25 protein-coding genes, 1 tRNA gene and 1 pseudogene (1 of these 27 only partly in view) are annotated in these 54,592 nt (G+C 67.9%); 18 read left to right on the top strand and 9 right to left on the bottom strand.

Going from position 1 to position 54,592, the window contains the following annotated elements; translation table 11 throughout:
* Positions 1–101: 101 nt before the first annotated feature.
* Together IU459_RS09430 and IU459_RS09425 are read right to left on the bottom strand one after the other, a co-directional pair.
* On the bottom strand, positions 102–2,693 hold the full coding sequence (locus IU459_RS09430; protein WP_195129083.1) for a hypothetical protein: 2,592 nt from the start codon (positions 2,691–2,693) through the stop codon (positions 102–104).
* The gene (locus tag IU459_RS09425) at positions 2,690–3,037 is read right to left on the bottom strand and encodes a hypothetical protein (protein WP_195129082.1); all 348 of its coding nucleotides are present in this window, start codon (positions 3,035–3,037) and stop codon (positions 2,690–2,692) included. Before IU459_RS09425 ends, IU459_RS09430 begins: the two co-directional genes overlap by 4 nt.
* 468 nt (positions 3,038–3,505) lie before the next feature.
* Between IU459_RS09425 and IU459_RS09420 the strand changes: the two genes are divergently transcribed.
* From IU459_RS09420 to IU459_RS09385, 9 genes and pseudogenes are all read left to right on the top strand, one after another.
* The gene (locus IU459_RS09420; protein ID WP_195129081.1) at positions 3,506–3,850 is read left to right on the top strand and encodes a WXG100 family type VII secretion target; all 345 of its coding nucleotides are present in this window, start codon (positions 3,506–3,508) and stop codon (positions 3,848–3,850) included.
* Positions 3,847–4,143 carry a WXG100 family type VII secretion target gene (locus IU459_RS09415; protein WP_195129080.1) on the top strand — a complete coding sequence of 99 codons (297 nt, stop codon included), beginning with the start codon at positions 3,847–3,849 and terminating at the stop codon, positions 4,141–4,143. The genes IU459_RS09420 and IU459_RS09415 overlap by 4 nt, the downstream gene beginning before the upstream one ends.
* A gap of 5 nt (positions 4,144–4,148) precedes the next feature.
* Positions 4,149–5,576: an EndoU domain-containing protein gene (locus IU459_RS09410; RefSeq protein ID WP_195129079.1), complete on the top strand. Its 1,428-nt coding sequence runs from the start codon at positions 4,149–4,151 to the stop codon at positions 5,574–5,576.
* Between the two features lie 99 nt (positions 5,577–5,675).
* Complete coding sequence (locus IU459_RS09405; RefSeq protein WP_195129078.1) at positions 5,676–5,951, top strand: hypothetical protein; 276 nt, start codon at positions 5,676–5,678, stop codon at positions 5,949–5,951.
* Positions 5,952–6,467: 516 nt separating this feature from the next.
* A complete protein-coding gene (locus IU459_RS09400; RefSeq protein WP_195129077.1) occupies positions 6,468–7,430 on the top strand; it encodes a hypothetical protein in 963 nt (320 codons plus the stop codon).
* A gap of 704 nt (positions 7,431–8,134) precedes the next feature.
* Positions 8,135–9,034 carry an N-acyl homoserine lactonase family protein gene (locus IU459_RS09395; RefSeq protein WP_324198805.1) on the top strand — a complete coding sequence of 300 codons (900 nt, stop codon included), beginning with the start codon at positions 8,135–8,137 and terminating at the stop codon, positions 9,032–9,034.
* Positions 9,035–9,054: 20 nt separating this feature from the next.
* Complete coding sequence (locus tag IU459_RS40040) at positions 9,055–9,453, top strand: SRPBCC family protein (protein ID WP_195129076.1); 399 nt, start codon at positions 9,055–9,057, stop codon at positions 9,451–9,453.
* A gap of 116 nt (positions 9,454–9,569) precedes the next feature.
* Positions 9,570–9,683: pseudogene (locus IU459_RS38380) on the top strand (catalase); the annotation flags it as partial.
* A 268-nt stretch (positions 9,684–9,951) separates the two neighbouring features.
* On the top strand, positions 9,952–10,251 hold the full coding sequence (locus IU459_RS09385; protein ID WP_195129075.1) for a hypothetical protein: 300 nt from the start codon (positions 9,952–9,954) through the stop codon (positions 10,249–10,251).
* Between the two features lie 185 nt (positions 10,252–10,436).
* On the opposite strand, the gene IU459_RS09380 is transcribed toward IU459_RS09385, so the two are convergent.
* The 4 genes from IU459_RS09380 to IU459_RS09365 all read right to left on the bottom strand — a co-directional run bounded on the left by IU459_RS09380 (position 10,437) and on the right by IU459_RS09365 (position 14,139).
* A tRNA-Arg gene (locus IU459_RS09380) sits at positions 10,437–10,512 on the bottom strand.
* A 99-nt stretch (positions 10,513–10,611) separates the two neighbouring features.
* Positions 10,612–11,388: a DUF1542 domain-containing protein gene (locus tag IU459_RS09375; protein ID WP_195129074.1), complete on the bottom strand. Its 777-nt coding sequence runs from the start codon at positions 11,386–11,388 to the stop codon at positions 10,612–10,614.
* Positions 11,389–11,443: 55 nt separating this feature from the next.
* Positions 11,444–12,916 (bottom strand): flavin-containing monooxygenase, encoded by a 1,473-nt coding sequence (locus tag IU459_RS09370; RefSeq protein ID WP_195129073.1) that lies wholly within the window; start codon positions 12,914–12,916, stop codon positions 11,444–11,446.
* An 80-nt stretch (positions 12,917–12,996) separates the two neighbouring features.
* A complete protein-coding gene (locus tag IU459_RS09365; RefSeq protein ID WP_195129072.1) occupies positions 12,997–14,139 on the bottom strand; it encodes an acyl-CoA dehydrogenase family protein in 1,143 nt (380 codons plus the stop codon).
* 708 nt (positions 14,140–14,847) lie between these two features.
* Here IU459_RS09365 and IU459_RS09360 point away from each other — a divergent pair.
* The 4 genes from IU459_RS09360 to IU459_RS09345 all read left to right on the top strand — a co-directional run bounded on the left by IU459_RS09360 (position 14,848) and on the right by IU459_RS09345 (position 19,664).
* Complete coding sequence (locus IU459_RS09360) at positions 14,848–15,222, top strand: ArsR/SmtB family transcription factor (protein WP_195129106.1); 375 nt, start codon at positions 14,848–14,850, stop codon at positions 15,220–15,222.
* Positions 15,219–16,334: a cation diffusion facilitator family transporter gene (locus IU459_RS09355; RefSeq protein WP_195129071.1), complete on the top strand. Its 1,116-nt coding sequence runs from the start codon at positions 15,219–15,221 to the stop codon at positions 16,332–16,334. Before IU459_RS09360 ends, IU459_RS09355 begins: the two co-directional genes overlap by 4 nt.
* A gap of 376 nt (positions 16,335–16,710) precedes the next feature.
* Complete coding sequence (locus tag IU459_RS09350) at positions 16,711–17,994, top strand: serine hydrolase domain-containing protein (RefSeq protein ID WP_324198804.1); 1,284 nt, start codon at positions 16,711–16,713, stop codon at positions 17,992–17,994.
* 32 nt (positions 17,995–18,026) lie between these two features.
* Positions 18,027–19,664, top strand: a complete 1,638-nt coding sequence (locus IU459_RS09345) for a long-chain fatty acid--CoA ligase (RefSeq protein WP_195129069.1) — start codon at positions 18,027–18,029, stop codon at positions 19,662–19,664.
* Between the two features lie 27 nt (positions 19,665–19,691).
* Here the strand turns inward: IU459_RS09345 and IU459_RS09340 are convergent, their stop codons facing one another.
* The 3 genes from IU459_RS09340 to IU459_RS09330 all read right to left on the bottom strand — a co-directional run bounded on the left by IU459_RS09340 (position 19,692) and on the right by IU459_RS09330 (position 21,868).
* Positions 19,692–20,240, bottom strand: coding sequence for an HD domain-containing protein (locus IU459_RS09340; protein ID WP_195129068.1), 549 nt, complete (start codon positions 20,238–20,240; stop codon positions 19,692–19,694).
* Between the two features lie 127 nt (positions 20,241–20,367).
* Entirely contained in the window at positions 20,368–20,760 is a 393-nt protein-coding gene (locus IU459_RS09335; protein ID WP_195129067.1) for an SCO5389 family protein, read from the bottom strand.
* Positions 20,761–20,821: 61 nt separating this feature from the next.
* Positions 20,822–21,868: a nitronate monooxygenase gene (locus IU459_RS09330; protein WP_195129066.1), complete on the bottom strand. Its 1,047-nt coding sequence runs from the start codon at positions 21,866–21,868 to the stop codon at positions 20,822–20,824.
* A 204-nt stretch (positions 21,869–22,072) separates the two neighbouring features.
* Here IU459_RS09330 and IU459_RS09325 point away from each other — a divergent pair, with 204 nt between their 5' ends.
* From IU459_RS09325 to IU459_RS09305, 5 genes are all read left to right on the top strand, one after another.
* On the top strand, positions 22,073–22,957 hold the full coding sequence (locus tag IU459_RS09325) for a M23 family metallopeptidase (protein WP_195129065.1): 885 nt from the start codon (positions 22,073–22,075) through the stop codon (positions 22,955–22,957).
* Between the two features lie 143 nt (positions 22,958–23,100).
* Positions 23,101–24,084 carry a LuxR C-terminal-related transcriptional regulator gene (locus tag IU459_RS09320; protein WP_195129064.1) on the top strand — a complete coding sequence of 328 codons (984 nt, stop codon included), beginning with the start codon at positions 23,101–23,103 and terminating at the stop codon, positions 24,082–24,084.
* A 96-nt stretch (positions 24,085–24,180) separates the two neighbouring features.
* The gene (locus IU459_RS09315; protein ID WP_324198803.1) at positions 24,181–31,818 is read left to right on the top strand and encodes a non-ribosomal peptide synthetase; all 7,638 of its coding nucleotides are present in this window, start codon (positions 24,181–24,183) and stop codon (positions 31,816–31,818) included.
* A gap of 241 nt (positions 31,819–32,059) precedes the next feature.
* Complete coding sequence (locus tag IU459_RS09310) at positions 32,060–42,202, top strand: non-ribosomal peptide synthetase (protein WP_195129063.1); 10,143 nt, start codon at positions 32,060–32,062, stop codon at positions 42,200–42,202.
* Positions 42,203–42,509: 307 nt separating this feature from the next.
* Positions 42,510–54,592, top strand: partial view of a non-ribosomal peptide synthase/polyketide synthase gene (locus IU459_RS09305; RefSeq protein WP_440446474.1) — the 5' portion only. Its footprint extends 4,639 nt past the window's final position; only the first 12,083 of its 16,722 coding nucleotides appear in the window; its start codon is at positions 42,510–42,512; its stop codon lies off the right edge, out of view.

The following is a 54,592-nucleotide window of genomic DNA, read 5'->3' as shown; positions in this document are numbered from 1 at the left end:
AACTACCGTGAACACGGACGTACCTTCCCGACCGGCGTTGGCGCGCCGGCATGATCAAGACTTCGGACTGATAGATCATCCGGGAAGGTGCGTCCTTCCCGTCATCCACAGGTCCTGATCATTGCTCCGGGATCGGTCCGGGCCACCGCGAGGGCGATTGTGGCGAGCGCGTTGGTCTGTTGGTGAGGACTGGTAATGGTGTCGGCGATCGTTTCGGTGTGTGCGGTGAGTCGGGCGGCGTGCTCGGGGTCGGTCGGGGCCACCATCTTGATGATTTTGACTAGTGCTCTGGCCCGCCGGTAAGGGTCGGCGATGGTGTGCGTGATGGTCTGGGCGCGTTCGAGATCGGTCCGGATCACCACTTGGGCGACTGTGACGAGGGCGTCGTCCTGCCGGTCCAGGTCGGTGATGGTGTGGGCGATGGATTCGGCGCGTTCAGGATCGGTCTGGGCCACTACGTGGGCGATATTTCCAAGGGAGTTGGCCTGCTCGCGCGGGTGGGTGATGGTGTGGGCGATGGTTTCGGCGCGTTCGGTGAGTCGGGCCGCGCGTTCTGGATCGGTCCGGGTCACCGCCCGGGCGATTGAGGTGAGCAAGTCGGCCTGGTGGTGCGGTTCGGTGATGGTGTGGGCGATGGTTTCGGCGTGTTCGGCGAGTCGGGCTGCGTGTTCGGGATCGGTCCGGGCTACCGCAAGAGCGATTGAGGTGAGCGTTTTGGCCTGCCGGTAAGGGTCGCTGATGGTGTGCGTGATGGCCTCGGCGCGTTCGGGATCGAGCCGGGTCACCGCCCGGGCGATTGAGGTGAGCAATTCGGCCTGGTGGTGCGTGTCGGTGATGGTGTGGGCGATGGTTTCGGCGTGTTCGGTGAGTCGGGCTGCGTGCTCGGGATCGGTCCAGTCCACCGCAAGGGCAATTGAGGTGAGCAAGTCGGTCTGGTGGTGCGTGTCGGTGATGGTGTGCGTGATGGTTTCGGCGTGTTCGGTGAGTCGGGCTGCGTGCTCGGGATCGGTAGTGGCCACCGTCTTGATGATTTTGATGAGTGCGCTGGCCCGGGAGTGCGGGTCGCTGATGGTGTGGGCAATGGCTTCGGCGCGTTCGGGATCAATCCCGGCCACCACCGCGACGATTTTGGCGAGCGCGGCGGCTTGGGAGCGTCGGTTGGTGATGGTGTGGGCGATGGTTTCGGCGTGTTCGGTGAGTCGGGCAGCGCGTTCGGGATCGGTCTGCGCCACTACCTGGATGATTGCGGTGAGCGCTTCGGCCTGCTGATGTGGGGTGGAGTAGGAGTGGGCTAGGGCTTCCGCGCGGTCGTGTTGACCCAGGAGCGCCATCACAATCAGTAACTGGGTGGGGATGTTGTCGTTGCGGCTGTGGAGGCGATCTCGATGGCGGGCCAGGCGTGCGGTGCTGAGGAGGTCAGGGTCGGGTTGGTTGCAGATATGTTGTTGCACCGTGCGGATCTCACTCAACGCGGTGGCATCGCCACCTGTACGCACACGCATCCGATCGTGTCGAGCGGTGTCGAGCGCCGCCGTGACCATCCGCGCCAGATCGTGGTGTCTGTCGAGGACTGAGAAGTAGCGGCGCAGTAGGAAGTCAGGGGTGTCGGTCGGCCATGCCCGGTCTCGGTAGTGGTCGGCCCAGCTGTGGAGCCGGTCCATACCCGCGGTGAGGTGTCGCATGCCGAGTCGTTCCTCGGCGGTGCGTTGCAGGGTTTCGTGAGCCAGCACATAGACCGGGTCGCCGTGTCCGCCAGGCAGCGGCGGTGCCGTCGTGGTGCGGGTGCGGAAACTGCGTCCGGCCACCGCGCGCAGGAGCCCGTCGATCTCGTAGGGCGCCATGTCGGTGAGTTCGGTGAGTTCGGATGCGGTGAGGCCATTGGCGGCAGTGATCAGCGTGAGCAGGTCACGGTGTTGGTCGGGTCCACGAAGCAGCGCATCGAGTTCGGCGACGGCTTTGGCTTGGACGTTGGCGGCGAATGGAGATGATGTGAGCGGATAAGGCTCGGTAGCTGTCAGAGGGTGGCCATGTGGGATGGGCAGGGCGGGGCCGTGACGACTGGCTACGACGACCCGCAGGTTGAGGTCCGGCCGTGTCGGCAGCAGGGTGACAATCGGTGGTGTGCCGGTGTCCTCGTCCAGTCCGTCGACCACGAGCACCAGGCGTCGGCCGGCGTCGGCTTCGCGGCGTGCGGCGAGGGTGAGGAGTTCGTTGCGTAGCCCGTCGCGGTTGACCGTGGCGGCGGCGATGAGGGCTCGTTGGTCCGGCATCAGAACGGCGAGTTGATCCAGGACAGCGGCGGTGAACGCGCTGTGGTCGTTCTGATCGGCGAGGCGGTCGGTGATGAAGAATCCGATCACCGTCATGTCGGCTGGAGGGAACAGGGTGAACCATGACAGCAAAGCCGATTTACCCGCCCACGGCTCGGCCCTGATCCACATATACGGTTGCTCACCGCGGCAGAACTCGGCCACGTCATCGAGTTCGTCTTTCCGATCTCGCAATCCGTCGACCGGGGCGAGGAACTCGCGCACCTGTGACACGTACAGCGACCTGCCGGTGAGCAGTGCCCCGTTTGACACAACACCGATCTCGTAGCGGTTGTCGGTGTGATGGATCAACAGATCGCGCCCGGCTTTCACCCGGTCGAAGTCGTAGATCGGCGCGACGGGCCAGCGTGCCTTCTCGTTCATGGATGTGTGGGATTGTTACGGCCGGTGTCGATGTCCTCGAAGGACATGTCACCGCCGGACCGTACTCGGCGTGCTCTGACCCCTGTACCGGTCGCGTGTATTCCTTTGACCCGCAGTATTCTTCCTGCTTTCACGTTGCACAGATCGACACCGACGGTGGGCTCGTGTCCGGGTGGGGGTGTGGATTGTCCGCGCTGGACCCACAGTGATGCAGCGAACACGCCCACCGTCAGCACGGCGACGGCTACCCAGGTCCAGGCCGAATGATCCCCGCCGGTGGCGTAGTTCACCGCTACCGCCAGTCCCGTGGTCATCGCCGCTGTGGCCGCTGTCGGCAGTATCACTCGCGACAGTGTCTGTCCTGGTGCCACGTCATCCTCCCGCCGAAATGGTGAAACCGATCCTCACAGCCTCACGCCTAGAAAACCAGCCCACACCACCGATGCCGTCCACCAGCCCCCAACCGTTACAAAAACCCAGCCGCACAACCCCTTCAACATCCCGGACGGTCTTCTCCGGAAAGGCTGCCCTGCTGTCAGCGCTCTGAAATTTCGAAGAGCATCGACAACCGGTGGAGTTGAGCTCGACTGGATGTCGTTTGCCTGGTCCGGCATGCTGCGAGCTTCTCTCAGCGGGTCCGCCGATGGCTATCGCGCCGGAATAGGTCATTCAGCGATTTCGGCAGACCCGTAGGAGAATCTCGCACTGATCAGTACGACACCGTGTGGTTGAGCGAGCGGTGTCGGACGTGGTGTTGCGTTGCATGACGCAGCGGGATTGACACCCCTGGAGGTGATCGCTACGGTCCAGCCATGACTGATGGGGGAGATTCAGCCTCCGGCGCAAGCATTTCGGTTGTGCCAGAGGAGGTTAGAGAGGTTGGGCAATACACCTACGAGCTAGCGGAATCCTTGCAGTCCGCCCTGCGGTCCGTAGCTCAGGACGTCGCGGCTTTGCTCGACGGGGGCTGGTCTGGCGGCGCAGCGACCGACTTCTCCGCAGGGTGGTCCGAGGTCCGCGATGGGGGAGGTCAGATCATCACGGCGCTGAGGGAGATGGCTGAAAAGCTTGGTGTTTCCGCCCAAACCTACGAAAGGCGCGACTGCACCAACGCATCAGCGTTGAACACCTCGGCATCCAGCCTGGAGCTTCCATGAGCGAGTTCACCGTCGATGTCGACCAACTGGACCAGATCGTGGCCAGGTTGTCCGGCCTGGCCGGATTCATCAGTGATCACCTCGACGACATCGACGACAAGGTAGCAGGACTCACCGGTACCGGGTGGGAAAGTGTCGCAGGCCGGGCCTATTTCGAAGCGCATACGAAATGGGTCGCAGCCGCGCGGGAGTTCGCGGAGGGCGTCCGCGACATGAGCGACGCCGCCCGCAAGGCACACACGAAGTACATCAACGCTGCCGAGGTCAACAAGCAGATGCTCAACGGCGCATAACGCCCATGGGATGGACCATCGATTCCGGCATCTACTTCGATGCGGCAAAGAAATGCCAGCTTCTCGCCAGCGACATCTCTCTCGCGTTGGGTCCGTTGCTGTCCACGTTGGTCCACGAGTGCGGCGGAATGGCAGGCAACCACGAGAAGTGCCAGGCATGGATCACTGCCTACGACCAGTACGCCACCGATATAGTCGAACTGACAGCGGCCCTGGCGAACGCACTGCAGCGATACGGCGATGTGCTTGCCGCCACCGGCTACAACTGGTGGCAGGCTAACCGCTCCACCGCCAGCGGCACCGAACCGACACGTCCAACCGAGTCCCAACTGCTGTACGACACTGGGATGGATCTTCCCGCTACCGCTCAGGGAGACAACGGATCCGGAATCGACAGCCCGATCACAGGTCTACTGGAGAAGGTCGGCAAGATCCCCAACGGGGACGTCACCAAGTTGCACACTGCCGCAGAGGCGTGGAAAACGTTCTCCGAGCACACGAACATCACCGGGGTCGCAGACCGGATCAAGGGCATCAATGCCAAGTTCGCAGACAGTACCGACCCGAACATCATTGCGATCGAAGAGAAGCTGTCAACGCTGCAGAAAGCCGCGGAACTGTTGGCTCAGGCCGCGAAAGCGTTATACGGCCCGGTCCAGGGACACTACGACGCTCTCGACAAAATGCGCTCCGACATCCAGAAGGCTGTCTCCGACGCCAACAAGGAGCTCGCCGCATCGATAGCTGTCACGATCGCGGTCGTCGGGATCCTAGCCGTCGTAACTGGCGGTGTAGCCGCTGGGCCTGCCGCCGCGGGTGGCGCTGCGGTGACCACAGAAGTCGTCACGGCGGCGGCAGCGGTTATCCGCACTGCTGTTCATGTCAGTGACCTCATCCACATCTACGAGGCGGTCACTTCCGTTGGTTCTGCCGGCTCGGGGGTGTTCTCGGCCATCCCCGACCTCTCACAGGGCGGCACCAAAGCCGCTCTCGACGGTATCGCGGCAATGACGATCAAGCTGACCGATGGTGGCAGTGGCGGGAACCAGTGGGACAAGGTGGAGGGGGCGAAGCCCAACCCGGCGAAGATTACTATTTCTCAGAAACGACGGATCCATATCCTCGACGGCGACGGGAGTGACGACATCAACGGTGGTGGGCACGCGCCCGGGACTGGAATGCCCAACAAGACCGAGTTCCCTGACACCGATGACTGGGAAGACGACAAAATCATCGACCGAATAGTCGAGGTCGCGAAGAATCCGGACCAGCCGCCAGTCCTCCAGGACAACGGCAACTGGAAAGTCAACGGCACCCGCAACGGCGTCCAAATCGAAGTCATCGTCGCTCCTGACGGCTCAGTCGTGACCGGCTACCCCGTCGGTGGCGAGGGTGTAGTCAGGAACGACGCGAATGGTGACCCGATCAAATAGGCTAGGAGAGCGATGAATCCGGACAGGGCGGCACGAGAAGCACGAAAGCGTCAGCGGGATCCGCAAGCTATCGAAGCCCGTAACCGTCGGCTCAACAAGATGAGCAAGGACTCGCGAGACCTTCTCGAGAGCGTCGCCGACCGTCTGCCTTCTGACCTGGTCGACAGCTATCGGACCTATAGCGACGTTGGTGAGTGGGCGATGCTCGTCGACGTGCTGTGCGCCAGTCTGATCAAGCGCCGGATCCCGGTCACTGAAGCGGAACGCGATGCCGTGGCGAACGTGCTCGGCCAGTTCAATCTCCCAGTGGAGGGATATCGCTATCTCAACGATCCCCAAGGCGTGCTCTCGGAGCTTAACGTGGTCACCGCGTAGATCCTTGTGTTCCGATCGGGGCGGACGGCGGAGTCGTGCGCGGTGGCGGTGCGGTTCCGACTTTTATCTCCGGTAGCGGTTTCTTGGTCAGGGTAGCTGCCGGTACTGTGCCGCAGCAGGCCGGGTGGTTCGACTCCTGAGGGGCTCTAGGGTCAAGGGCGGGTGGGTAATACATCACCCCGGCTGGACGCTGGGCCTGTCGTGTGCCTACAGATTTCGCTACTGCGTACGGATCGGGTGTCGCGGTCAGCGACGCGGAGACGGAGACTGGCCTGATCCCTGTGGTTCGGTCCCGGGGCGATGGACACGCAGCCCATGGGCAACCGGGCAACGACTGGTCATCATGGGTACGCACCGGATCTCATTGTCGCGGTGTCTTACGCCTATTGGGCTGTCGCGTGACCACGGACGGTGATTGTTCGGGGATGGGTGGGCGTCGCGCGGTGGAACTGTCGGTGGTAGCTGACGGGCGGATGTGGTGCACTCTTGTCCGGTTGTGCGTAGGAGGATGAGACCATGACGGCGGTCGAGAATGCGTTCAGATGGGCTCGCGTTCAGGCCGTTCGGCATATGGCTGCGTGCGAGCGGACGGGCCTGCGGTGGAGCGAGACGACAATTACTGAGATCGTGACAGCCCACACCTCCCGGGCAGTTACCGTCGTTCCGTTTACCCAGCGAGCCGAAGTTCTCAGTGGTGCCGACTGGGTCTGGTGGTGGGTGGACGGCGCGGACGCTTACGGGATGCTCGTCCAGGCGAAGCGCGTGACCGTGGCGAGGAGCAAGTGGAACTTCGACTTCGGCTACGGAGCGAGGGGCGCGGCGCGCTCACAACGCGAGGTGCTTCGTTCCGCTGCTGCGGCGCTGGGCCTCCTGCCTGTATATGCGCTTTACCTCGGGACAGGTGACTACCGGAGGTGGGAGCGCTGCCCAGACGTTCACCGGAGCGGGCGATGCGTCCATTGCGTCAAGCGCACCATCTCCCTGATGCCTGCCCTGCTTGCAGACGAACGGCTTGTGAGTGACGCGGAGTCGACCTATAGGCGGTCTGTGGCACTGGAGGACATGTGGACACGCCCCCCGGCGAGCCCACCGCTGATACCGGCGCTCAAGAAGCAGCTCGCACCGGAACTCTCGGACTTCCTACAGAATCGGCAGGACGGCACACGAGCAGTCGCCCGTTCGATGATCGACCGGGTGTTGAGAGCTCGCTCCGAGCAGTTCAGCGCAGTATCGACGAGTGTCAAAAGCGAGCACTATGGCGGTCATGACCAGCTTGGCCCGGTCTTCTGCGACGTCCCCGACGACACCGGGCACTGGGGTCTAAGGTACTTCGAGCACACGCTCAACCCTCTGCGGCACGCTCCGCCCGGCTACGTCCTTGAGATCACCACGGGCGACTTCAATGAGGACCGTGTGGTATCGAACATGCCCGACAACGTCGCAGGCATCGTCGTGGTGCGAGTGCCGCAATACGAGTGAGCAGCAGCGGGTAGCCAGCCGAAAGTCCGGGGCTTCGATCTTCCCGAAGGTCATGACTTCGAATTGATATCTCACGGTGCATGTTTCATCGTGATTGGACCCCGTGATTCGGTCCACCTGATCGAACCAGCGGGGTCAGGTCAATCGAGCGTCGCAGGTACCGGTACTCGGCAGGACACGCAGAACATGGGCAACTGAAAAACGCCTGGTCATCGTGGACGTGTACCCGATCTGACATGGCGCCGCAGCGCGTGAACCATCGGTCGGCAGGTGACGATGCAGATCAAGGCGCCTGGGGCCGAGCTGCAGCGGATATGTTCGGCTCGTTCGATGGTTGCGGCTCGAGACGCGTCACGCATGAACGAAATGCGTTGTCCACGTTGGTGAATAATTGTCAATGGCGGTGACCGGCACCGCTGGAACCGCTCACGCTCCGGTGTGAAGGTACGCGGTCCACAGCGACGGGGTGGCCGGAAGGGTGTCGCGCGCAGTGCGGATGGCGTGATGCAGTGCGTGGGGTTTGTGTAACGCACCACCGCGTCCATACGCGGTGACTGTGACAAACCGGCGGTCGCTTCGCGTTTCCGCCAGTCGCTGGCTCGTCAGTCGGGGTGACTTCGCGATGAACATCACAGCACAGCTATGGCGCAATAGTAGATGTCGTGTAATCTAATTACACGACATCTATTCTTGAAGGAGTCATCGTGAGCACTGCCCTGGATCCCATCTCCGGTGTGTCGGTCATCAGTACCGGCACCGTCGCCATTCGCCCCGAGCACGTCGGGCCGACCTGGAAGAACACCTACGTGTGGCTGTTCACCTCGCGGCGTTGGACCGACCCGCGGCCGATCAACGCCTACGTCATCGAGCATCGGGAAGGCATCGTCCTGTTCGACACCGGCCAGGACCGTGCCTCGGTCACCGACCCGAACTACTTTCCCGGCGGGCTGAACGGGCTCGTTTACTCGCGGCTCGCCGAGTTCGCCATCGAACCGGCACAGACGTTGTCGGCGGGGATCCGCCGCCTCGGGCATTCGCTCGGTGACATCCATACCGCGGTGGTGTCGCATCTGCATCAGGACCACATCGGGGGGCTGCCGGTCCTCGGCGGCTCCGACATCGTCGTCGACCGGATCGAATGGGAATCCCTGCACAAGCCCCTGCCCGAGGCCCGTGGGCTGATGCCGAACCACATCGACCTTCCCGGCTTGCGCTGGAAGCACGTGGAGCCGGAGGGGCTGGCCGAACCGGCGCTGCGTCCGTTCGATCGTGGTCACGACCTGTTCGGTGATGGCAGCCTGGTGCTGCTGCGCACTCCCGGCCACACCCCGGGATCGCTGTCGATGCTGGTGCGCCGCCCGGGGCAGCACCCACTGCTCATGGTCGGCGACCTCACCTACGATGATCGTCTGCTCGCCGAGGGCGAGCTGCCCGGAGTCGGCGACAAACGGCAGATGCGGTCGTCGGCGCAGCTGGTCAACGAGCTCCGTGCCGGGTTGCCCGGACTCGTTGTGCTGCCAGCTCATGATCCTGGCGCGGCTGCTCGACTGGCGGATGCGCTGGCGAACCCGCCGGCGCGGACCGGGGCGGGGGCGCAGCTGTGATCAGCCAACAATCCGCACGGATGCTCGTGGATGTGACTGCCGATGAAGTACGAGCCGTCCTGCTGGACCCCTTATCGCTGGTCGATTGGAACCCGGCGTTTCTCGAAATCAGCGGTCGACCCGTCCCGGTGGTCGATGAAGAGTACCGATTGACCGTCCGGCCCGGCCTGTCCGGAACGTTGACCTATACGGCAATCGAGTCGAGTCGCATCGTAATGCGTTGGCACGTACCGGGATTCACGGAGATCGGGCACTGGAGCATTCGATCACGCGATTCCGGAACGGAAGTCGAGCACGATTTCGGTCAGCGCGGGCCGCTAGCCGCGACGCTCGCACCCGCCTACCGCGGTGTCGCTCGCCTGCGCCTCACTCGGCTTGCCGAGCGGCTTGCCGGGCCATCGCGCCCCCCGGGGCGCTGAACGGAGTCGCTGCCGGTGATGCCCATGTCACGGCCACTGACACGGTGTTTCACCTGATCGCGCCGGGCCGAGGGCGTTTGACATGGCGACGCAACTTCGCTGGTGACAGGTACATAGACGGCGACATCATGCGTGCCGCCTATGTCCAGCACCGCGAGGACGATGATTGGGGCCAGCCGGGAACGCTCGTCCGCACTGTACTGGATGCTGGAGCACGCGATCGCCTCGTTCATATGAGCGACCCGAGTAGATTACCGGCCGCTGTGGCCAGCGGCGACCGGATCGACTGCATCGCGGTGGATGTCGATGGGCGGCGACTCTTGCAGATTTCAGTTCGAATTTCGCGGTAACAGAAGGTGTTTCGTACGCGCTGCTTGGTTGGTCGTGGACTGTACAGAGGGGTGCTGTGGAGGGCCCGCCCTTTCCGCTTCGGGGCGGATCGGCATCCATCCGCGCGCCTGCCAGAACTGGGGTGTGATCTGGTCGAGAATCTCTCGGGTGGCTGGCGACAATGGGGTCAATCCCGCCGACTCAGTGATGTCCGAGTTGGACGTGTCGGTGGGTCGGGGCACGGTGGCCGCCGCGGGTGGAGACAGCAGTCGTGCAGTTGCCGGATCGAGTGATGGCGAGGTCGGATTAGCTGGCGAGCAAGCTGTAGACGCAGTGGGTTCGGGGTGGTCTTTCGAGGTTCAATATGTCGGCGGTGCGGAAGGCGAACGCATTGCCGCCGCCCAGGCGAAGGCGCTTGCCGCACTGTTGAAATGGCAAGCGGATCACTGCGAAGTCGACCGGTGTTGAATCCAGCGCGCTGCCGACTCGGTTCCCGGTCTCGTGCTGCTAGAGGTTTGTACCAGACCAGTCGTTTGACCTGCGCGTCTTCAGTGTGCGCGCGAAATCGCGCATGAACGACGAATAGTGCCCCTGAGGAATCGAACCTGCAACGCGAAAAATCGCTCTGACCTGCGGAAATGACTGTCTCAGGTTGGTGCCCTCGGCAGGATTCGAACCTGCGACACCCGCTTTAGGAGAGCGGTGCTCTATCCCCTGAGCTACGAAGGCTGGTTGTGGTGGGCGGTGTGCCTACCCGGGACGTCCGCAGTCTACCGGGTCGAGGGCTGGGAGTCCGCATCGCTGTCGTGGGGAGTTGCTGGAGGCGGATCAGAAGCCGCCGTCGAAGCCTCCGCCGCCGTCGAAGCCTCCGCTATCGAAACCACCGCCGTCGGTGCCGCCGGAGTAGTCGCCACCCTGGTCGGGACCGCCGTGGTCAGCGGCCAGACCGTCCTGGTATCCCTCGCCGTATCCGCTCTCGAACCCGTGGGCGTCGTACCCGACGCCGGACATTCCGGAGAACAGGGACGTGAACAGCAGTGCTGAGCCGAGGCCCCAGGCGCCGCCGATCAGCGCGGGCTTCCACCAGGGTTCGGAGTACCAACCCGCGGGAATCGGTCGTCCGGCGACGCGGCCGCCGGGGTAGTAGTTCGGCGTTGCCGGCGAGGGCTCGGGTGAGGCCGCGATCTGTCTGCCCTCGTACCGGACTACGCGCTTCTCGCTGACCTGCCCGGCGATGTCCTGGCCGTCGAGTGCGGCGATCGCGGGACCGGGGTCCATGCTCATCGCGGTGCGCGCGGCCCTGATGTAGTAGAGCCCTTCCAGTGCGGTCTGTTTGGCCAGCCGTGCCTGTGCGGGAGTGCTGGCCCGATCGAGTTGCGCTCCTGCGGCGAGATGTCGCTCGGAGGCGTCGGCCAGTGCCTGGGTCGCCGCCTCGTTGCCGCCGGTAAGGCTGTAGACCTGGCCGCCGAGTCGCTCGTTCACCTGCCTGGCATCGGCGAGCGCGTCGGCCAGTTCGATAGCTGAGCGCTGCTTGCTCCGTTGCGCCAGCCATACCAGCAAGGCGACCAGCACAACGATCACCACGACGATCAGCAGCCACCGCACGGCACACCTCCGCTCGACCCCGGATAAATGCCAGTTTACTGGCGAATTGCCGAGGTTATGCCGAGTGCGCAGGCGCCTGCGTCTCGTCGTAGTCGGACGGGTCGAACGTCCTTGTTTTCCAGCGGTAGAGCACGGTGGCGCCGGGCCAGTTGTTGGTGATCCGTCCGGCGGCGTTGCGGTACCAGCTGGTGCAGAAATTCCACGGGGTGTCTTTCAGGCGGTGCTGGAGCCAGTCGTCCCAGCGCTGCTCGATGCTGGGGCGGGCGGCGAGGGAGCGGCCTGGGCGGTCGGTGAGGTACCGGACGACCTGGCGGATGTAGCGGGCCTGGGATTCCAGCATGTAGATGATCGAGCCGGAGCCTACGTTGGTGTTCGGGCCGTACATCATGAACAGGTTCGGGAACCGTGGCACGGAGACGCCGAGGTAGGCGCGGGCTCCGGCGGCGCCCCACACATCGGCCAGCTTGCGCCCGTCGAGGCCGTAGATGTTCATCGGCGCGAGGAACTCGGTGCCCTTGAACCCGGTGCCGTAGACGATGACGTCCACCTCGTGCTCGACGCCGTCGGCGGTGCGGATACCGGTCGGGGTGATCTCCTCGATGGCCGTGGTCTCCACGGTGACGTTCGGCTGCGCCAGCGCGGGAAAGTAGTCGTTGGAGAACAGGCCGCGCTTGCAGCCCGCCGCGTAGTCGGGCGTCAGTTTCGCGCGCAGCTCGGGATCGGGGACCTGCTTGGCCCGGTGCCGGTCGGCCAACCCGATCACCGGTGTCTTGATCGCCGGGATGTCGGTCAGCGCGAGCGCGAGCACTTCGAAAAACGACCAGATGGCGAAGCGCTCCGCGATCCGGCTGGGTGGGAAGTACTTGAACAGCGCATGGTGCCAGGAGCTGTACTCGACATCTGCCTTCGGCAGCACCCAGGCCGCCGAGCGTTGGAACAGCGTGAGGTGGGCGGCCCGCGGCTGGATACGCGGGATGAACTGGATCGCGCTTGCTCCGGTGCCGATGCAGGCGATGCGCTTGCCGGTGAGGTCGACCTCGTGGTTCCACTCGGCGGAGTGGAACGCGGGTCCGGTGAAGGTATCGATGCCGGGAATGTTCGGCATGGCAGGACGCGACAGCTGGCCGACGGCGGGGATGAGGATGTCGGCGGACAGCTGCGAACCGTCGGCAGTGCGCACGGTCCACTGGCCGCTGTGCTCGTCGAATTCCGCGTCGGTCACCTCGGCGCCGAAGCGGATGAATGGATGCAGGCCGTACTTGTCGGCGACGCCGCGCATGTACTCGTGGATGTCGCGCTGTTCGGAGAACCGCCGCGGCCAGTCGGATTTCGGTTCGTAGGACCAGGAGTACAGCGGCGAGGGCACGTCACAGGCCGCGCCGGGGTAGGTGTTCTCGCGCCATACGCCGCCCAGGTCGTCGGCGCGCTCGAGGATGGTGAACGTGTCCAGCCCGGCACGCCGCAGTTCCAGTGCCATGCCGAGTCCGGCGAATCCGGCTCCGATGATGATGATGGACGGCGAGGTCATGCACCGAGAGTACGGCGGAGTACTCGCAGGCCGAAGACATCCGCGGTCACGCGATTGGCATTTTCGGCCACCTCGGGCGGTTAGTTCCCGGCGAGCTGGCGCGCGATGACCATGCGCTGGATCTGGTTGGTGCCCTCGAAGATCTGCATCACCTTGGCCTCGCGCATGTAGCGCTCGACGGGGAAGTCCTGGGTGTAGCCGTAGCCGCCGAACACCTGCACGGCGTCGGTGGTGACCTTCATGGCGGCGTCGGTGGCGACGAGCTTGGCCACACTGGCCTGGCGGGAGTACGGCAGCCCTCGGTCCCGGCGGCGCGCCGCGTCGATATACGTGGCGCGTGCGGAATCGACGGCGGCGGCCATGTCGGCGAGGACGAACCCGAGGCCCTGGTGATCGATGATGTGACGGCCGAATGCTTCGCGCTCCTTCGCGTAGGCCACGGCCTCGTCGAGGGCGCGCTGCGCCAAGCCGGTGGCGACTGCCGCGATGCCGAGACGGCCGGAGTCCAGTGCGCTGAAGGCGATCGAAAGTCCCTGGCCCTCCGCGCCGATGCGGCGTTCGGCGGGCAGGAACGCGTCGTCGTAGGCGGCGGTGGTGGTCGGTACCGCGCGCAGGCCCATCTTCTCCTCGGGCTTGCCGAAGCCGAGTCCTTCGGTATCGCCGGGCACCAGGAAGCAGGAGATGCCCCGGGAGCCTTCGCCGGTGCGGGCGAACAGGGTGTAGAAGTCGGCACGGCCGCCGTTGGTGATCCAGGCTTTGGCGCCGTTGATCCGATAGCCGCCCTCGACCGGGGTGGCGCGGCAGCGCAGCGCGGCCGCGTCGGAGCCCGCGTGCGGTTCCGACAGACTGTAGGCCCCGATGGTTTCGCCGGACAGCATCCCGGCCAGCCAGCGCTGCTTCTGCTCGTCGGAGCCGAAGTTGAACAGCGGATGACACGACAGGCTGTGCACGCTGACCGCCACGGCGACCGCGGCCCAGCGCGCGGCAAGCTCCTCGAGCACCTGCAAGTACACCTCGTAGGGCTGATCGCCGCCGCCGAATTCCTCCGGATACGGCAGGCTGAGCAGTCCGGCGGCACCGAGTGCGGGGAAAACGCCCTCAGGGAAGATGCCGGTCTTCTCGCACTCGGCTACCCGCGGTTCGAGCACCTTGTCGGCGATGTCGCGGGTCAGCTCGAGCAGATCCCGGGCCTCCGGGGTGGGCAGCATACGGTCCACTGGCATTGATCTACTCCCGGTCGCTCGGTGCGCTTCTCGTGGTTCACAGTAACCGCGCGTTATCCCCGCGCGTGCTCGTCCTCCGAGGCGGTGCTCGCCAGGCGGTGTCGTCCGGCTTTGCGGCAATTCACCTGACCGGGGCCAGGGTCGCGGCGGGCGAGCGGCGTGGGCGCTGGAGGCTTATGCCCGGGATGTATACCGTGTGCAATGCCTTGCGCCGGGCGTCGAACGCATACGAAGCGCGGGTGGCAGCGAAACCGGCCGATCACCACGATTCGGACGAAGATGGCCGCGTGTGCGCACCATTCAGTGCACAATGGCCGGATCGCATCGGTGAAGTGCCCGCGATTGGCGTGCGGTCGAGATGCCGGGGGCACTCGCACGTTCCGCTTGCACGTGCAGCTGTGTGTGCAGCACGCACCCGGATTTCCGTCTGGCGCCGCAGTGTTCGTGCTGGTCAACCGGGTAGCTGGTGGGCGAGAACCGAAACCGCCCGTGCACCTGAGAAATTGGTTTGTCTCATTCGGGTGATATCCACGCGATCGGCTGGCGCAGTAGCGCCACACTCGGCTAGAACAAAGCTGTTCGGATCGGGGTCGACCGGTGTGTCGGCGGCGACGCAGGGGGTGTCGCCGGCACGCCGGCCTGGACGCGGCGCTGTACCGGGACCCCCGTCTGTTCTAATATCTGCGTATGAATGCAGATAACCAGGAAATGCGGCCCCTGCTCGCCGAGGACCAGGTCGGGCTGGTTGTCGAGGTGTTCCGGATGCTGGCCGACCCGACCCGCGTGCAGGTGCTGTGGGCGCTGGTCGACCGCGAACTGTCGGTGACCGACCTGGCCGGACAGGTCGGCAAGCCCGCCGCCTCGGTGTCGCAGCATTTGGCGAAACTGCGGATGGCGCGCCTGGTGAACACCCGCAGGTCGGGCACGACGATCTTCTACCGCTTGGAGAACGAGCACATCCGGCAATTGGTGGTGGACGCGGTGTACAACGCCGAGCATGCGGGCCCTGGCGTTCCGGCACACCATCGCGGGGCGGGCGCGGTGCGCGAACTGCCCCGCCACGGCGAGGCGGACGCGTCATGAGCTGGGCGAAACATGCTGCCGGAGCGCGCGTCACGGCGAGCGAGGGGACCGGTCGCCGCCGCGCACCGGATGCGCACCTGCGCGAACACCGGCACCAGCACGGCAGCCATCGGCACCAGCACCGCCACGCCGGTCACCATCACGAGCGCCGGACGGGCCTGCTCGGCGCACTGCGCGAAATCTTCGTCCCGCACAGCCACGACGCCGCCGACAGCATGGACGACGCGCTCGAGGCCAGTGCGATCGGCATCCGCGCGGTCAAACTCAGTCTGGTGGTGCTGGGGTGCACGGCGGTGCTCCAACTGCTGATCGTCGCCGTGTCCGGTTCAGTGGCGCTGGCGGCCGACACCGTGCACAACTTCTCCGACGCGCTGACCGCCGTGCCGCTGTGGATCGCGTTCGCGCTCGGACGCAAGGCGGCGACCCGGCGCTACACCTACGGGTTCGGCAGGGCGGAGGACCTGGCGGGGCTCTTCGTCGTCGCGATGATCGCCTTGTCGGCTCTGATCGCGGGATACGAGTCGGTCCGCAGGATGCTCGATCCGGTGCCGATCGACCATCTCGGCTGGGTCGCCGCGGCGGGACTGATCGGGTTCCTCGGCAATGAGACGGTCGCGCTGTACCGGATCCGGGTGGGGCGGCGGATCGGCTCGGCGGCGCTGGTCGCCGACGGTCTGCATGCACGCACCGACGGGTTCACCTCGCTGGCTGTGCTACTCGGCGCCGGGGGAGTGGCCTTGGGGTTCCCGCTGGCGGACCCGATCATCGGTCTGCTGATCACCGTCGCGATCCTCGCGGTCTTGCGGACCGCGGCGCGGGACGTGCTGCGCAGGTTGATGGACGCGGTGGATCCGGAGCTGGTCCTCGCGGCCGAGCGGGCACTGGCCGCCGAGCCGGGCGTGCAAGGCGTGCGCAGCCTGCGGATGCGCTGGATCGGGCATCGCCTGCATGCCGACGTGGAGCTGGACGTGGCGCCGACCATCACGCTCGCGGACGCCCACCGGGTCGCGCACGATGCCGAGCACACGCTCACCCATGTGATGCCGAAGCTGAATACCGCGGTGGTCCATGCGTATCCGGCGCATGCCGAGGTGGCGGTGCCGAGCTCATAGCTGGAACCAACGCGAATCCGCCGGCCAGGTCGCGGTGCCGAAGTGAAAGCCGGGACGAGGCGCATCCGCCACCGAGGTGGCGGAAAAGCTGACCAGCCGGGACCGAGAGTATCCGCCACCGAGATGGCGCGGAGTTCACCAGTCTGGATCGACAGTATCCGCCACCGAGATGGCGCGGAGTTCACCAGTCCGGATCGAGAATGTCCGTCACGGAGGTCGCGGCGGCAGGGCTGACCAGCCGGAACTGAGGGCATCCGCCGTCGGACAGGTGGTTTCGGGGAATCCTCCGGGGCTTGCCCGGTGCGGCTTACCGTTGGGTAGCATCCCCGGTGTGATGTGGCTCATGGTCGGTGTGTACTGAACCATGCTCGCGCGCGTGCCAACCCTTCCGAAGCTGCCCGACCTGGTGCGACGCAGTCCCATCCCGGAAGATCTCGACTCCGTCGCGTCGATCGGCGCCGAGGTGGCGCCGACCGAGGTCGGCCTGGCGCCCGACTACGCCGAGCGCATCTGGCGGCGGATGCGGCTGGTGTACCGCAGCGGTGTCCACCCCGCCATCCAGGTGTGCGTGCGCAGGCACGGGCAAGTCGTCTTCGATCGGGCTCTCGGTCACGCGCACGGCAACGGTCCCGGCGACGGGCGCGATGCGCCGAAGGTTCTCGTGGACACGCGCACCCCGTTCGTCACCTACTCCGCGTCCAAAGGCGTCACGGCTTTCGTCGTGCACCTACTCGTCGAGCGTGGACTGCTCGAGTTGCACGCGCCGGTCAGCCGCTACATCCCCGAATACGGATGTCATGGAAAAGAATCCATCACGATCGGGCAGGTGCTCGCGCACCGGTCCGGCGTCGCGAGCCTGCCGAGGGAGGCGCTCACCGCCGAAGCGGTCGCGGATCGGGAACGGCTGGTGCGGAATCTGTGCGCGGTGCGCCCGTCCGCGCCGCCCGGCCGCTTCCAGTCGTATCACGCGCTCTCGGGCGGTTTCATCCTGGGCGAGGTGGTGCACCGCGCGACCGGCAAGGACATCCGCACCGTTCTGGCCGAGGAGATCCTGCGTCCGCTGGGTTTCCGGTGGACCAATTACGGGGTGTCGCCGGAGGATTTCCCCAAGCTCGCGCACAACTATCCGACCGGGATGCCGCCGATGCCGCCGCTGTCCAATGCCATGGACCGGCTGCTGGGCGTCAGCTTCGCCGAGGCCGTCGAGACCGGCAACGATCCGGCCTATCTGAGCGTCATCGCACCCGCCGCCAACCTGGTCAGCACCGCGGTGGAGTTCACCCGTTTCTACGAGATCTTCCGCCGCGGTGGCGAACTCGACGGCGTGCACGTGATGCGGCCGGACACCATCGCCGCGGCGCTCGTCCCACAGTCCCGGATCGAGCCCGATCTCACGCTGGGCATGAATTTCGGCTTCGGGTACGGGCCGATGCTCGGCGGCCGGGTATTCAGCCTGTTCGGGCCCGACACCACGCGCGCCTTCGGTCATCTGGGTTTCACCAACAACGTCGCCTGGGCCGACCCCGAGCGTGCGCTGACGTGTGCCGTGCTCACCAGCGGCAAACCGATTCTGTATCCCGAAGTGATCCGCTGGATCGGCTTGCTCTACGGGATCACGTCGGAGACCCCGAAGGTGGCCGATACAGACCTGGCTTTCTGAGCGGAAGTCATTGGAGAAATAGAGGAGTTCCGATGTTCAGCACTATGCAGGACGAGCCTTTGTCGCTGGCGACGTTGCTGCGCTACGCATCGACGTTCGCCGGGGATTCCACCGTGTCCACCTGGACCGGTACCGGCGTGCGCACCATGACCTACCGCGAGGTCGGCACCGAGTCGGCGCGGTTGGCGAACGCGCTGCGCGGGTTGGGAATCGGGGTCGGCGATCGGGTCGGCACGTTCATGTGGAACAACAACGAGCACCTGGTCGCCTATATCGCGGTGCCGGCGATGGGCGCGGTGCTGCATGCGCTGAACATCAGGCTGTTCCCCGAACAGGTCGTCTACGTGGCCAATCACGCCGAAGACCAGGTGGTGCTGGTGGACGGCACGCTGGTGCCGCTGTTCGCCCAGATCCTGCCGCATCTGACCACGGTCCGGCACGTGATCGTGGTCAACGGTGACGCGGCCACACTGGAGGCCCCCGAGGGCGTGCAGGTGCACTCCTACCCCGAACTGCTGGCCGCGCAACCGGACACCTACGACTTTCCCGTGATCGACGAGCGCTCGGCCGCCGCCATGTGCTACACCTCGGGCACCACGGGCGACCCGAAGGGCGTGGTGTACTCGCACCGCTCCAACTGGCTGCACGCGATGCAGGTCAGCGCGAACAACGGGATGGGCCTGTTCGAAACCGACTCCATCCTGGCCATCGTGCCGCTGTTCCACGCGAATGCGTGGGGACTGCCGTACGCGGCGCTGATGTCGGGGGCGAATCTGCTCATGCCCGACCGGTTCCTGCAGCCGGGTCCGCTGCTGGAGTGCATGGCCGCGCAGAAGCCGTCCTTCGCCGCGGCGGTGCCGACGATCTGGGGTGGCGTGCTCGCGGCGCTGGCGGCGAATCCGCAGGACATCACGCATCTGCGTGCGGTGGTGGTGGGTGGTTCGGCGGTGCCGCCGTCGATGATGCACACCTTCGCCGACCGCCACGGGGTGCGGGTGCTGCACGCGTGGGGCATGACCGAGACCTCGCCGCTGGGCAGCGTCGCCCATCCGCCGGCGACCGCGGTCACCGACGAGCAGAAGTGGACCTACCGGGTGACCCAGGGCCGGTTCCCGGCCGGGGTGCAGGCCCGCCTGGTCGGCGACGACGGCGTGGTGCCCAACGACGGGGAAGCCCTCGGCGAGCTGGAAGTGCGCGGTCCGTGGATCACCGGCTCCTACTACTCGCCCGACGGCACGGCGGTGGACCCGGAGAAGTTCCACGACGGCTGGCTGCGCACCGGCGACGTCGGCAAGATCACCCCCGACGGGTTCCTCACCCTGGTCGACCGCTCCAAGGACGTGATCAAGTCCGGTGGTGAATGGATCTCGTCGGTGGACCTGGAGAACGCCGTGATCGGCCATCCCGCGGTCGCCGAGGCAGCCGTGATCGGTGTGCCGGACCAGAAGTGGGACGAGCGCCCGCTGGTGGCGGTGGTGCTCGCCGAGGGCGCCGAGGCGAAACCGGAAGAGCTGCGCGAGTTCCTCGCCGACAAGTTCGCCAAATGGCAGTTGCCCGAACGCTGGACCTTCATCGCGGAGGTGCCCAAGACCAGCGTGGGCAAGTTCGACAAGAAGCGGCTGCGCAGCCAGTACGCCGACGGCGACCTCGACGTCACCACCCTCGGCTGAGCGCTTGCTCTCGGTGACCGGCCCGCGTCACCACTTCACCATCGGCAGTGGTGACGTGGGGTCGGTCCGCAACCGCCGCACGGCCAGACGCACCAGCGCGCGATGAAAGCCGTGGTTGGGATAGCGATTCGCCAGGTCGCGGTAGGCGCGGCGGGAGACGCCGAACCGGCCGAGCAGCCCGCGTTCGACGTCGATGGCGTCAGCGCGGCGGAAGATCTCGACCGGGTCGTGCGGCGGACCGGCGGGACGAATCCGGTGGTGCTCGTCGATCATCGATACGACCAGGCCGGTCAAGTCGGCGCGGTCGATGCTCGACAGCCAGGCTCGAGCCAGGTCGCAGGAGGGGGCCAGATAGTCGAGGGTGCCCGCGGCCCAGATGCCGATATCGTGCAGAGTGGCCGCGGTCAGGTACTCCTCGCGAGTGCTCGGCCGGGGTTGCTGGTCGGCGGCTAGCAGATCGCACAGCGCCAAGACGCGCAGTACGTGATTGGTGTAGGCGGCGCGGTCCGCCCCGAGCTGGTGCTGCCACGGCGCTAGCCTGGCTTCGACCTCATCCCGAAGATCGTTGCTGCTCATGGCGGTTCACCCTACGCGCGCATCGCGGCTGGGAACGATGGCGACGCGCGGGCATGGCGGACCTCTTCGCGCGAACACCCGGTGCGGACCGAAACGGTTGCCGCGCCGGGTGTTCGGTTCGCGTCGATCAGCAGTTGCGCAGTTCGGGGCTCTGGTTGAGCAGTTGCGCCCTGGTGCCGATGAAGGTGGTGTAGGTGTCGCCGCCGACCGCGGACAGCGGGAACGCCGCAACCCGGTGGCAGTTCTGGAAGGCGAGCTTCACCCCGAAGTGCCGCTCGAGTCCGCCGCGGATGGCGTCGGAAGCCATGGCGCGCAGCAGCTGGCCGCGGGCTACCTCGTCCGGCGGCGCGACCGTGTTGTCAGCGAATTCCGCGGCGCCGGAACGAAGTTCACCGGCCACCCGGCTGACGACCTCCCAGGCGTAGGGCAGCGAATTGCGCACGACCTCGACGAAGTCGGCGTCGTCGACCTCGCCGCGCTCGGCGCGTTCGAGTAGGGCGGTGGGGACATCGAGGGACATAACGCTCTCCTCCAGTGCTGGACGTGATGCGATGCGACCCGAGTCTAATCGAAAGTCGTTGTCAACAACACTGGATTCGGCGCGAAAGCGCTTTTTCCAGTGCGGTTTTCGTTTCGGCGGCCAGTGTGCGGACCAGGTCGCCCGCCGGCGCTTCCGGTGCCAGCGCATGGGTTTGACCAGCCCAGAGGTTGACTTCGTCGGCATTCCCCGCCGCCCGTGCCGCGGCCCGCAACGGCGCGGTGGCGTAGTGGATCTCGGGGTACCCGGCCGGTGCGGTGGCGGTGTGCTCGAGCAGGAATCGGTTGCGCAGCCCGCGCGCCCTGCGTCCGGTGAAAGCCCGGGTGAGCATCGTCGGAGTGTCCGCGGTGATGGCGGTGCGATGCACCGGATTGGTGCCGGCCTCGGGGCAGCGTAGGAACACGGTGCCCAGCTGGGCGGCCGCGGCGCCCGCCGCGAGCGCCGCGGCGATGCCCGCGCCCGTGGCGATGCCGCCGGTGGCCACCAGCGGCCGATCCGCGGCGGCGGCCAGCAGCTGCAGCAGCGCCAGCAGGCCGAGCGGATCGGTCGCGTCGTCGGCCGGTCGATCCACGAAACTCGCGCGGTGCCCGCCCGCCTCCGCGCCCTGGGCGATGAGCACGTCGGCGCCCGCGTCCACCGCGACGCGCGCCTCGCCGGGCGCGGTGACGGTCACCCAGACCTCGGAGCCGACGGCGTGCAGCCGGGCGATCTCCGCGGCGCTCGGGCAGCCGAAGGTGAACGACACGGCCGCGACCGGGTCGGCGACGAGCAGGTCGAGTTTGGCGTCCCAGTCGTCGGTGTCGAACCTCGCGTCTCCGAGTTCATGGTCGGCGCCGAGTTCGGCGAGATAATCCGCCAGGTCGGCGGCCGGTGTCGCGGGGCCGGGCACGAAGAGGTTCACGCCGAACGGCTCGGCGGTCGCGGCGCGGGTCGCCGTGATCCGCGCGGCGGTATCGGCGGCGCTCAGATAACCGGCGGCCAGCTGTCCGAAGCCGCCCGCCTCGGCGACCGCCGCGGTCAGCTCGGGAGTGGAGGGGCCGCCCGCCATCGGAGCGAGCACGATCGGGACGTCCAAATGGTCGAGGATCACGGCTCAAGTCTCGCCCATCTGGACGTGTGACCCGTGCCTCACCTGCGAATTCGCCACCGAAGGTTGCGGAATGGTCACGACGAGGTAGAGTTCCCATCACAACGGATGCCAAACCGTTATCCACCGGCGTCATCGAATCGTTATTAAACCGGTTCGGTCCCGGGCCCCGGCATCCGGACCCTGTACGTCGACCGAGGACCAGCTTTGTCGCAGCACCGTGTAGGCCCCAGTTCCATTACCGTCCACAGCCTCCTCGGCGAGGGCGGCGCCCCGAACCGGCCGACGCGGCACCGCGCTGAGCCGTCCGCAGCCGAGCGCGTCAAGGCCGCCGCGAGCGCCGCGGTCGCCACCGGCGCTCTGATCGGCGCCGCCAGCCAGGTCGCCCCGGCCCTCGCCTACGCGGCCCCGCTGCTGCCCGGTGCGCACGACGCCGACAAGGAGTCGGCTGCCGCGCCCACCACGGTCAAGGGCACCGGCATTGTTCCGGTCGCGGAGGCGAAGGCGGCCGCTGCTCCGGTCGCCGAAGCCGCGCCCGCGCCCGAGGCCGCCCCGGTCGCCGCCACCGAGATCGCGGCGCCGGTCGCCGCCCCGTTCGGCATCCCGAACCTCCCGCCCGAGATCTCCGCGCCGCTGGCCCAGGCCGAGGAGGCCCTCCGCGGTGTGCAGCAGCAGGTCGCGCCGCCGTCGGCGGTGCGCCCGGTGGGCGGCGCGATCAGCTCCGGCTTCGGCAGCCGCTGGGGGGCCATGCACTACGGCCTCGACTTCGCCGACGCGCTCGGCGCCCCGATCCATTCGGTGAGCAGTGGCACCGTGATCGAAGCGGGACCTGCCTCCGGGTTCGGCCTGTGGGTGCGGGTGCTGCAGGACGACGGCACCACCGCGGTCTACGGCCACGTGAACGAGATGTTCGTGCACGAGGGCCAGCGAGTGAACGCGGGCGACGTGATCGCCACCGTCGGCAACCGCGGTCAGTCCACCGGTCCGCATCTGCACCTGGAGATCTGGGATCGGGCCGGCACCAAGATCGACCCGCTGCCGTATCTGTCCGCCAAGGGCGTGCCGATGCACTGGGGTCCGTCGGCGCACTGACTTCCCCTCTCCGGCTTGATATTCCGACGATCGCACGGTTGCGCGCCGTGGCGCCCTTCGCGCCCGGACGAGGCGCGAGGCACTGTGCGCCATGCGCGGGTTGAACCCGTACTACGTCCGACAGCGCCGATTAGGCTCGGGCCGTGATCGAGCTGGGCGACATCTTCGAGCCTGGGTCACCGCACGGCCGTACTTACGCCGTGCTGGTGCACCATCCGCGATCGCGTCTCGCCGATATCGCGCAGTACCTGGGCGTTTCGGAAGACCTCGCGGCCGACTCGTTGGATGTGTTGTGTGAGTTACGCGCCGCGGTCCGCATCGAGTCGCCCGACGGCGGCACGGTCTGGGACGCGCACGCACCGGAATCGTTGTCCGAGGCCGAGGCGCGGCGCAGGCAGCAAGACATCAACCAGATGCATGCCGCCGCGGCGCGACTGAGCGAGACCTTCCGTTCGGTGCGTCGCTCGCCGCGCGGTAACGGCGCCGTGGTGCCGGTGTACGAGCGGCTGGAGATGCTCGCGGATTTCGAGGAGATGCAGACCGGCGCGCGCAGCTGCGTCAAGCTGATCGAACGCGGACCCTATTTGAGCGATCCGGAACGCGAGCGGCAGTTGTTCCAGCTCAAACGGGCCAGGCTCGGCGAAGGCATTCGTTACCAGACGCTGTATCAGGACACCGTCTACCAGGACCCCGAACGCCTGCGCCACGCGCTGTCCACCAATGCCAGTGGGGCACAGGCCAGAACACTGCCCGAGCCGCCGTTCAAGCTGATCATCAGCGACGACGAGCGGGCCAGCCTGGTGCTGCACGCCGACGAACGCAGGCCCGATCCGATGGGATTGCGCTTCACCGGATCCCCCGCGCTGGAACTGCTGATCAAGACCTTCGACGTGCTGTGGGCGATGGCCGCGCCGATCTCGGTGAATCCGTCCGCGGAGGCGCTGGACGAACGGGACCGGGCGATCCTGACGCTGATGGGACTGGGCGCCACCGACGACACCATCGCACGCAGGCTCGGGATGTCGCGGCGCACGGTGGTCCGCCGCACCGCCCGGCTGCTGGAGCGGCTCGGCGCGAGCACCAGATTCCAGGCGGGGGTGCAGGCCACGCGGCGGGGATGGTTGTGAACAACTTCACCGCTGCGGATTCGCCTGCAACATGACCGGCCCAGCGCCGATATAACGACAGGCATCAGGCACAACACCGCATCCGGGGGATCGACGGTGTCCGACGAGAGGACAGACGAACGTAGAAGAGGCGCGGACCGCACGCGCGGCAGCCGCGGCGACGAAATACGGCGCGCGGGGTTACCGATCAGTCCCTTATATGATTGCTCGGACCGCGCTGGGCCCGAAAAACAGACCCTCGGCCCGGATATGCCCTGGTCTTGGCTCGATGCGAGAGGTGAATGCACTCGAATGGAAACCGCCCGTCGCTCCACTCGGGGTAGCCGTCGTCGCAGGTCGGGCAGTCCCCTCTTCGGTCAGCTGCTCACCGCAGCCGTCGAGTCCGCCGCCAGCGAGGTCGCGATCCGGTTCAACCCCACGGGCGACCAGGACGACGATCAGGAACTCACCTACGCCGAACTGGACGCGGCGTCCTCTCGGCTGGCCCGGGAACTGATCGAACGCGGTGTCGGGCCGGGCGACGTGGTCGCCATCGGGATCTCGCGCAGTGTGGAGTCGGTGCTCGCGGTCTGGGCGATCGCGAAGACGGGCGCGGCCTACGTGCCGGTGGATCCCACCTACCCCACCGACCGGATCAACCACATCGTCGCCGATTCCGGCGCGACCGTTGGTCTCACCATCTCGGCGCATCGCCCGGTGCTCGGCACCGGCGCGTACTGGGTCGAGCTGGACGACCCGGTGCTGTCCGCGCGGATCGCCGCGCGCCCCGGGCATCCCATCTCCTACACCGACCGGGTTCGCCCACTGGACGAGCGGCACCCGGCCTATGTGATCTACACCTCCGGATCGACCGGGAAGCCCAAGGGCGTCGTGGTCACGCACAGCGGCCTGGCGGGGCTGGTGGCCGCGGAGCGCGAGCACTACGGGGTGACCGAGGACTCGCGGGTACTGCACGTCTGCTCGCCGAACTTCGATGTCTCGGTGCTCGAACTGCTGCTGGCCTTCTCCTCCGGCGCAACGCTGGTGATCGCGCCGCCGACGGTGTTCGGCGGCTTCGAACTGGCGGATCTGCTGCGGCGCGAGCGCGTCACGCACATGCTCATCACTCCCGGCGCCCTGGAATCGGTGGATCCGGCCGGGCTGGACGATCTGCAAGCCGTTGTGGTGGCCGGTGACAAGTTCGGTCCGGAACTCGTCGGCCGCTGGGCCGGTGAACGCGAGTTCTACAACGGCTACGGGCCTACCGAGGCGACCATTCTCGCCACCAGCACGCCGCCGATGGCGCCGGGCGAGCCCATCACCATCGGCACGCCCATCCCGGGAGTCGGTGCGTTCGTCCTCGATTCGCGGTTGCGGCCGGTGCCGGCCGGAGTGGTCGGCGAGCTGTACCTGTCGGGTCCGGCGCTGGCGCAGGGCTATCTCGGACGGCCGGGGCTGACCGCGGAGCGGTTCGTCGCCAGCCCGTTCGGCGCCGACACCGGCAACCCGGGCGCGCGGCTCTACCGCACCGGAGACCTGGTGCGCCGCACGGAATCCGGGGGCCTGGACGGCGGCGCCATCGAATACCTCGGACGCTCGGACTTCCAGGTGAAGATCCGGGGTTTCCGCATCGAGCTCGGCGAGATCGACAACGCGCTCACCAGCCACCCGGACATCGATTTCGCGGCCACCCTCGGCAAGGCGCTGCCCTCGGGCGCGACCGCGCTGGTGTCGTACGTCCTGCCGCGGTCGGGAGCCGGCGTGGACACCGACGCACTCGCCGAGTTCCTCGGTGAGACGTTGCCCGCGTACATGATTCCCGCGTCCATCATGGTGCTGGACGAGATCCCGCTGACGCCGGTCGGCAAACTCGACCGCGCGGCGCTGCCCGAGCCCGTCTTCGCCGCGCGTGTGTTCCGCGCGCCGTCCACGCCGGTCGAGGAGATCGTCGCGGACGTGTTCGCCGCGCTGCTGGTGCCCGAGGAGGACGGCCGCGTCGGCGCGGACGACGACTTCTTCGAGCTCGGCGGCAACTCGCTGCTGGCCGCGCAGGCCGCCGCGCGCATCGGATCGGCGCTGGATCTGCGCGTGCCGGTGCAGTTGCTGTTCGAGGCGACCACCGTCGCCGCGCTCGCCGCCCGCGTGGAGCAGCACGCGGGTTCGGCCGCAGGCCAGGCGCTGCACGCGCAGCCGCGGCCGGAGCGGGTGCCGCTGTCCTACGCCCAGCAGCGCATGTGGTTCCTGAACCGGTTCGATCCGGCCAGCGCGGTCAACAACATTCCGGCCGCGGTGCGACTATCGGGCCGGCTCGACGTCGAGGCGCTGCACGCCGCGGTGCACGATCTCGCCGAGCGGCACGAGGTGCTGCGCACCCTGTACCCGGAGGTCGACGGCGAGGGCTACCAGTTCGTGCTGCCCGCGTCCGATCCGCGGGCCCTGCCCGAGCTCACGGTCGAGCAAGCCGGGGAGTCCGAGGTGCCCGCGCTCGTCGCGGCAGCGGTGACCGAGGGTTTCGACGTCACGGTCGCGCCGCCCGTGCGGGTGCGCTTGCTCGCGCTGAGCGAGACCGAGCACGTGCTGATCTGCGTGGTGCACCACATCGCGGGCGACGGCTTCTCCATGGGGCCGCTGACCCGCGACCTGATGAGTGCCTACGTGGATCGGATGCGCGGCGGCGTGCCGGAATGGCCCGCGCTCGAGGTGCAGTACGCCGACTTCGCCATCTGGCAGCGCGAGATCCTCGGCGCCGAAGACGACCCGGATTCGGTACTGGCGCAGCAGATCGCCTTCTGGCGCACCGAATTGGCCGCGCTACCCGAGCAATTGGAGCTTCCCGCGGATCGGCCGCGTCCCGCGGTCGCGTCCCATCGCGGCGCCACGCTCGGCTTCGAGATCGACGCCGAGGTGCACGCCGCGCTGAGCCATCTCGCGCAGCACCATAATTCGACGTTGTTCATGGTGGTGCACGCGGCATTGGCTGTCCTGCTGTCTCGTTTGTCCGGCACCAGGGACATCGCCATCGGCACTCCGGTGGCGGGCCGAGGCGAGGCGGCCTTGGACGACCTGATCGGCATGTTCGTCAACACGCTGGTGCTGCGCACCGAGATCGATCCCGGCGCGCGATTCGACGAGCTGCTGCGCGAGGTGCGCGCCATCGATGTCGAGGCGTTCGGCCATGCCGACGTTCCGTTCGAGCGGCTGGTCGAGCTGCTCGACCCGGCGCGGTCGGCCGCGCGTCACCCGCTGTTCCAGGTGATGCTGACCTTCCAGAACCTGGCCCGCACCGAGCTGGAGCTGCCCGGGCTTTCGGTGTCCGCGGTGGACCTCGCGGTGCCGCTGGCGAAGTTCGACCTGCAGCTGGCGCTGGTGGAGAACATCGACCGGCACGGCGCCGCGCAGGGCATGTCGGCGGCCTTCACTTACGCCACCGACCTGTTCGACGAGGCGACCGTGCAGGACTTCGCCGATCGCTTCAGCCGGATCCTGCGCGCGGTGGCCTTCGACGCCACGGTGACCGTCGGCGATATCGATGTGCTGGCCCCCGGCGAGCGCGAACTCGTGCTGCACGAGTGGAGCACCCCCGGCGCCGCGGTGCCCGACGTGACCCTGGTGGACCTGATCGGCGCGCAGGCGCGCAGGCGGCCCAACGCGGACGCGATCCGTTTCGGCGACACCACACTATCTTTCGATGATCTGCAGCGCAGCGCGAATCGGGTGGCCCGTGCGTTGATCGCGCAGGGCGCGGGCCCGGAATCGCTGGTGGCCGTCGCGGTCCCGCGCAGCGCGGAACTGCCCGTCGCGCTGCTGGCGGTGCTCACCGCCGGTGTGGCGTACCTGCCGATCGACACCACCTATCCGGTGCAGCGGCTGGAGTTCATGCTCGCCGATGCCGCCCCCACCTGCATCCTCACCACCGCCGCCGAGCGGGAAGCGCTGCCGGCGGGCACTATTCCGGTGCTCCTGCTGGAAGACATCCTCGCGGCGAGCACCGCGTTCGATGACGACCGCATCCGCGACGCCGAGCGCATCGCGCCGCTGCGTCCGGACAACCTGGCGTACGTCATCTACACCTCCGGGTCCACCGGCGTGCCCAAAGGCGTCGGCGTCACGCACCGCAACGTCGTCGAATTGTTCGCCAACACCCAGCTGCTGTTCGAGTTCGACGAGACCGACGTGTGGACGTTGTTCCATTCGTTCGCGTTCGACTTCTCGGTGTGGGAGCTGTGGTGCGCGCTGGCCAACGGCGGCGCCGTGGTGGTGGTCGACTACCTGACCTCCCGGTCGCCGGAGCAGTTCCGCGAGCTCTTGATTCGCGAACAGGTCACCGTGCTCAACCAGACTCCGTCGGCGTTCTACCAGCTCGCCGAGGCCGATCGGGCCGCGCATCCGCACGACCAGGGCAAGCTCGCGCTGCGCTATGTGGTGTTCGGCGGCGAAGCTCTGGATCTGCGTCAGTTGCGGCGCTGGTACGAGCGTCATCCGGTGGACTCGCCGTGGCTGGTGAACATGTACGGCATCACCGAGACCACGGTGCACGTCTCGTTCCTGTCGCTGGACGAGCAGATGGTGGACAACGCGGCGAGCGTAATCGGCCGCGCGCTGCCCGGCCTGGACGCCTATGTCCTCGACGCCCGCCTCAACCCGGCTCCGGTCGGTGTCGCGGGCGAGATCTATGTCGCGGGCGCCCAGCTGTCCCGCGGCTACCTCGGCCGTCCCGGACTCGCCGCAGCGCGCTTCGTCGCGAATCCGTTCGGCGTGCCGGGATCCCGGATGTATCGTACGGGCGATATCGGCCGCTGGGTCGGATTCGGTGGCCAGGCCACCCTGGAGTACGCGGGGCGCGGCGACCAGCAGGTGCAGCTGCGCGGCTTCCGCATCGAGCTCGGCGAGATCGAGTCGGCGCTGCTGCGCTGCCCCGGCGTGAGCCAGGCCGTGGTGCTGGTCCGCTCGGACGAGCACGCGGGTGATCGCCTGATCGGTTACGTGGTGCCCGACACCGGCGGCACGCTCGACTCGAGTGTGCTGCGTGCCCAGGTGTCGGAGTTCCTGACCGGCTACATGGTTCCCGACGCCGTCGTGGCGCTGGACGCCCTGCCGCTCACGCCGAACGGCAAACTGGACCGCAGGGCCCTGCCCGCACCGGAGTTCGTCGGCGCGGCGTCGTTCCGTGCGCCGAGTTCGCCGGTCGAGCAGGCGGTGGCGGAGGTGTTCGCGGGACTGCTCGGCGCTGCCGAGGTCGGTCTGGACGACGACTTCTTCGCGCTCGGCGGCAACTCGCTGCTGGCCACCCGGGTGGTCGCGCGGATCAACGAGGCGCTGGACGCGAATGTCGCGGTGCGCGAACTGTTCGAGGCTCCGACGGTCGCCGCGCTGGCCGCCCGTGTGGTGCCCGGCGCCGGTGGCGCGCAGCGACCGCCGCTGGTCCGCGCCGAGCGAGTGGAGCAGGTGCCGCTGTCGCTGGCGCAGCAGCGGATGTGGGTGCTCAACCAGTTCGATCCCGCTTCGCCCGCCTACAACATTCCGCTGGCGATCCGGCTGACCGGTGCGCTGGACGTGTCCGCGCTGCGCTACGCCTTGGCGGATGTGCTGGAGCGGCACGAATCGCTGCGCACGCGTTACCCGGCGAGCGGGCCGGGCGGGCTGCCGTACCAGGAGATCCTGTCCGTAGCCGAGGCACAGCCCGGTGGCCTCGATGTGGCTGCCACCGACGACCCGATCGGCCGGATCACCGAGCTGATGCACACCGGATTCGATGTGACCGAAGAGGTTCCGGTGCGCGCCCTGCTGCTGGAGTCCGGGCCGGACGAGCACCTGCTGGCCATGGTCGCGCACCACATCGCCGCCGACGGCGCCTCGATGGCCCCGCTTGCCCGCGACCTGATGACCGCCTATATGGCCAGGGTCCGCGGCAACTCGCCGCGCTGGTCGCCGCTGGAGGTGCAGTACGCGGACTTCGCGATCTGGCAGCGCGCCGTCATCGGCACCGACGACGACGAGAACTCGGTGGCCGCACGGCAGTTGGCGTACTGGCGCGACCAACTCGCCGGGCTTTCCGGCGAATTGCATCTGCCGCTGGACCGTCCGCGGCCCGCGGTGCCGACGATGCGCGGAGCCAACACCGGATTCGCCATCGCGCCCGAGCTGCACGAGGCGCTGGCCAAGCTGGCGCGCGAGCGCAATTCGACGTTGTTCATGGTCGTGCACGCGGCGCTGGCGGTGCTGCTGGCCCGGTTGTCCGGCGACTCCGACGTGGCCATCGGCACGCCGATCGCGGGCCGCGGCGAACGCGTGCTCGATGATCTGGTCGGCATGTTCGTCAACACCCTGACGCTGCGCACCGCGGTCGATTCCGGGGGTAGCTTCGCCGAGCTGATCGATCAGGCCCGCCGGATCGATCTGGCCGCTTTCGCCAACGCGGACATCCCGTTCGAGCGCGTGGTGGAGAAGGTCGTCCCGGGACGCACCACCTCGCACAGCCCGCTGTTCCAGGTGATGCTCTCGTTCCAGAACGCCGAGCAGCCGACCCTGGAGCTGCCCGGCCTGACGGTGGCGGCTTTGGACGCCGGCGCGGCCGCGGCGAAATTCGATCTGCAAGTGACCGTCGAACCGCGGCATCACGCGGACGGCTCGTTCGGCGATCTGGTCACCGTGATCACCTATGCGACCGACGTTCTCGACGAGTCGACCGCGCAGGCATTCGGACGCAGGTTGGAGCGCATCCTCACTTCGGTGGTCGCCGACCCGGAGGTATGTGTCGGCGATATCGACATCCTCGATGCGGAGGAGCGCAATCGCGTCTTCGCCACACCGCAGACGACGACCGTGGCTGAGGCCGAGACCGCGGCACCGACCGCGGGCACCACGCTGACCCGGCTGTTCGCCGTCGCGGTCGAGGACGATCCGGACGGGCCCGCCGTCGTGTCGGGCGAGGAGGCGTTGTCGTACCAGGACATCCACGCCCGGACGTCGCGGTTGGCCCGGGCGCTGATCGCGCGCGGCTGCGGGCCCGGAACCGGGGTGGCGATCCGCCTGGATCGCGGTGTCGACGCGATGGTGGCCATCTGGGCGGTGCTCGAGACCGGCGCCGCGCTGGTGCCGGTGTCCTCGGTCGACGCGGCGCTGCCCGGTGAACTGGAGGTCAAGGTGGGGCTGGTCGCCGCGGCCGATGTCGTGCGTCAGGCGGGTTCCGCATCGGCCACCGGCAGTGTCGACTGGCTGGCGTTCGACGATCCTGCCGTGATCGCCGAGATCGACGCCCAATCGCCGAGACCGGTCACGTACGCGAACCGGATACGCACGCTGCGCGGAGACGATCCGGCCGTCGTGCCGACGGGGATGCCGCCCACCGAGGGGTATGGCTTCGCACTGTCCTATGACGCGCTGGCGGCCGCGGCGGCTCGATTGTCCGCTCGTACCGGTCTGACCTTCGAATCGCGCACCTTCCGGTATGGCGGCCCGGAGTCGGTGGCCGCCGTGCTCGAGGTGGTGGCCGCGGGCAGCGCGGGCGCTTCGGTCGTGGTCGCGGACATGGAATCGGCGGATGGGCCGCAGGCGTTGCTCGCGGAGGAGTGGGTGACCCACCTGTTCACCGATGCAACCGATCTCGCCGCGATCGACCCGGCCGAGTTGGAAGACCTGCGGGCCGTGGTGCTCGACGAGGGCTATTCGGTGCCCGCACCGATAGCCCGGAGTGCGCTGCAGGTGGTCGCGGTCCCGGAGCTCCTCGGGAACCCGGTATCCGGCGATGTCGGGTGAATCCCGTCCTTCCCAGGCACGGTTGAGCAACCATCGCGGTGGGTATCGTGTCGGACGGGGCCGAATAGCGCCGCCACCGATGCCGCCGCGATAGCGGCGGGCGCGCCGCAGCGACGGTGCGCGGTGGCACAGTGCTGCCACGCTGGGCGGAAAGACAGCTAGACCAGATAGTAGTGAGGGATACTTCATTGTTTCGGGTAGCCGACACACCGTGCACTTCCACTGGCGTAGGGGCACCCGAATGACCCGCCCGGCACGTGTGCGGCCCAACCGGACCCGGCGGCCGCGGGTGACCACATTGCCGCAGTTGCTGGCCATGGCGGTGGAAACGAACCCGGACGGCATCGCTGTCGTACAGGCCGCCGACCGAGTCGGCGGACGCACTGATGTCGCGACGCAGTCGGCGGCGCGAATCAGCTACGCCGAGTTGGATTCCCGCTCGACGCGGCTTGCTCGGTTGCTGCTCGAACGCGGCGTCGGTCCCGAAGACTTTGTCGCCGTGAGCATTCCGCGCTCGGTCGACTCCGTGGTGGCACTGTGGGCGGTGGCGAAGACCGGCGCCGGCTTCGTGCCGGTGGATCCGGACGATTCGCCGGACCTGGTCGAGCGTATGGTGTCCGATCCCGGCGTGGTGTCGGGGCTCACAGTCGGGGCCGTGCGTGACCGGCTGCCTGGGCAGGTGACGTGGCTCGCCGTCGACGACCCGGAGTTCGAACGCGCGCTGCGGAATTACCCCGCGGATGCCGTGACCCATATCGATCGGGTGCGTCCGTTGCAGGGCGAGCATCCGGCGTATGTGGTCTACCAGCGTAATTCGAGCGGTCACGCGGAGCGGACGGTTGTCACCCAGGCCGGATTGTCCGCTTTCTGTGATGAGCAGCGGGAGCGCTACCGGCTGACGCCACAGGCGCGCACCCTGCACTTCGCCGCGCCGTCGCCCGACCAGTTGGTGCTCGAGCTGCTGCTCGCCGTGAGCAGCGCGGCGACGATCGTCGTGGCTCCCGGATTCGATGGTGCGGGGCTCGCGGAGCTGCTGCGGCGGGAACATGTGACGCATCTGTTCGGTGCGCCCGCGACACTCGCCGCCCTGGACCCGGCCGAATTGGATGAGCTGCGCGTAGTCGTGGCCACCGGCCGACCGAGCCCGCCGGATCTGGTGCGGCACTGGGTACGACCCATCGCGGGCGGTGCCGCCCGTCTGTTCTTCAACGGCCGGGAGCAGGCCGAGACCGTCGACTCGGCGGCTACCCTCGTCGATCTGTTCCAGGCCCAGGTATCGGCGTCCCCCGAGCAGGTCGCGATTGTCGACGGGTCCGTTCCCGGTGGGAAATCCCTGACCTACGCCGAGTTCGCCGACCGGGTGCATCGGTTGGCGCGGCGGCTGATCGATGCGGGTGTCTCTCCGGAAAAGCTTGTCGCGCTGGGGATGCGACGCTCCGTGGACCTGGTCGTCGCCATGTACGCGGTGCACGAGGCGGGCGCGGGGTATGTCCCGCTCGATCTCGATCAGCCGATCGAGCGAATCAGGTACGTGCTCGAGTCGGCGGCGCCGGTGTGCGTGCTGACCACGTCCCGCGACGATTTCGACGGCGCCGGAGTGCAGACCCTGTCGTTGGACGAACTGGATTTGTCCGGTTATTCGAGTGAGCCGGTGGTCGACGCGGAGCGGATCGCGCCGCTGCGTCCAGCGCACCCGGCTTACGTGATCTTCACCTCCGGCTCGACCGGCCGCCCGAAGGGCGTCGCGGTTCCGCATGCCGCGGCGGTCAACCAGATTCGCTGGATAACCAGCGAGTACGGGATCGGTGTCGACGATGTGGTGCTGTTCAAGACGCCCGCGACGTTCGACGTCTCGGTCTGGGAGTTGTTCGGTCCGCTGACCACCGGTGGCCGGATGGTTGTGGCGAGCCCGGACGGGCACCGGGATCCGGCATATCTGGCCGAGGTGATCGCGGCGGAGCGCATCACCATGACTTCGTTCGTGCCATCGATGCTGACCGTCTTCGCGGGCAGCGCCGCCGCGGCGGGCAGCGCCGATCTCGGCTCGCTGCGTGCGCTACTCATCGCGGGCGAGGCGTTCACCTCCGACGCTGTGGAGGCGATCCGGCGGGTGAGCTCGGCTGCGCTGTACAACCTGTACGGTCCGACGGAATTCACCGTCCACGCCACCCACGCCCCGGTGGCCGAAGACGTGGCCGGTGCGGTCCCGATCGGCCTGCCCGTGTCGAATACCCAGGCGTACGTGCTCGATTCACGGCTGCATCCGGTGCCCTCGGGTGTCGCGGGCGAGTTGTACCTAGCCGGTGCGCAATTGGCGCGCGGCTACTTCGGCCGTTCCGATCTGACCGCGGATCGATTCGTGGCCAACCCGTTCGGTGCGCCGGGCAGCCGGATGTACCGCACCGGCGACCTGGTCAGCGCCGACTCGACCGGTTCGCTCACCTTTATCGGCCGCACCGATTTCCAGGTCAAGCTGCGTGGTTTGCGGATCGAGCTGGGCGAAATCGAATCCGCGTTGCGGGTACACGATTCGGTAGCGCAGGCCGTGGCGATCGTCAGGTCCGACGAGCGGCTGGGCGATCAGCTGGTCGCTTACGTCGTGCCCGCGCCGCTACCTGATGACATCGGTGACGACCAGTCGTACCTGGACGAGTTGCGGAACCATCTGGCCGCGCGGCTGCCCGCGTACATGGTGCCAACGGCGATCGTGGTGCTGGAGGCGTTGCCGCTGAGCCCGAACGGCAAGCTGGATCGCCGCGCGCTGCCCGAACCGGTTGTCCGGGAACGCGAATTCCGCGCACCGTCCACTCCCGTCGAGCAACTCGTCGCGACGACATTCGCCGAAGTGCTGGGTGTGCGTGCGGACCGCCCGGTCGGCGCCGACGACGACTTCTTCGATTTGGGCGGCAACTCGCTGTTGGCCACCCAGATGATCGCCCGGCTCGGCGCGGCACTCGACACGCGCATGCCCGCTCGGGTGATCTTCGAGGCATCCACGGTCGCCGCACTCGCGGCGCTACTGGCGTCGCTCCAGGGCACGGGCGGGCGTCGCGCGCTGGTTCCGGTGCCGCGCGAAGGCGAGACGTCGCAACCGATCCCGCTGTCGCTGGCGCAACAGCGGATGTGGTTCCTCAACCAGTTCGATCCGGCGTCGGCGGCGAACAATATCCCGTTCGCCGTCCGGCTGTCCGGAGCGTTGGACGTGACGGCCTTGCAGGCGGCGGTCGCCGATCTGGTCGATCGCCACGAGACGCTGCGCACCGTGTATCCGGCGCTCGACGGCACCGGTTATCAGCAGATTCTCCCCGCCGAGCGGGCGGTTCCGAACCTTGTGCCGCAGGCGATGGCGGAGGCCGAACTCGCGGACTGGCTGCTCCAGGTCGCGTCGGCCGGTTTCGACGTGACCGCGCAGGTCCCGTTGCGGATCGCCCTCGCCGAACTGGCGCCGAGCGCGGATCCCGTAGGCAGCCCCGCGCACACCGCCGAACACGTCCTCGCTGTCGTGGTGCACCACATCGCCGCCGACGGCGCGTCTATCGCGCCGATGGTCCGGGATCTGATGACCGCGTACCTGGCCCGGGTCGACGGTGCGGCGCCGAGCTGGGAACCACTGCCGGTGCAGTACGCGGATTACACGCTGTGGCAGCGCGCGGTCCTCGGTGACGAGTCCGATCCCGAATCCGTGGCCGCCACCCAAATCGACTACTGGCGTCAAGCGTTGCAGGGCATCCCGGACCGATTGGATCTGCCCGCGGACCGGCCTCGCCCGACCGTCGCGTCCGGCCGGGGTGCGGAGTTCTCGTTCGAGATCCCGGCCGAGGTCCACGCCGAGCTGACCGAGCTGGCGCACCGCACGGGCGCCTCGCTGTTCATGGTGGTACACGCCGCTTTCGCGGTGCTGCTCGGCCGGTTGTCGGGTAGCGACGACGTCACCATCGGCACGCCGGTCGCCGGGCGCGGCGAGCGTGAACTCGATGAGCTGATCGGCATGTTCGTCAACACGCTGGTACTGCGCACCAGGGTCGATGCGAGCAGCTCGTTCGCCGAGTTGCTCGCGGCCACCAAGGAGACCGACCTGGCGGCGCTCTCGCACGCCGAGTTGCCGTTCGAGCGACTGGTGGAGGTGCTCGATCCGGTTCGGTCGCAAGCGCATCACCCGCTGTTCCAGGTCGCGCTGTTTTTCCAGAACATTCAGGCGCCCCGGTTGGAGTTGCCCGGCCTGACGGCGTCTGCCGTCGAGCTCGGTGGCGCTCAGGCCAAATTCGATCTCCAGCTGACTGTGGTGCCGCGCCAGGACGGCGACGCAGCGGCGGGGCTGTCGGCGATGTTCACCTATGCCACCGATCTGTTCGACGAATCGACGATCGCGGAATTCGCGGGGCGATTGCGGCGGCTGCTGGCTGCCGTGGCGACGGATCCGGCACAGGTCATCGGCGATCTGGATCTGCTGGCCTCGGCCGAGCGGGAACGGATTCTGCTCGACTGGAACGACACCGGCCATCCGGTCGCCGCCGAGCTGCTGCTGGATGGTTACCGCCGTGCGGTGGCCGCTCACCCGGATGCCGTCGCGCTGGTGTACGAGGGCGTCTCGCTGACTTACCGTGAGTTCGATGAGCGCGTCAACCGGCTAGCCCGGCTGCTGATCTCGCAGGGTGTGGGTGCGGAATCGCTGGTAGGCCTGGCGATACGGCGCTCGGTGGATCTGGTGGTCGGCATCTACGCGATCGTGACGGCTGGTGGCGCCTATGTGCCGCTGGATCCCGATCATCCCGCGGACCGGATCGCGCACATTCTCGATACGGCACAGCCCGCATGCGTGGTGACGAGGACTGAGGATGCACTGATTGCTCAGCCTGGCACCGCGCTGCTCCATGTCGACGCCTTGGAGCTGGATCACCTCGACAGTGCTCCGCTGCGCGCGGAGGAGCTGCTACGACCGGTCCTGCCGCAGCACCCTGCGTATGTCATCTTCACTTCGGGTTCGACAGGCAGACCCAAGGGAGTCGCCGTTTCGCATGCGGCGATCAACAACCAGATCGAGTGGATGCTGGCCGAGTATCCGCTGGGTCCCGATGACGTGTATCTGCAGAAGACCGCGACGACGTTCGACGTATCGCTGTGGGGCTTCTTCATGCCGTTGCGTGTCGGGGCGAAACTGGTCGTGGCCACGCCCGATGGGCACCGGGACCCGGCCTACGTCGCGGAAACGATTGCCGCGCATGGCGTGACGGTCACCGATTTCGTGCCGTCGATGCTGACGGTATTCGCCGCGCACACCGCGCCGGGTGCGTGCCCGAGTCTGGCGCATATCTTCGTGATCGGTGAGGCATTGCCGCCGGAGACGGTGGCCGCCGTCAACGCCGTATCCGATGCCAGGGTGCACAACCTGTACGGGCCGACCGAGGCCGCGGTGTCGGTGACCTACTGGCCCGCCCGCGGTACGGACGAGCGCTCGGTGCCGATCGGGCTTCCGCAGTGGAACACGCAGGTGTATGTGCTGGACGCGCGGTTGCGTCCGGTCCCGGCGGGCGTGGCGGGGGAGCTGTATCTGGCCGGTGACCAGCTTGCTCGCGGGTATGTGCGCCGTCCGGATCTGACCGCGGACCGGTTCGTCGCCAATCCGTTCGGCACCGGTGCGCGGATGTACCGGACCGGTGACCTGGTGGTGTGGCGTGCGCCTGCCGGGGATATGCCGCAGCGGCTCGATTACCTCGGTCGCACCGATTTCCAGGTGAAGTTCCGTGGCCAGCGGATCGAGCTGGGTGAGATCGAGACCGCGTTGCTGGCACAGCCTTCGGTGAGTCAGGCGGTCGCGCTGGTGGCGCCGTCGGCGTTGGGTGATCAGCTGGTCGCGTATGCGGTTCCCGCACCGGGGCGGTCGGTGGAGCCGTCGGAATTGCTGGCCGATGTCGGTGAAACCCTTCCGGCTTACATGGTTCCGGCCACGGTCGTCGTGTTGGACGCTTTCCCGTTGAACCCGAGCGGCAAGCTGGATCGTAAGGCGCTGCCGGAGCCGACCTTCGGCACTCGCGAATTCCGTGCCGCGGCAACTCCGGTGGAAGAGATCGTCGCCGGTGTCTTCGGTGAGGTCCTCGGTCTGAGCCGGGTCGGCGCCGACGACGATTTCTTCGCACTCGGCGGCAACTCCCTGGTCGCCACGCAGGTGGTGGCGCGGTTGGGTGCCGCGGTGGGTGCCCGCATTCCGGTGCGGACGCTGTTCGAGACCTCGACCGTGACGGACTTGGCGACGGCGATCGAGTCGCACACGCACGCCAACCGTCGTGTGGAACTGGGCAGCCTCGTCCGGCCGGAGCGGTTGCCGCTGTCGTTGGCGCAACGGCGGATGTGGTTCCTGAACCGGTTCGATCAGGTCGATGACGATCGCGCGGCGGCAACGGGCTCGGCGGCATACAACCTGCCGTTCGCGCTTCGGCTCGCCGGGCTGCTCGACGTGACGGCGCTGGCCGCGGCGCTCGATGACGTGGTGGCGCGGCATGAAGTGCTGCGCACGGTGTACCCGGAAACCGCAGACGGTCCCGTGCAGGTCGTCCTGCCCGCCGGACAGGTGACGTTGGACGTCGCGCCGGAGCTGGTAACCGAATCCGAGATCGCGACGGCTGTGTACGCGCTCGCCTCGACGCCGTTCGACGTGACCTCAGAAGTGCCGCTCCGGGTGCGGCTGCTGGAGATCGATGGACGCGTGCCCGGGTCGACACCGGAGTACGTCCTCGCTGTCGTCGTGCACCACATCGCCGCCGACGCCTCGTCGATGGGGCCGCTGGTGCGCGATGTGATGGTGGCCTATGCCGCGCGCACCGCGGCTTCCGCCCCGGCGTGGACACCACTGCCGGTCCAGTACGCCGACTACGCGCTCTGGCAGCGCGCCGTGCTCGGCGACGAATCCGATCCCGAGTCCATCGCCGCGCAGCAGATCGCGTACTGGCGCGAACACCTCGCCGACCTTCCCGACCTGCTGGAGCTGCCCACCGACCGGCCCAGGCCCGCTGTGGCATCGCTGGCCGGTGGACGGGTGGAGGTCTCGGTGGATGCCGCCACGCACGCCGGCCTCGTGCGACTGGCACGCGCCAACGGCGCCACACTCTTCATGGTCGTGCACACCGCGCTCGCGGTACTGCTCGCGCGGCTGTCGGGTTCCGGGGATATCGCGATCGGCACTCCGGTAGCGGGTCGCGGTGAACGTGAACTCGACGATCTCATCGGTATGTTCGTCAATACCGTGGTGTTCCGGACGCGCCTGTCCGGTGGTGACTCGTTCACCGAGGTATTGGCGCGGCAACGGGAAACCGATCTGCAGGCGTTCGCGAATGCCGATATTCCGTTCGAGCGCTTGGTGGAAGTGCTCAACCCGCGTCGCTCGACCGCGCATCATCCGCTGTTCCAGGTGGGTCTGTCGTTCCAGAACGTGGCACGCACCGCGCTGGAATTGCCCGGCTTGACGATCGCCGGGGTGGAAGCGGATCTGAATGTGTCGCAGTTCGATCTGCACCTGATCGTCAGTGACACCTACGACGAGGCCGGTGACGCGGCCGGGATCGGCGGCTACTTCACTTACGCCACGGACCTTTTCGACGCCGGAACGGTGCGGGGCTTCGCCGAGCGTTTGTCGCGCATTCTGGCGGCCGTCGTGGCGGACGCGACGACACCGGTCGGGGATATCGAGATTCTCGATACGGCCGAGCGGATCGAAGTGCTGTCGGTGTGGAACGCCACCGACCGCGCGCTCGATCCGGCGGTGCTGCTCGGCAGCTCCGCGTCGGCCGCGACGACGCTCGCGGCGCTGTTGGATTCCGCCGTCGCGGCCGCGCCGGATGCCGTCGCGCTGGTCGCCGACGCCCAGGACTCGGACGAAAGCCGGCAGGAGCTGACGTACGCGGAGCTGGACGCACGCGTCAACCGTTTGGCCCGCCATCTCATCGCGGAAGGCGTCGGCCCGGAATCTCGGGTGGCGCTCGCTTTGCGCCGGTCGGTGGACCTTGTTGTGGCGATGTATGCGGTGGTGCGGGCCGGTGGTGCGTATGTGCCGGTGGACCCGGACCAGCCCGCCGATCGGACCGGCTACATCCTCGAAACGGCGGCACCGGTGTGCGTGCTGACCGATGCTTCGGCTGCCTTCGCCTCCGATACCGCGCCCGTGGTGCGACTGGAGGAACTCGACCTCACCGAGCTATCCACCGCACCGGTCACCGATGCCGAGCGGCTGACGCCGTTGCGTCCGGAGAACACCGCTTATGTGATCTTCACGTCGGGTTCGACCGGTCGCCCCAAGGGCGTCGCGGTGTCGCACGGCGCGATTGTGAATCAGTTGCTGTGGAAGTCGTTCGAGTTCGATCTCGTCGACGATGACGCGATCTTGCTGAAGACGGCAGCGACGTTCGACCTGTCGGTGTGGGAGTTCTGGTCCGCGGCGGTATGCCGGGGCCGTTTGGTGCTCGCTTCGCCTGACGGGCATCGCGATCCCGCGTACCTGAACGAGCTGATGACTCGCGAAGCGGTGACCACGTTGCATGTGGTGCCGTCCATGCTCGACGCGTTGCTCGCCAACGCGGATACCGACACTCCGCTTCCCACTCTGCGGCGAGTGCTGGCTATCGGCGAGGCGTTGCCCGCCGAGACGGCGAAGCGCTTCCAGATCGTGAATCCGAAAGCGGAGCTGTTCAATTTGTACGGCCCGACCGAGGCGGCGGTGTCGATCACCAGCCACCGGGTTACCGCGGCTGACGAGGTGTCGGTGCCGATCGGTGTGCCGGAGTGGAACAGCCGGGTTTATGTGCTGGATGGGCGTTTGCGTCCGGTTCCGGTGGGTGTTTCGGGTGAGTTGTATTTGGCTGGTGCGCAGTTGGCGCGTGGTTACTTCGGTCGTGCGGATTTGACGGCGGATCGTTTTGTGGCGAATCCGTTCGAGCCGGGTGCGCGGATGTATCGCACCGGTGACCTGGTGGCCTGGAATGCCGATGGTGAGCTGGAGTATCGGGGTCGTACGGACTTCCAGGTGAAGATTCGTGGATTCCGGATCGAGCTGGGTGAGATCGAGGCCGCGCTGCTGCGCCAGGACGCGGTCGCGGCCGCCGCGGTGGTCGCCCATACGGATCCGAGCGCGGGAGATCGTCTCGTCGCCTATGTCGTCGGGGCCGACGGCGCCATCGACACCCAGCGCCTCGGCGCGGCCCTCGCGGCGGAACTGCCGTCGTACATGGTGCCGTCCACGGTCATCGAACTGACCGCGCTTCCGTTGAACGCGAACGGCAAGCTCGACCGGGCGGCGCTGCCGAAACCGGTGCTCGGGCAGGCGCGGTTCCGTGCTCCGGTCACTCCGCTGGAACAGGCGGTGGCCCGGGTGTTCGGCGAGGTGCTGGACGTCGCGGAAGTCGGTCTCGACGACGACTTCTTCGGTCTCGGCGGCAATTCCCTGGTCGCGACGCAGGCGGTGAGCCGGTTGCGGCGCGTGACCGGCGCCGAGGTCCGGGTGCAGTGGTTCTTCACCGATTCGACCGTCGCGGGGCTCAGCGCACGGATCGAGACGGCGATCGCCCAGGGCTACGACTTCGGCCCCGATCCGGACGACGGGCTCGGGGTGCTGCTGCCGATTCGGGCGGAGGGGACGGCGGATCCACTGTTCTGCCTGCACCCGATGTACGGACTGTCGTGGAGTTATGTGGGCCTGGCCCGGTTCCTGCCCGCCGAACAGCCCGTTCTCGGCATCCAGTCGCCTGCCCTGTCCGAAGACGGGTACCTGCCCGGCTCCGTCACCGAGATGGCTCGCCGCTACGCCGCCGAGATCCGGGCCGTGCAGCCCGAGGGACCGTACCGGCTGCTGGGCTGGTCGTTGGGTGGGGTGGTGGCCCACGCGGTGGCGACCGAGCTGCAGGCGGCAGGCGAACAGGTGGCGCTGCTGGCCATGCTGGACAGCTACCCGGATCTGGATGTCTCCGATTTCCGCGGCACGATCCGTCAGGGCTTGGCCGAGATCGGAATCGGCGGGGACGCGATCTCCGCGGAGGGCGACATCCACGAGCTCAGCGAGGAGGCACTGGATTCGTTGCACGCGTCGATTCCGCCCGAGCTGGCCGTGCTTACCAAGGATCGGCTGCGGCGGATCTACCGCAGCGCGGTGCGCTCGGTCGAGCTGATCGCCGAACACCGCCCCGCGGTGTACCGCGGCACGCTCGAATACTTCAGCGCCGGCATCGGAGGCCCGGGCCAGACCGAAGCCGATCTGCGGGCGGCAGCGACCCAATGGCAGCCCTATGTTGCTGGGGATATCGTCGATAGGCCGATCAACGCGAATCATCAGCAAATGGCGTCTCCCGAGGCGCTTGCCGAGATCGGTCCCCAGCTCGCCGGTCTGCTCGACCCGCCGGAGTAGCCCGGACGGCGCCCCCGCCACCGGGCCGGGCCACTGCCGGGCCCGGTCCTCGCGGCTTCGCGACACCAATCCCGCGTCGGGAGGGAATAATCGTCGCAAGCACTCGCCCGCGCTCCGGCAACTCATGGTCGCGCTCGGCCGTGCCGCGGCGGATTCGGTAACGATCGGCATGCGCGCGTTCGATGATCATCAGGGCGGGGGGTGCGTGGCAACAACAGACAGGGTGAGGCATCTCCATGGTTCGGGCGGTCCGGCAGCGGTGTGACGAGACTGCGGGAGCGGTGCGCGCATGACCCGCCCGGCCCGTGTGCGCCCGACCCGGACCCGCCGCCCCCGCGTCACCACGCTGCCGCAGCTCATGGCCACCGCGGTGGAGGCCAACCCGAGCGGCACCGCCGTGATCTACGCCGACGCCGCGGCGACGCTGGCCACGCTGAGCTACGCCGAGCTGGACGAGCGGTCCACCCGCCTGGCCCGGCTGCTGATCGATCGCGGCGTCGGCCCCGAGGACCTGGTCGCGATCGGGATACCGCGGTCGACCGACTCCGTGGTCGCGGTCTGGGCGGTCGCGAAGACGGGCGCGGGATTCGTCCCGGTCGATCCGAACTACCCGGCCGATCGCGTGGAGCACATGATCGTCGACTCGGGCGCGGTCTTCGGGCTGGCCGTCGACGAGGTCCGCGCCGACCTACCGGACCAGGTCGAGTGGCTGTCCATCGACACCGCCGAGTGCGCGCGGCGGCTGGAGGAGTTTCCGGCCGACCCGGTGACCTACACCGACCGGGTGCGCCCGCTCCGGGCGGAACATCCCGCCTACGTCATCTACACCTCCGGGTCCACCGGCAAGCCGAAGGGCGTGGTCGTCACCCAGGCGGGGCTGGCGAGTTTCTGCGCGGAGCAGCGGGACCGATACCGGGTGACCAGCGCGTCGCGGACATTGCATTTCGCGTCGCCCTCGTTCGACGCGTCAGTGCTGGAACTGCTGCTCGCGCTGGGGGGCGCGGCCACGATGGTGGTCGCTTCCCCCACCGTGTTCGGCGGCGAGGAGCTCGCGTGCCTGGTGCGCAGGGAGGCGGTCACGCACGCCTTCGTCACGCCCGCCGCGCTCGCCTCGGTGGACCCGGCCGGGCTCGACGAGTTGCGCGTGGTGGTCGCCGGTGGCGAGGCGTGCCCGGCCGAACTGGTACGGCGCTGGGTGCTGCCGGTCTCCGGTGGGCGGACCCGCGAGTTCTGCAACGGGTACGGGCCGACCGAGACCACGATCATGACCAATATCAGCGCGCCGCTGGTACCGGGAGAGCCGGTGACCATCGGTGCGCCGATCCGGGCCGTCACCGAATACGTGCTGGACGAACGCCTGGCCCCCGTCCCGAGCGGCGTGGTCGGCGAGCTGTACATCACCGGCGCCCAGCTGGCCCGCGGCTACCACGAACGACCCGGGCTGACCGCGTCCCGCTTCGTGGCCAACCCGTTCGACCCGAACGGTTCGCGGCTCTATCGCACCGGCGACCTGGTGCGCTGGACGCCGAACGGCGAGTTGGAGTATCTGGGTCGCAATGACTTCCAGGTCAAGATCCGCGGTTTTCGCATCGAGCTGGGTGAGATCGACGCGGTGCTGGCCGCGCACGAGAGCGTCGACTTCGCCGTCACCGTCGGGCACGACCTGGACAGCGGCGCCACGATCCTCGTCTCCTACGTGCACGCCGCGCCCGGGATGGTCGCCGACGCGGCCGAACTGGCCGCCTTCGCCGAGCGGAGCCTGCCCGCGCACATGGTGCCGACGGTGGTCATGGTGCTGGAGAAGATCCCGCTGACGCCGGTGGGCAAGCTGGACCGCGCGGCGCTGCCGGTGCCGCGTCTGCAGACCAAGGTGTACCGCGCGCCGGTCGGCCCGCTGGAAGAGCTGGTGGCCGAGGTGTTCGGCGAACTGCTCGGCCCGGGTGCACCGGTCGGCGCGGACGACGACTTCTTCGAACTCGGCGGCAATTCGCTGATCGCGACGCAGGTCGCGGCCCGGATCGGGGCCGCCATCGCGGCGCGGGTACCCGCCCGGCTGGTCTTCGAGACTCCCACCGTCGCCGGGCTCGCCGCGCGGCTGGAGCCGATGAAGGGTGCCGGGGACCGGCGTGCGCTGGTGGCGGTGGAGCGCCCGGAGCGAGTGCCGTTGTCGCCCGCGCAGCAGCGGATGTGGTTCTTGAATCAGTTCGACACTGATTCGGCGGCGAACAATATTCCGTTCGCGGTGCGGTTGTCCGGTGTGTTGGACGTGGCGGCGTTGCAGGCGGCGGTCGCGGATGTGATCGAGCGTCATGAGACGTTGCGGACGATGTATCCGGCGGTGGACGGCACCGGCTATCAGGTGGTCGTGCCCGCGGCTCGCGCCGTCCCCGACCTCGCGCCGAAACCGCTCGCCGAGCACGAATTGCCCGACTGGCTGCGCGGACTGGCGCTGACCGGTTTCGATGTCGCCGCCGAGGTGCCGCTGCGCATCGCGCTGGCCGAACTCGCGCCGGACGACCACGTGATCGTCGTGGTGGTGCACCACATCGCCGCCGACGGCGCCTCGGTCGCGCCGTTCCTGCGGGATCTGCTCAGCGCGTTCCTTTCCCGGCGCAACAGGGCGAAGCCGGCGTGGGCTCCGCTGCCGGTGCAGTACGCGGACTACACGCTCTGGCAGCGCGCCGTGCTCGGCGACGAGAACGACCCGGATTCGGTCGCGGCCGCGCAGATCGCGTACTGGCGTCGCGCCCTGGCGGGCATTCCGGACCGGATCGACCTACCCTCGGACCGTCCGCGCCCGCCCGTCGCGTCCGGGCAGGGCGCGGAGTACACCTTCGCGGTGGACGCTTCGGTGCACCACGGACTCGCCGAACTGGCACACAGCGCGGGCGCCTCGGAGTTCATGGTGCTGCACAGCGCGTTCGCGGTGCTGCTCGCCCGGCTCACCGGCACCGACGACATCACCATCGGCACGCCCGTCGCCGGTCGTGGCGAGCGGGAACTCGACGGACTGATCGGCATGTTCGTCAACACGCTGGTGCTGCGCACCCGGATCGACCTGGGCGCGTCCTTCCGCACGCTGCTCGAGCAAGCGAAAGCATCTGATCTGGCGGCGTTCTCGCATGCCGAGCTGCCGTTCGAGCGGCTGGTCGAGGTGCTGGACCCGGTGCGGTCGCAGGCGCACCACCCGCTGTTCCAGGTGGCGCTGTTCTTCCAGAACATGACCAAGCCGGAGATCGATCTACCCGGGTTGTCGGCGCGCTCGGTGGAATTCGGCGGTGCGGTCGCGAAATTCGATCTGCAATTGACGGTGGTGCCGAGCGGTGCGGGCGGCGCTACGGGGTTCACAGCGATGTTCACCTACGCCACCGACCTGTTCGACGAGGCGACGATCGCCGAGTTCGCCTGGCGGCTGGAGTGGTTGCTCGCCGCCGTCGCCGCGGAACCGGATCAGCCGATCGGCGCTATCGATCTGCTGGCTCCCGCCGAGCGCGAGCGGATGCTGCGCGAGTGGAACAACACCCGGTATCCGGTGCCGGAAGAACTTTTGCTGGACGGCTATCGGCGCATCGTGGACGCGTATGCGGGCGAGGTCGCGGTCGTCTGCGAGGGCGCCGAGCTCACCTATCGGGAGTTCGACGCGCGGGTGAACCGTCTGGCCAGATTGCTGATTTCGCAGGGCGTCGGTGCGGAGTCGCTGGTGGGTTTGGCGGTTCGCCGGTCGCTGGATCTCGTAGTCGGGATGTACGCGATCGTGACGGCGGGCGGGGCGTACGTGCCGCTGGATCCGGACCATCCAGCCGAACGCATCGCGCACATTCTCGAGACGGCGCAGCCCGTCTGCGTGCTCACCACCTCCGCCGACGCGGTCGACGTCCCCGAAGGCACCGCGGTATTGCTCTTGGACGCCGTGAATCCGGATCGATTCGACGATTCGCCGGTGCGCGACGAGGAATTGGTGCGTCCGCTGTTGCCGCACCATCCGGCATACGTGATCTTCACGTCGGGCTCGACCGGCCGCCCCAAGGGCGTCGCGATTTCCCACCACGCGATCCAGAATCAGATCAGCTGGATGCTGGCGGCCTATCCGCTCGATCCCGATGATGTGTACCTGCAGAAGACGGCAACCACGTTCGACGTGTCGTTGTGGGGCTACTTCATGCCGTTGCGCGTGGGGGCGAAGCTCGTCCTGGCGACGCACGATGGGCATCGCGATCCGGTGTACGTCGCGGAAACCATTGCCGCACAGGGCGTGACGGTCACCGATTTCGTGCCCTCCATGCTGACGGTGTTCGCCGCGCACACCGCGCCCGGTTCCTGCCCCAGCTTGCGGGACATCTTCGCGATCGGCGAGGCGCTGCCGCCGGAAACCGTTGCCGCTGTGCGGGCGATGTCGGACGCGGCGGTGCACAATCTCTACGGCCCGACCGAGGCGGCGGTGTCGGTCACCTACTGGCCCGCCATGGCCGGCGACAAGCGGTCCGTTCCGATCGGTGTGCCGCAGTGGAACACTCAGGTATACGTGCTGGATTCACGCCTGCAACCGGTGCCAGCGGGTGTTCCGGGCGAGCTCTACCTCGCCGGTGATCAATTGGCCCGCGGTTATGTGCGTCGTCCCGACCTCACCGCGGACCGGTTCGTGGCCAACCCGTTCGCCTTCGGCGAGCGGATGTACCGGACTGGCGATCTGGTGGTCTGGCGCGCCGCGACCGAGGAGCTGCCGCCGCGCCTGGACTACCTCGGCCGGACCGATTTCCAGGTCAAGTTCCGTGGTCAGCGGATCGAGCTGGGCGAGATCGAGACGGCGTTGCTGGCGCAGCCGTCGGTGAGCCAGGCGGTAGCGGTGGTCGCGCCTTCGTCGCTGGGTGACCAGTTGGTGGCCTACGTGGTCCCTTCGCCCGGCGAATCGATCGAACAGGCCGGATTGCTCGCGGCGATCGGTGACATACTGCCCACCTATATGGTTCCGGCCGCGATCGTGGCGCTGGCGGAGTTCCCGCTGAACCCCAGCGGCAAGCTGGACCGCAAGGCGTTGCCCGAACCCGCTTTCACCGCACGCGAATTCCGTGCGCCCGTCACGCCCGTCGAGGAGATCGTGGCGGGTGTGTTCGGCGAGGTGCTGGGGTTGGGTCGAGTGGGCGCCGATGACGATTTCTTCGCGCTCGGTGGCAATTCGCTGGTCGCCACCCGGGTAGTGGCCCGGTTGGGTGCGGCGGTGGGTGCCAGGGTGCCGGTGCGAGCGTTGTTCGAGACGCCGACGGTCGCGGCGCTGGCGGCGGCGATCGAGTCGCGGACACATGGCGAGCGCGGTGTCGAGCTCGGCAGTATCGCGCGGCCGGAGCGGTTGCCGTTGTCGTTGGCGCAGCGGCGGATGTGGTTCCTGAATCGCTTCGATCAGTCCGCGGACGCCGGGGACCGGATCGGTTCGGCCGCATACAACTTGCCGTTCGCGTTGCGGTTGACCGGTGAGCTGGACGTGCGGGCGCTGGGCGCGGCGCTGCATGACGTGGTCGCGCGGCACGAAGTGCTGCGGACCGTGTACCCGGAGACCACGGATGGTCCGGTCCAGGTGGTGCTCGCCGCCGGACAGGTGACGCTGGACGTCGCCGCGCACCCGGTGGCGGCCACCGGGGTCGCGCGCGAGGTCTATGCGCTCGCAGCCACACCCTTCGATGTGACGGCCGAAGTGCCGGTGCGTGTGCGGCTGCTGGAAATCACCGATACGCCGAACGAATACGTGCTGGCTGTGGTCGTGCATCACATTGCCGCCGACGCGTCGTCGATGGGTCCGCTGGTGCGGGATGTGATGACCGCTTATGCGGCGCGAACCTCGGGTGAGGCGCCGGGGTGGTCGCCGCTGCGGGTGCAGTACGCGGACTATGCGTTGTGGCAGCGTGCGGTGTTGGGCGAGGAATCGGATCCGGAGTCGATCGCCGCCCAGCAGATCGGATTCTGGCGGGCCCAGTTGGCCGATCTGCCCGACTTGCTGGAGTTGCCCGCCGATCGCCCCCGTCCGGCCGTTGCGTCGCTGGCAGGCGCGCGGGTGGACGTCGGGATCGACGCGGCGACACACGCCGGACTGGTCGAACTCGCCCGTGCGCACGGCGCCACGTTGTTCATGGTGGTGCACACGGCATTCGCGGTGTTGCTGGCCCGGCTGTCCGGCTCGGACGACATCGCGGTCGGCACACCGGTCGCCGGGCGTGGTGAGCGTGAGCTCGATGATTTGATCGGCATGTTCGTCAACACGGTGGTGTTCCGCTCCCGGGTCGACGGCGGCGACTCGTTCGCGGACATTCTCGCGCGGCAGCGGGATATCGATCTCGAGGCGTTCGCCCACGCCGACGTGCCGTTCGAGCGGTTGGTGGAGGTGCTCGATCCGCCGCGGTCCACGGCGCGTCATCCGTTGTTCCAGGTGGGACTGTCGTTCCAGAATGTCGCGCGTACCGCGTTGGAGCTGCCCGGTTTGACGGTGGCCGGCGTCGATGCCGATTTGGCTGTGTCGCAGTTCGATCTGCATTTGATCGTCGGCGATGCGTATGACGAGTCGGGTGCGCCCGCCGGTATCGGTGGATTCCTCACCTATGCGACAGACCTTTTCGACGCGAGAACGGTGCAGGGATTCGCCGACCGACTATCGCGAGTTCTGTCCGCCGTGGTCGCCGACGCGACGGTGCCGGTCGGGGATATCGACATCCTCGCCGACACCGAGCGCACCGACCTCGCTGGATGGAACGACACGACACACCCGGTGGAACCTGCCGCGACGCTGGGATTGCTGCTGCGGCGATCGATCGCGGCGGCGCCCGGAGCGGTCGCACTCGTCGCGGACCGGCCCGGGGGCGGACGCACGCAGCTGAGCTACGCCGAGCTGGGGGCGCGGGTGAACCGCCTCGCCCGCTACTTGATCTCGGTGGGCGTCGGCCCCGAATCCCGGGTGGCGCTGGCATTCCATCGATCGATAGACCTGGTCGTGGCGATGTACGCGGTGTCGGAGGCCGGTGGCGCGTACGTGCCGGTCGACCCCGGCCGAGCCGCGGACCGGAACGAGTACGTCCTGGCGACTGCTCAGCCTGTGTGCGTGCTGACCGATGCCGAGTTCGAAACCGCTGTCGCCCCCGTGGTGCGGCTGGAAGAGCTCGAGCTGAGGGAAGTGGCGAGCGGGCCGATCACCGACAGCGAGCGGGTCGCTCCGCTGCGGCCGGAGAACACGGCGTACGTCATCTTCACGTCGGGTTCGACCGGCCGCCCGAAGGGTGTCGCCGTGCCGCACGCCGCCGCCGTCAACCAAATGCTGTGGAAATCCAGCGCATTCGGGCTGGCACCCGACGACGCGGTGCTGCTCAAGACGGCGGCGACGTTCGACTTGTCGGTGTGGGAGTTCTGGTCGGCCGCCGTGTGCGGTGGGCGGCTGGTCATCGCGGCGCCGGATGGTCATCGGGACCCGGCGTACCTCAACGAGCTGATGGCGCGGGAATCCGTCACGACGTTGCATGTGGTGCCGTCGATGCTCGATGCGCTGCTGGTGCACCGGGCGGCCGTGGGTGACGCTTCGGCCGGCTGGTCGCCGCGACGGGTGCTGGCGATCGGTGAAGCTCTGCCGGGCGCGGTAGCGCAGCGTTTCCTGCGCGAGCACCCCGGCACGGAGCTGTTCAATTTGTACGGCCCGACCGAGGCGGCGGTGTCGATCACCAGCCACCGGGTCACGCTTGCCGATGAGACGTTGGTGCCGATCGGTGTGCCGGAGTGGAACAGCCGGGTTTATGTGCTGGATGGGCGTTTGCGTCCGGTTCCGGTGGGTGTTTCGGGTGAGTTGTATTTGGCTGGTGCGCAGTTGGCGCGTGGTTACTTCGGTCGTGCGGATTTGACGGCGGATCGTTTTGTGGCGAATCCGTTCGAGCCGGGTGCGCGGATGTATCGCACCGGTGACCTGGTGGCTTGGAATGCCGATGGTGAGCTGGAGTATCGGGGTCGTTCGGACTTCCAGGTGAAGATTCGTGGATTCCGGATCGAGCTGGGTGAGATCGAGGCCGCGCTGTTGGCCTTGCCGGTGATCGCGCAGGCAGCGGTAGTCGCGAAGTCCGATCCCAAGACCGGTGATCGCCTGGTGGCGTATCTGGTCTCGGCCGACGGCGACGTAGACATGGCCGCGGTCAAGTCCGCGCTGTCGGCTGGTTTGCCGTCGTACATGGTGCCGTCGGCGTTCGTGGTGCTGGATGCGTTGCCGTTGAACGTCAACGGCAAGCTGGATCGTAAGGCGTTGCCGGAGCCGGAGTTCGAGGTTCAGGCTTTCCGTGCGCCGTCGACGCCGATCGAGGAGATCGTCGCCGCGGTCTACGCCGAAGTGCTGGGCGTCGAACGGGTCGGCGCGGACGACGATTTCTTCGCGCTCGGCGGTAACTCGTTGCTCGCGACGCAGGTCGCCGCCCGGATCGGCGCGGCGCTGGACGCCCGGGTGCCGGTGCGGGTCCTGTTCGAGGCGTCCACTGTCGCCGGATTGGCGGTCAAGGTCGAACGGGACGCGGGGGAGCGCAAACGCACCCCGCTGGTCGCCGGGCAACGTCCCGATCGCATCCCGCTGTCGTTCGCGCAGCAGCGCATGTGGTTCCTCAACCAGTTCGACACCTCGGCCTCGGTCTACAACATCCCGGCCGCGATCCGCCTGTCCGGTGACCTCGACGTCGTCGCGTTGCAGCAGGCGGTGGCGGATATCGTCGCGCGCCACGAGATCCTGCGCACGATCTACCCGCAGACGCCGGACGGCCCGGTGCAGCAGGTGCTCGCGCCGTACGACGTGCCGGTGGATCTGGCTCCGGCGCAGATCGGCGACGAGCACGTCGCCAACGAAGTGCAACGGATCGTCGCGGCCGGTTTCGACGTGACCAGCGAGGTGCCCTTCCGCGCCAAGCTGTTCCAGCTCGCGGGCACCGAGTATGTGCTGGTGTTCGTCGCGCATCACATCAGCGCGGACGGCTGGTCGATGGGCCCGCTGACCAGGGACCTGATGGTGGCCTACGCGGCGCGCGGCGGGGGCGAGGCGCCGTCCTGGGCGCCGCTGCCGATCCAGTACGCCGACTACGCTCTGTGGCAGCGCGAGGTGCTCGGCACCGACGAGGACCCCGACTCGCTCGCCGGTGCGCAATTGTCCTATTGGACAACGGAACTCGCCGACCTGCCCGACGAGCTGAACCTGCCTGCGGACCGCCCCCGTCCGCCCGCCCAGTCTTTCGCGGGCGGCAAGACCGATTTCGTCGTCGACGCGGACGTGCACGCCGCACTGGTGGAGCTGGCCAGACAGCACAACGCCACGCTGTTCATGGTCGTGCACACCGCGTTCGCCATCTTCTTGTCTCGCTTGTCGTGCACCGACGACATCGTCATCGGCACCCCCGTCGCGGGCCGCGGCGAAGCCGAACTCGATGATCTGATCGGCATGTTCGTCAACACCCTGGTGCTGCGCACCCGGGTCGCGCCCGGCCTGGACTTCACCGAGTTGCTGGCCGCCAACCGGGAAACCGATCTGCGCGCCTTCGCCAACGCTGACATCCCGTTCGAGCGGTTGGTCGAGGCGCTGGACCCGGAGCGCTCGGCGGGCCGCCATCCGCTGTTCCAGGTGGCGCTGTCGTTCGAGAACCTCGCGGTCACCAGTTTCGAATTGCCCGGCCTCAGCTTCACCGCGCTCGACCCGGTCGCCGACACCGCCAAGTTCGACCTGCTGCTCACCGTGCGCGAGCAGCGCACCGAGGCGGGCGCCGAGGCCGGTCTCGCCGCCGAATTCACCTACGCCCGTGATCTCTTCGATGAGCGAACGGTCGTCGAGTTCGGCCGCCGGTTCCGCCGCGTGCTCGCCGCCGTCGCGCGGCACCCGGGCACCGCCGTCGGCGATCTGGAGATCCTGGACGACTCCGAGCGCGTCGACCTGATCACGCGCACCGGCGGGCCCGCGGTGCCGCCGAGCACCCTGCCGGACCTGATGGCCGCCGCTGTCGCCGCGAACCCGACCGGCGTCGCCGTGGTCGCGGGGGGCCGCAGCTTCAGCTACGCCGAAGTCGACGCCGCCTCCGCGCAATTGGCGCGCGCGCTGATCGACCGCGGCGCGGGACCGGACGTGGCGGTAGCCATCGCGATCCGGCGTTCGGGCGAATACATGCTCGCGCTGTGGGCGGTCGCGAAGACCGGCGCCGCGTTCGTCCCGATCGATCCGACCTATCCTGCCGACCGCATCGCGCACATGGTCGCGGATTCCGGTGTCGCGCTGGGCGTGACGCTGACCGCCGAGCTGGCCAACCTGCCCGCCTTGGCCCGCGGCGCCTGGGTCGCGCTGGACGATCACGACTTCACCTTCGACGTCGCGGTGCGGCCGGACCAGCCGCTGCGGCCCGCTGAGCTGCGCGGGCCGCTGCGCGCCGAGAACGCCGCGTACGTCATCTACACCTCCGGCTCCACCGGTCTGCCCAAGGGCGTCGTCGTCACCCACGCGGGCCTGGCCAACTTCAGCGCCGAGCAGGTGCAGCGCTATCGGCTCGACCGGACCACGCGCGCACTGGCGTTCGCGTCCCCGTCGTTCGACGCGTCGATGCTGGAACTGCTGCTCGCGCTCGGTTCCGCGGGCGCGCTCGTGGTGGCGCCGCCGCTGACGTTCGGCGGCGAGGAGCTTGCCGGGTTGATTCGCGGCGAGGGCGTAACACACGCCTTCCTCACCCCGTCCGTGCTCACCTCGCTCGACCCGGACGCGCTGGCGGGCATGCGGGTGATCGTGGCGGGCGGCGAAGCGGTGCCCGCCGACCTGGCGGCCAAGTGGACCGGGGCAGCGGAGCGCGCTTTCCATAACGGCTACGGGCCCACCGAGACCACCATCATGACCAATATCAGCGACCCGCTGCGGCCCGGCGACCCGGTCACCATCGGCGGTCCGATCCGCGGTATGCGGTCGCTGGTGCTCGACAGCAGGCTCCGTCCGGTGCCGGAAGGCGTGGCGGGCGAACTGTATCTGGGCGGCATCCAGCTCGCCCGCGGTTACCACGCGCGTGCGGGACTCACCGCCGCGCGGTTCGTCGCCGATCCGTACGGCGCGCCCGGCGAGCGCCTGTACCGCACCGGCGATCTGGTGCGCTGGCGTCGGGGCGAGGGCGTGCCCGTCGTGGAGTACATGGGCCGCAACGACTTCCAGGTGAAGGTGCGCGGCTTCCGCATCGAGCTCGGGGAGATCGACGCCGCGCTGGCCGCTCAGCCCGAAGTCGACTTCGCGGTCACGCTCGGACGCGAATCGAATTCCGGCGCGACGATTCTGGTCTCGTACGTGCTCCCGGCCAAGGGAGCGACGGTCGATCCGGCCGCGCTGACCGACCGGATCGGGCGCACGCTGCCGGAGTACATGGTGCCCGCGGCGATCATGGTGCTCGACGCCATCCCGCTGACGCCGGTCGGCAAGCTGGACCGCAAGGCGCTGCCGCAACCGGCACTGGAGACCCGCGCCTACCGCGCGCCGCTGACCCCGGCAGAAGTGGTGATCGCCGAGGTGATCGGCGAAGTGGTCGGCGTCGAACGAGTCGGTCTGGACGACGACTTCTTCGCCCTCGGCGGCGACAGCATCGTGTCCATCCAGGTGGTCTCCCGCGCACGCGCCCGCGGCGTCACGTTCACGCCGCGCGACGTCTTCGAGTGCAGGACGGTCGCCGCGCTGGCCCGCGCCGCCGCGGTCGAGGGCGGCCCCGGTGACGAGGCAGGCGACCTACCGCTCACCGCGGAGGCGGCGCGCATGCTGGACGAGGGCATCGAGGTGCGGGCCATCGCCCTCGACGTCCCGGAGACCTGCTCTGCCGAGACGGTGCGCGGCGCGGTGGCCGCCTTGCTCGACCAGCATCCGATGCTGTGGGTGCGGGTGGAGTACGCCGACGGCGTGCCGATGCTGCGTATCCCCCCGGTCGCCGAGCGCACCGGCGAGGCGTTCCGCAGGCTGGACCCGCGGCACGGCGAGACCTCGCTGCCGATCGACGACGTGGTGCAGGCGGCCGCGGCGGCGCTGGACCCGGAACAGGGCCGCAACATCCACTTCGTGCTCACGGGCGGTCCCGAGGCTCGCTCGACGCTCATCGTGGTGGCCGGCAGCCTCGTGGTCGACGACGTCTCCTGGCGCGTCATCGTCGACCAGCTCACCGGGAGCTGGAACCGGGCCCGCCACGCGGCGCCCGCTGCGCCGGAATCCGGCCTCGGCATGGTCATTCGCGCGTTGTCGGCCAGGGCGCACGATCCGGCCACGGTTGCCGAAATGGACTGGTGGCGGCGGGCTCTGGGCACCATTCCGGAAGGCGCGGGTGCCGATGGACGGGATCTGAGCGCACGCAGCCGGGTTTCGCTCACCATCACCGCGGAGGGGGCGGAGGCCGTCGC

The sequence above is a fragment of the Nocardia amamiensis genome, from assembly GCF_015477605.1.
In the GTDB taxonomy this organism is placed as follows: Bacteria; Actinomycetota; Actinomycetes; order Mycobacteriales; family Mycobacteriaceae; genus Nocardia; species Nocardia amamiensis_A.
This window is presented reverse-complemented; position numbering and strand designations above follow the sequence as displayed.

Excerpts from the sequence above, each read along its gene's own strand:
- IU459_RS09420 (WP_195129081.1), top strand. The coding sequence starts at position 3,506 with ATGACTGATGGGGGAGATTCAGCCTCCGGCGCAAGCATTTCGGTTGTG.
- IU459_RS09335 (WP_195129067.1), bottom strand. The coding sequence starts at position 20,760 with ATGTCCCTCGATGTCCCCACCGCCCTACTCGAACGCGCCGAGCGCGGC.
- IU459_RS09365 (WP_195129072.1), bottom strand. The coding sequence starts at position 14,139 with ATGCCAGTGGACCGTATGCTGCCCACCCCGGAGGCCCGGGATCTGCTC.
- IU459_RS09345 (WP_195129069.1), top strand. The coding sequence starts at position 18,027 with ATGTTCAGCACTATGCAGGACGAGCCTTTGTCGCTGGCGACGTTGCTG.
- IU459_RS09410 (WP_195129079.1), top strand. The coding sequence starts at position 4,149 with ATGGGATGGACCATCGATTCCGGCATCTACTTCGATGCGGCAAAGAAA.
- IU459_RS09355 (WP_195129071.1), top strand. The coding sequence starts at position 15,219 with ATGAGCTGGGCGAAACATGCTGCCGGAGCGCGCGTCACGGCGAGCGAG.
- IU459_RS09430 (WP_195129083.1), bottom strand. The coding sequence starts at position 2,693 with ATGAACGAGAAGGCACGCTGGCCCGTCGCGCCGATCTACGACTTCGAC.
- IU459_RS09400 (WP_195129077.1), top strand. The coding sequence starts at position 6,468 with ATGACGGCGGTCGAGAATGCGTTCAGATGGGCTCGCGTTCAGGCCGTT.
- IU459_RS09310 (WP_195129063.1), top strand. The coding sequence starts at position 32,060 with ATGACCCGCCCGGCACGTGTGCGGCCCAACCGGACCCGGCGGCCGCGG.
- IU459_RS40040 (WP_195129076.1), top strand. The coding sequence starts at position 9,055 with ATGCTCGTGGATGTGACTGCCGATGAAGTACGAGCCGTCCTGCTGGAC.
- IU459_RS09405 (WP_195129078.1), top strand. The coding sequence starts at position 5,676 with ATGAGCAAGGACTCGCGAGACCTTCTCGAGAGCGTCGCCGACCGTCTG.
- IU459_RS09415 (WP_195129080.1), top strand. The coding sequence starts at position 3,847 with ATGAGCGAGTTCACCGTCGATGTCGACCAACTGGACCAGATCGTGGCC.
- IU459_RS09340 (WP_195129068.1), bottom strand. The coding sequence starts at position 20,240 with ATGAGCAGCAACGATCTTCGGGATGAGGTCGAAGCCAGGCTAGCGCCG.
- IU459_RS09370 (WP_195129073.1), bottom strand. The coding sequence starts at position 12,916 with ATGACCTCGCCGTCCATCATCATCATCGGAGCCGGATTCGCCGGACTC.
- IU459_RS09360 (WP_195129106.1), top strand. The coding sequence starts at position 14,848 with ATGCGGCCCCTGCTCGCCGAGGACCAGGTCGGGCTGGTTGTCGAGGTG.